Origin of the sequence: Dolichospermum sp. UHCC 0259 (assembly GCF_009711935.1) — a bacterium.
Lineage (GTDB): Bacteria > Cyanobacteriota > Cyanobacteriia > Cyanobacteriales > Nostocaceae > Dolichospermum.
In genome coordinates this window covers 1-57671 of record NZ_VIKX01000216.1, presented here as the reverse complement: position 1 = coordinate 57671, position 57671 = coordinate 1, and the positions used below count along the sequence as shown (strand labels likewise).

45 protein-coding genes and 1 pseudogene (1 of these 46 running past the window's edge) are annotated in these 57671 nt (G+C 37.6%); 24 read left to right on the top strand and 22 right to left on the bottom strand.

What is annotated here, in order from left to right:
• Positions 1-396 carry the 5' portion of a hypothetical protein gene (locus FJR05_RS18290; protein WP_174783769.1) on the bottom strand. The gene continues 186 nt to the left of window position 1, outside the view, so only the first 396 of its 582 coding nucleotides appear in the window; its start codon is at positions 394-396; the stop codon falls past the left edge of the window.
• A 116-nt stretch (positions 397-512) separates the two neighbouring features.
• On the bottom strand, positions 513-1496 hold the full coding sequence (locus FJR05_RS18285; RefSeq protein ID WP_168645435.1) for a Rieske 2Fe-2S domain-containing protein: 984 nt from the start codon (positions 1494-1496) through the stop codon (positions 513-515).
• Positions 1497-1593: 97 nt separating this feature from the next.
• Here FJR05_RS18285 and FJR05_RS18280 point away from each other — a divergent pair, with 97 nt between their 5' ends.
• Together FJR05_RS18280 and FJR05_RS18275 are read left to right on the top strand one after the other, a co-directional pair.
• Positions 1594-2262 carry a TetR/AcrR family transcriptional regulator gene (locus FJR05_RS18280; protein ID WP_168645434.1) on the top strand — a complete coding sequence of 223 codons (669 nt, stop codon included), beginning with the start codon at positions 1594-1596 and terminating at the stop codon, positions 2260-2262.
• 37 nt (positions 2263-2299) lie between these two features.
• Positions 2300-2869 (top strand): pentapeptide repeat-containing protein, encoded by a 570-nt coding sequence (locus FJR05_RS18275; protein ID WP_168645433.1) that lies wholly within the window; start codon positions 2300-2302, stop codon positions 2867-2869.
• A gap of 105 nt (positions 2870-2974) precedes the next feature.
• Here FJR05_RS18275 and FJR05_RS18270 read toward each other — a convergent pair whose 3' ends face one another.
• The 3 genes from FJR05_RS18270 to FJR05_RS18260 form a co-directional block, all read right to left on the bottom strand.
• Positions 2975-4078: a hypothetical protein gene (locus tag FJR05_RS18270; protein WP_168645432.1), complete on the bottom strand. Its 1104-nt coding sequence runs from the start codon at positions 4076-4078 to the stop codon at positions 2975-2977.
• Between the two features lie 34 nt (positions 4079-4112).
• A complete protein-coding gene (locus FJR05_RS18265; protein WP_168645431.1) occupies positions 4113-5096 on the bottom strand; it encodes a hypothetical protein in 984 nt (327 codons plus the stop codon).
• Between the two features lie 192 nt (positions 5097-5288).
• On the bottom strand, positions 5289-5444 hold the full coding sequence (locus tag FJR05_RS18260) for a hypothetical protein (protein WP_168645430.1): 156 nt from the start codon (positions 5442-5444) through the stop codon (positions 5289-5291).
• A 99-nt stretch (positions 5445-5543) separates the two neighbouring features.
• Here FJR05_RS18260 and FJR05_RS18255 point away from each other — a divergent pair, with 99 nt between their 5' ends.
• From FJR05_RS18255 to FJR05_RS18240, 4 genes are all read left to right on the top strand, one after another.
• Positions 5544-6296, top strand: coding sequence for a winged helix-turn-helix domain-containing protein (locus FJR05_RS18255; RefSeq protein ID WP_168645429.1), 753 nt, complete (start codon positions 5544-5546; stop codon positions 6294-6296).
• 50 nt (positions 6297-6346) lie between these two features.
• The gene (locus FJR05_RS18250) at positions 6347-7663 is read left to right on the top strand and encodes a cell wall metabolism sensor histidine kinase WalK (protein WP_168645428.1); all 1317 of its coding nucleotides are present in this window, start codon (positions 6347-6349) and stop codon (positions 7661-7663) included.
• Positions 7664-7693: 30 nt separating this feature from the next.
• Positions 7694-8362: a phosphate signaling complex protein PhoU gene (phoU, locus tag FJR05_RS18245; protein ID WP_168645427.1), complete on the top strand. Its 669-nt coding sequence runs from the start codon at positions 7694-7696 to the stop codon at positions 8360-8362.
• A 216-nt stretch (positions 8363-8578) separates the two neighbouring features.
• Entirely contained in the window at positions 8579-10222 is a 1644-nt protein-coding gene (locus tag FJR05_RS18240) for an iron uptake porin (protein WP_168645426.1), read from the top strand.
• A 171-nt stretch (positions 10223-10393) separates the two neighbouring features.
• Here the strand turns inward: FJR05_RS18240 and FJR05_RS18235 are convergent, their stop codons facing one another.
• From FJR05_RS18235 to FJR05_RS18225, 3 genes are all read right to left on the bottom strand, one after another.
• Positions 10394-11293: an ABC transporter permease gene (locus FJR05_RS18235; protein ID WP_168645425.1), complete on the bottom strand. Its 900-nt coding sequence runs from the start codon at positions 11291-11293 to the stop codon at positions 10394-10396.
• Positions 11294-11409: 116 nt separating this feature from the next.
• Positions 11410-12126 (bottom strand): hypothetical protein, encoded by a 717-nt coding sequence (locus tag FJR05_RS18230; RefSeq protein WP_168645467.1) that lies wholly within the window; start codon positions 12124-12126, stop codon positions 11410-11412.
• 227 nt (positions 12127-12353) lie between these two features.
• Complete coding sequence (locus FJR05_RS18225) at positions 12354-12512, bottom strand: hypothetical protein (protein ID WP_168645424.1); 159 nt, start codon at positions 12510-12512, stop codon at positions 12354-12356.
• Positions 12513-12957: 445 nt separating this feature from the next.
• Between FJR05_RS18225 and FJR05_RS18220 the strand changes: the two genes are divergently transcribed.
• The 5 genes from FJR05_RS18220 (at position 12958) to FJR05_RS18200 (ending at position 18827) form a co-directional block, all read left to right on the top strand.
• Positions 12958-15306: a ribonuclease R family protein gene (locus FJR05_RS18220; protein WP_168645423.1), complete on the top strand. Its 2349-nt coding sequence runs from the start codon at positions 12958-12960 to the stop codon at positions 15304-15306.
• An 80-nt stretch (positions 15307-15386) separates the two neighbouring features.
• Positions 15387-16007: a flavin prenyltransferase UbiX gene (locus tag FJR05_RS18215; RefSeq protein ID WP_168645422.1), complete on the top strand. Its 621-nt coding sequence runs from the start codon at positions 15387-15389 to the stop codon at positions 16005-16007.
• A 221-nt stretch (positions 16008-16228) separates the two neighbouring features.
• Positions 16229-16864 carry a LapA family protein gene (locus tag FJR05_RS18210; protein WP_168645421.1) on the top strand — a complete coding sequence of 212 codons (636 nt, stop codon included), beginning with the start codon at positions 16229-16231 and terminating at the stop codon, positions 16862-16864.
• 46 nt (positions 16865-16910) lie between these two features.
• On the top strand, positions 16911-17447 hold the full coding sequence (locus tag FJR05_RS18205) for a shikimate kinase (RefSeq protein WP_168645420.1): 537 nt from the start codon (positions 16911-16913) through the stop codon (positions 17445-17447).
• Positions 17448-17660: 213 nt separating this feature from the next.
• On the top strand, positions 17661-18827 hold the full coding sequence (locus tag FJR05_RS18200) for a hypothetical protein (protein WP_168645419.1): 1167 nt from the start codon (positions 17661-17663) through the stop codon (positions 18825-18827).
• Here the strand turns inward: FJR05_RS18200 and FJR05_RS18195 are convergent.
• Positions 18824-21157, bottom strand: a complete 2334-nt coding sequence (locus FJR05_RS18195; protein ID WP_168645418.1) for a putative PEP-binding protein — start codon at positions 21155-21157, stop codon at positions 18824-18826. The genes FJR05_RS18200 and FJR05_RS18195 overlap by 4 nt on opposite strands.
• A 356-nt stretch (positions 21158-21513) precedes the next feature.
• Between FJR05_RS18195 and FJR05_RS18190 the strand changes: the two genes are divergently transcribed.
• Complete coding sequence (locus FJR05_RS18190; protein WP_168645417.1) at positions 21514-21972, top strand: MgtC/SapB family protein; 459 nt, start codon at positions 21514-21516, stop codon at positions 21970-21972.
• A 43-nt stretch (positions 21973-22015) separates the two neighbouring features.
• Here the strand turns inward: FJR05_RS18190 and FJR05_RS18185 are convergent, their stop codons facing one another.
• The 4 genes from FJR05_RS18185 to FJR05_RS18170 all read right to left on the bottom strand — a co-directional run bounded on the left by FJR05_RS18185 (position 22016) and on the right by FJR05_RS18170 (position 27547).
• Positions 22016-22417, bottom strand: coding sequence for a hypothetical protein (locus tag FJR05_RS18185; protein ID WP_168645416.1), 402 nt, complete (start codon positions 22415-22417; stop codon positions 22016-22018).
• Between the two features lie 168 nt (positions 22418-22585).
• Positions 22586-23713: a DNA replication/repair protein RecF gene (gene recF / locus FJR05_RS18180; RefSeq protein ID WP_168645415.1), complete on the bottom strand. Its 1128-nt coding sequence runs from the start codon at positions 23711-23713 to the stop codon at positions 22586-22588.
• 136 nt (positions 23714-23849) lie between these two features.
• Positions 23850-24284, bottom strand: coding sequence for a hypothetical protein (locus FJR05_RS18175; protein ID WP_168645414.1), 435 nt, complete (start codon positions 24282-24284; stop codon positions 23850-23852).
• Positions 24285-24676: 392 nt separating this feature from the next.
• Positions 24677-27547, bottom strand: coding sequence for a cation-transporting P-type ATPase (locus tag FJR05_RS18170; protein ID WP_168645413.1), 2871 nt, complete (start codon positions 27545-27547; stop codon positions 24677-24679).
• A gap of 247 nt (positions 27548-27794) precedes the next feature.
• On the opposite strand from FJR05_RS18170, the gene FJR05_RS18165 reads away from it, so the two are divergent.
• A complete protein-coding gene (locus tag FJR05_RS18165) occupies positions 27795-29465 on the top strand; it encodes a transglutaminase domain-containing protein (RefSeq protein ID WP_168645466.1) in 1671 nt (556 codons plus the stop codon).
• 120 nt (positions 29466-29585) lie between these two features.
• On the top strand, positions 29586-29837 hold the full coding sequence (locus FJR05_RS18160) for a type II toxin-antitoxin system Phd/YefM family antitoxin (protein ID WP_027403534.1): 252 nt from the start codon (positions 29586-29588) through the stop codon (positions 29835-29837).
• 188 nt (positions 29838-30025) lie between these two features.
• On the opposite strand, the gene FJR05_RS18155 is transcribed toward FJR05_RS18160, so the two are convergent.
• On the bottom strand, positions 30026-30883 hold the full coding sequence (locus tag FJR05_RS18155; protein ID WP_168645412.1) for a hypothetical protein: 858 nt from the start codon (positions 30881-30883) through the stop codon (positions 30026-30028).
• A 368-nt stretch (positions 30884-31251) separates the two neighbouring features.
• On the opposite strand from FJR05_RS18155, the gene FJR05_RS18150 reads away from it, so the two are divergent.
• A complete protein-coding gene (locus FJR05_RS18150; protein ID WP_168645411.1) occupies positions 31252-31623 on the top strand; it encodes a four-helix bundle copper-binding protein in 372 nt (123 codons plus the stop codon).
• An 83-nt stretch (positions 31624-31706) separates the two neighbouring features.
• On the opposite strand, the gene FJR05_RS18145 is transcribed toward FJR05_RS18150, so the two are convergent.
• Entirely contained in the window at positions 31707-33611 is a 1905-nt protein-coding gene (locus FJR05_RS18145) for an ATP-binding protein (protein ID WP_168645410.1), read from the bottom strand.
• Positions 33612-34056: 445 nt separating this feature from the next.
• Here FJR05_RS18145 and FJR05_RS18140 point away from each other — a divergent pair, with 445 nt between their 5' ends.
• The 4 genes from FJR05_RS18140 to FJR05_RS18125 all read left to right on the top strand — a co-directional run bounded on the left by FJR05_RS18140 (position 34057) and on the right by FJR05_RS18125 (position 41980).
• Complete coding sequence (locus FJR05_RS18140; RefSeq protein WP_168645409.1) at positions 34057-34755, top strand: RibD family protein; 699 nt, start codon at positions 34057-34059, stop codon at positions 34753-34755.
• Positions 34756-34904: 149 nt separating this feature from the next.
• Positions 34905-36074 carry a GNAT family N-acetyltransferase gene (locus FJR05_RS18135; RefSeq protein WP_168645408.1) on the top strand — a complete coding sequence of 390 codons (1170 nt, stop codon included), beginning with the start codon at positions 34905-34907 and terminating at the stop codon, positions 36072-36074.
• A gap of 314 nt (positions 36075-36388) precedes the next feature.
• Entirely contained in the window at positions 36389-36772 is a 384-nt protein-coding gene (locus FJR05_RS18130) for a DUF4346 domain-containing protein (RefSeq protein WP_168645465.1), read from the top strand.
• A gap of 237 nt (positions 36773-37009) precedes the next feature.
• Complete coding sequence (locus FJR05_RS18125; protein WP_168645407.1) at positions 37010-41980, top strand: response regulator; 4971 nt, start codon at positions 37010-37012, stop codon at positions 41978-41980.
• A 59-nt stretch (positions 41981-42039) separates the two neighbouring features.
• Here FJR05_RS18125 and FJR05_RS18120 read toward each other — a convergent pair whose 3' ends face one another.
• The 3 genes from FJR05_RS18120 to FJR05_RS18110 all read right to left on the bottom strand — a co-directional run bounded on the left by FJR05_RS18120 (position 42040) and on the right by FJR05_RS18110 (position 47965).
• Positions 42040-45936, bottom strand: coding sequence for a response regulator (locus FJR05_RS18120; protein WP_168645406.1), 3897 nt, complete (start codon positions 45934-45936; stop codon positions 42040-42042).
• Between the two features lie 299 nt (positions 45937-46235).
• On the bottom strand, positions 46236-47333 hold the full coding sequence (locus FJR05_RS18115; protein WP_168645405.1) for a bifunctional diguanylate cyclase/phosphodiesterase: 1098 nt from the start codon (positions 47331-47333) through the stop codon (positions 46236-46238).
• Between the two features lie 251 nt (positions 47334-47584).
• Positions 47585-47965 (bottom strand): response regulator, encoded by a 381-nt coding sequence (locus FJR05_RS18110; RefSeq protein ID WP_168645404.1) that lies wholly within the window; start codon positions 47963-47965, stop codon positions 47585-47587.
• Between the two features lie 420 nt (positions 47966-48385).
• On the opposite strand from FJR05_RS18110, the gene FJR05_RS18105 reads away from it, so the two are divergent.
• Positions 48386-49885, top strand: coding sequence for a response regulator (locus FJR05_RS18105; protein WP_168645403.1), 1500 nt, complete (start codon positions 48386-48388; stop codon positions 49883-49885).
• A gap of 72 nt (positions 49886-49957) precedes the next feature.
• Entirely contained in the window at positions 49958-51139 is a 1182-nt protein-coding gene (locus FJR05_RS18100; RefSeq protein WP_168645402.1) for a hybrid sensor histidine kinase/response regulator, read from the top strand.
• On the opposite strand, the gene FJR05_RS18095 is transcribed toward FJR05_RS18100, so the two are convergent.
• The 3 genes from FJR05_RS18095 to psb32 form a co-directional block, all read right to left on the bottom strand.
• The gene (locus FJR05_RS18095) at positions 51117-52316 is read right to left on the bottom strand and encodes a PleD family two-component system response regulator (protein ID WP_168645401.1); all 1200 of its coding nucleotides are present in this window, start codon (positions 52314-52316) and stop codon (positions 51117-51119) included. The two genes, FJR05_RS18100 and FJR05_RS18095, sit on opposite strands and share 23 nt — an antisense overlap.
• Before the next feature lie 407 nt (positions 52317-52723).
• Positions 52724-53575 carry a DUF4388 domain-containing protein gene (locus tag FJR05_RS18090; RefSeq protein WP_168645400.1) on the bottom strand — a complete coding sequence of 284 codons (852 nt, stop codon included), beginning with the start codon at positions 53573-53575 and terminating at the stop codon, positions 52724-52726.
• Positions 53576-53731: 156 nt separating this feature from the next.
• Complete coding sequence (gene psb32 / locus FJR05_RS18085; RefSeq protein ID WP_168645399.1) at positions 53732-54475, bottom strand: photosystem II repair protein Psb32; 744 nt, start codon at positions 54473-54475, stop codon at positions 53732-53734.
• 234 nt (positions 54476-54709) lie between these two features.
• Between psb32 and cysH the strand changes: the two genes are divergently transcribed.
• The 3 genes from cysH (at position 54710) to sbcD (ending at position 57151) form a co-directional block, all read left to right on the top strand.
• Positions 54710-55414: a phosphoadenosine phosphosulfate reductase gene (cysH, locus tag FJR05_RS18080; protein WP_168645398.1), complete on the top strand. Its 705-nt coding sequence runs from the start codon at positions 54710-54712 to the stop codon at positions 55412-55414.
• 61 nt (positions 55415-55475) lie between these two features.
• Positions 55476-55880, top strand: a complete 405-nt coding sequence (locus FJR05_RS18075; protein ID WP_168645397.1) for a four helix bundle protein — start codon at positions 55476-55478, stop codon at positions 55878-55880.
• Between the two features lie 20 nt (positions 55881-55900).
• Positions 55901-57151, top strand: coding sequence for an exonuclease subunit SbcD (gene sbcD, locus FJR05_RS18070; protein WP_168645396.1), 1251 nt, complete (start codon positions 55901-55903; stop codon positions 57149-57151).
• Between the two features lie 64 nt (positions 57152-57215).
• Here the strand turns inward: sbcD and FJR05_RS18065 are convergent.
• A pseudogene (locus FJR05_RS18065) lies at positions 57216-57641 on the bottom strand (hypothetical protein); the annotation flags it as partial.
• Positions 57642-57671 lie beyond the last annotated feature (30 nt).

The following is a 57671-nucleotide window of genomic DNA, read 5'->3' as shown; positions in this document are numbered from 1 at the left end:
TTCTGTACTCGGTAAATCTGTAATTAGAAAATCGCAAGCAGCACCTAATCTTTCACAATAATATTTACCGTTTTTGTTGATTTCATAGCTAATATGTTGGTCGAGATGAGGAGCGACACGCCCATTTTTTTCCCCTGTAACTGGGTCTTTTTTCTCTAGATACTTTTTTAAGTATGGAGAACAAAAACCGTAGGTAAGTTTAAATTTTTCTCTACCAAAATAATCTATCACTGGGTCAATGATAAATTTGTTTAAATCCTGTAATGCGGGAATTACTTCTGGTAAATTTTGTGGATAGGGGTTGATATTTTGAGCATATTTATGATAGGTTTGAGTGCAGGTACAAAATTCTTCTAAAGTTAGATATTTTCCTAATTTTATTTCTTTTATATTCATAAGGTATTTATTAAAAATATATTCTGATTTCTATTTAAATCTTTATTTGGGAAGTATAGAGACGTTCCCTCAAACATCTCTAAATGGTTATTTTTGAGTTTTGTTTTATTTATAATTTATCGAGATAGATTTGGTTCAACAATCATTGGAAAATTAGTAAAATTGCGTTTTGCCCAATCCATGCCAATTTCGTTACTCATTTTTATATTTTGAGGGATGTTGGTGTAGAGTTTACCCAAAATATCAACATCTTGTTCAACAATTACTTCTGCTAATCTAACAAAATTCTTTTTAACTAAATGGGCAATAGGATGTTTGGCTTTACCATAAACTAAAACATAGGTGCGAGTATGTGTTTCTGATTCGGGAATGAAAAAATGAATTTGTTTAACACTGGCAACAGGACTTTCACCATGTACAATTATAGAGAAAGGAAATAAATTTTCTAAATGGGCGTTAATTTTATTTGGTATAGCTAATAATCCGGGATTTTTGAGTAAGTCGTTGAATTTAGTTTGCTTTCTAATTAAGTCAAAATAAGCATGAGAGTGATGTCCGTTGTCAATAAATTTTTTAAATTGTACTTCTGCGATTTCAAATAGAGGACGGTGTGTACCATTTTGATGATCATAGTCGTGCATATTTAGCAGCATTGTCAACAGTTCGGTTTTCACGCTGAAGTTTTTGGTATGTCCAATAAATTCATATTCGGCGGCAAAATTTGTGAAAATTGTTGGGATAGAAATTTTGGCTTCATATCCGCCATAAGTCCAAATAAAATCACCTTGAATAATTAATTCTAAGGGTTTGATTAAAGATTTTGTTTGCTTGTTACTATTGGGTAATACTGTACAACCATTGCTATCAAATTCTAAAGCATGAAATGGACAAACTACGTTACTACTTCCATCTGCTTTGGTCACACACCAACCTTCGGAAAGCATTGCACCTAAATGAGGACAGGCATTAGGTAAGCAGCTAATTTTACCAACTCTATCTAGCCACATTACGTAGTCATTTCCGTATAGAGAAACTTTAAAAGTCTGATTTGGCTTGAGCATGGAGCGATGAGCCAATAGCCAGGGTGCGCCTTGTAGCATGATTATAAAATCCTATGATTTAATTAACTAATTTTTTAATTAGTTTAACGAGTTAGTCAGATAGCTGTCAACTCTTGTTACACTAGACAAGCAAAATATGTCTGAAAACGCTGTGGTGAAGTTTGTTAAGAATGAGGAAGTTGCTAAATCTGTGGGTCAGGTACGAGATGCAAAGGTGACGCAGAAGCAAATTCTTGATGCAGCGGAGATGGAGTTTGCGAAACATGGGTTGAAGGGAGCGCGGTTGAGTGCGATCGCTGATCGTGCGAAAATTACCACAGCGATGATACATTACTACTTTGAGAATAAAGAAGGTCTATACAAAGCGGTTTTGCAGCGTCCGATTAATCAGCTAGAATTAGTAGTAGGTCAAATGAACCTTGACTATTTGCACCCAGAAGAAGCGTTAAAGGAAATTATCCGGTGTGCGATCGCTTATGAAGCAACTTATCCCCATCGGCAGATGCTGTGGTTTCAAGAAGCGATTCAAAATCAGGGATTGTATTTTAAGCAAGTTAACCCTGGTAGTCTATATGCACCACTGCTAAAAGTTCTAGAAAGGGGAATAGAACAGGGCTGTTTCCGTCCACTAGACCCATTTTTAACTCTGACTCATTTAATTAGTGTCTGCATTTTCTATTTTGTAGTCCAAGAAAACTGGAAGCATCTGACACCAGAGATAGATCGCCTCAGTCCAGAAATGATAGAAAAACATACAGAAGGTGCGATCGCCCTAATTTTAAACGGTGTTAAGCAAACACCATAAATCTAGTGTTCCCACTAAGTACGAGAACTAAAAAAATATGAACGTTCAAGAACTTTTAGATAGGTACGCAACAGGAGAAAGAAGCTTTAACTGTATTGCTTTACCAGGAGCGAATCTCCAAGGAGTCAACTTGGGTGGTGTAGACTTCGGCAGAGCAGATTTAAGTGGAGCTAATCTGACAGCAGCTTCTTTAAGTGGAGCTAACTTGAGTAAAGCAAATCTTCAAGGAGCAAAATTAGAAAGAGCGCATTTATCTGAAGTGATTCTTTGTGGTGCTAATTTAACTCAAGCTATATTAAAGACGGCGCATTTAAATGAATCCGATCTCAGCGGAGCGCTGTTAAGTGGTGCTAATTTGTGTGATGCTAATTTACACATGGCATCAATTTCCTCTGCAAACTTGCAGGGTGCAAACCTCAGTGGTGCAAAAATGGGAGGTGTAAGAATGTGGAAAGCAAACTTACAAGGTGCGGACTTGAGTGGTGCAGATTTAAGCGAGGCTAATTTATGCGAGGTGAATTTAACTGGAGCTAATTTAGATGATACAGATATGAGTGAAACTTTCCTAACTGGAGCAATTATGCCTGATGGTAGCATACATAGTTAACTGATTTTAACCCACGAAGGTGGGTTTTGTCTGTGTAGCCGCGACTTCTAGTCGCCAGGATATAAGGTGCGTTACGCTTGGCTAACACACCCTACAGGTTAAATCTTATTTAGCTTTTGCTTGGCTTTTAGCCTGTTCTAAGGCTATTTCTTTCATAGCTTGATAGGAATTGACATTGGAACTGCCTTCAATAGCCTTAACTGCCAAATCCTGAACTTGTTTGAGGGCGGATTCTAGTTGTCTGGAAAGGTTTTCTAGTCGGGTTTGTTGATTAGTAATTGTCTGTTCTGAAGATTGTAATCTTTGCTCGTAAAAACGTTTTTGTCCTTCTACTTCTTTCGCATACAAATCTGATTTTACTTTAGCTTGATAGGTAGCAATACCTTTACCTTCTTCAGTGGCTTTTTTGAGAGCAGTTTCTTTATCTTTAGGAAATGCTTCTACTTTAGCTTTCAATTCTGCAAATTCTTTTTCTCTGTCAGCAATTGTTTTTTCTCGTTCACTCCATTGTTTTTCTGTGGTTTCTTTCTCCTCTTCTAGTTGGTTATTTAATAGCTTTTGTTCCTGTGCATATTCATCACTTGCTAACTTACGTTGCAGTTCTAAATCATATTTATATTCTGCTGAATCTCGTTGTCGTGTGCGGTTGAGGTTTTCATTGCGTTCTTTAATAGTTCTTTGATATTCTTCCTGTTCTTTTTGCCAATTATTATTCAGTTCTAAAACCTCTTGGGATAAAACTTCATAGCTTTGACTGTATTCCTCCTGATAAGCTTTTTCGTTATCTTCGTAGGTTTGAATCAAAGTATCTAAAATATCTTCAGAAACTTCCAAATTATGTAATTGAGATAATTGAGAAATTTCTTCTTGTACAACTTGTTGAATTTCTGATAATCTAGCAGCCTTTGTTGTAAGTTGTTCTGATAATTCATTCGCAGCACTACCAAATCCTAGCTGAATATTAGCAAGACTTTGAATGGTATTATTCATTTTTTGTTGAATAGTAGTAGATTGAGTCATAGCTATTTTAGGTTCTGGTTTAGATTCTGGTTTAGATTCTGGTTTTGGTTGTTCTTTGGTTGCAGGAGGCTTTTCTGTGGGTTTTTGTTCTAGTTGAGATTTGAGCGCTGCTTGTTCTTTCACTAATTCTTCATAAGCTTGGAGAATTTCGGCTTTTGTATTTTTATCAGTTGGTTTTTTAGTTGCCATTATTCACCTCAAAATTATTCAAATTGTTAGTTTTCTATTTATTTGTGGAACTATCAAAGGCTCTCATTGCTAAATCTTGAGCCTGTTTGAGTGCAGTTTGTAATTGAGCCGCAATTCCTTCAATTTGCTCAGTTTGTTTGACAATTGTTTCTTCCAAAGATGTAATTTTTAATTCATAACTCTGTTTAGTTGATTCCCATTCTTTCTCAAATAAGTCAACTTCAACTTTAGCTTTTTGGCTGGTTTCCTTAATCGCATCTTCTCTAGCTTTTTTAACCGCTTCTTCCAATTCAGTGGGAAATTTCACAGCCTGTTGTTGATATTCGGTAAATAATTTTTGATTATCGGTTAAAAATTTCTCTCTTTCAGTCCAATCTTTCTGTTTTTGTTGAGTAGTTTCGGCAATTTCTCTTTCTAAATTACGTTTTTTAGCCTCATAGGCATCTGTTGTCAGTTTCTGAGTAGTGGCTAATTTATATTCATATTCTTCCTGTTCTTGCTGTCTATCCCTAGCTAATAAATCATTATAGGTTTGTAGTTTTTCTGTAAATTCTATTTGTTCTTTTTGCCATTCTTTCCTTCTGGTTGCTGCTTCTTTTTCTAAAGCTTCTTTTCTATTTGCTGTCTCCTGTTCAAGAATTTTTAATTTTTCTTGATGTTCTTGAGTGAAAATATCTAAGGTATCAGCAACGATTCTAATTTGTCTGAGTTCTTGTAGTTTTTGAGTTTCAATCTCTATGGCTCTATTTAATTCATCTAATTTAGTATTTTCTTGAGCTAATTTTTCTGCCAGTGCATTGACAATGCTGCCAAATTCTAACTGTAAATCCGCTAAACCTTTAACAATACTATCAATGGTGTAGGTGGAAGCTGCGGCGATAATTTCCTGGTTTTTTACTTTTTCAGCTTCTTCCTGTTTAGTAGCTATTTTGGCATCTAGCTTTTTTCTGTCAGCACGAATTTGTTGAAAGGATTGTACTAATTGTTGTTTGTTGTCTTTAACTGCACCTGTTGTCATATTTCCACTTCCTTGAATTAACTCTTGAATTAACTAATTATCTTCTTCACTTAAATGAAATCCAAAATTTACGGATTTATATACTTGAAAAGGCCATAATTTGGGTTTTTACATCCATATATCACCTTTAAGGAACGCAAATTTAATAACTTGCAATTCTGGTTTAACCTGGAATGGTGCGTTACGCTGTCGCTAACACACCCTACTTTTGCTTCTTCTTCCTGACTCCTGACTCCTGACTCCTGACTCCTGACTCCTGACTCCTGACTCCTCTTCATAGTATTTTTGTACTAAAACTGTAATTGACAACTCTGCGGTTGTCAAGGGGGATGACAGGATTACTGACACAAAAATTTACAATTAACGCAAATACAAAGAAAATTAAAATAAATCTATGATTGGTATGATTTATAATATACTAGGCTTTGTTATACACTGAAAAAGTTAATGTATACCAGTGAATTAGCTAAGTATTCTGCCAGGGCAGATATTGGACAAACAAGCCGTATTCTCGTAGTCGAAGACGAAGAACTAATTCGGGAAATGTTAGTTGTAGCCTTGGAAGGGGAAGGTTATGAGGTAATTATTGCTAGTGATGGCAGAACGGCGATAGAATATCTGAAAAATTGTGAAGATAATTCTGAAGAAATGTCTTTGGATTTGGTGCTGTTAGATTTGATGTTACCGCAAATTAATGGTCTAGATATTTGCCGTTTTTTGCGCCACCAGGGCAACTCAGTACCAATTTTGATGTTGAGTGCTAAAGGTAGTGAAACTGACCGAGTGCTGGGCTTGGAGGTGGGTGCTGATGACTATTTGACGAAACCGTTTAGTATGCGAGAATTGGTGGCACGGTGTCGGGCGTTACTTCGTCGTCAACGTTTAAGTGCATTGCCACAAGTTCCGGTTCTCAAGCACAAAGATATCACTTTAAATGCTCAGGAGTGTCGGGTAACTGTACGTGGAGAAGAGGCGAATTTGTCTCCGAAGGAGTTCCGGCTGTTAGAATTATTTATGAGTTATACCCGACGGGTATGGTCACGGGAACAGTTGTTGGATCAAATATGGGGTCCAGATTTTGTGGGGGATAGCAAAACTGTGGATGTTCATATTCGCTGGCTACGGGAAAAGCTGGAGGAAGATCCTAGTCATCCAGAATATATTGTAACTGTGAGGGGTTTTGGTTACAGATTTGGGTGATTGGTGAAGATAGTTGTTAGTTTTGAATCATACACCAACTAACGACTTCTATGCTTTTTTTGGGATTTTTGCTGGGTTTAGTTGTCGGCCTTGGTTTTTGGGTTTGGCAACAGGTTCACCTGAACTGGTATTTAGAGCAATTATTGCAACCGTTAAATTCTCGTTCCCATAATATCAATAATATTAAGTTGCTGCTAAGACCTCGCTTACGGCAGGATATGTTTATGGTGAATAAACAACGACAGGATTTGCAGCAATCATTGTCTATGTATAAGGAGTTGCTAGATTTTGCACCTGTGGGATATTTGCAGGTAGATGAGGAAAATCAACTGCTATGGTGCAATCAGCAAGCGCGAGAAATTTTATATCTTCAAAGGTGGCAGCCAGGACAGGTGCGTTTGTTGTTAGAGTTGGTGCGGTCTTATGAATTAGATCAGTTAATTGAACAAACTCGTGATTGGCAAAAGCCACAGGTGCAGGAATGGGTTTTTCATCCTTCTTGTGAGGATGCTAGGGAGATGACAGCGGTAAAATCTATGTTGTTGCGGGCTTCTAGTTTACCTCTGACAACGGGACAGGTGGGGGTATTTTTGGAAAATTGCCAATCTGTGCTAGATATGAAGCAGGAACGCGATCGCTCTTTTTCTGATTTAGCCCATGAACTGCGAACACCGCTTACGGCTATTCGTTTGGTGGTGGAAACTCTGCAAACCCGTCTAGAACCACCTTTAGACCGTTGGGTTAATAGGCTGATGCAAGAAGTTGACCGACTGATTAATTTGGTGCAAAGTTGGTTGGAACTGACGCAAATGGAAAATAATCCCACCATGCAGTTAAATTTAGAAATGGTGGAAGTGCGATCGCTAATCCTCTCAGCATGGGAAACTCTAGAACCAATTGCCCAACGTCAGTCTTTGAGTATCAACTATACTGGACTAGAAAACATCTACATTCAAGCAGATAAATCTCAACTTTATCAAGTATTTGTCAACTTGCTAGATAATAGCATTAAATATAGTCCCCCTCAAACCACTATTGACGTTGAAACTCACATAATTTCTACTGATAACGGTCCCATGTTGGAAATCAATATTGTTGACTCCGGTGTTGGCTTTGCTGTTGCCGATTTACCTCATGTATTTGAACGCTTTTATCGCGGAGACAAAGCTCGATATCGTTCACAAGTTGAAGTCAATTCAACAACGGGAATTGCTGGTACTGGATTAGGTTTAGCAATTGTCCAGCAAATAATTATTGCCCATAATGGTGCAATTAAAGCCATGAACCATCCAGAAACAGGTGGGGCGTGGCTTCAACTGCAATTCTCTCAGATCATGACAAATACACCTAGCCAAGACTATAGTTAATAAAATATATACACTTTTTATATAATTAGCGTGAAAACTGTATTTGATACACCAAATCATGAATTACCGCAAATAAAACGCTCCATTAGGCGTTTAGAACGAGATATATTACGCATGGGTGCTTTAGTAGAGCAATCCTTTCGTCTTAGTCATCAAGCCTTATTTGCTGGTGACTTGATAGCAGCGGAACAAATACCCAAATTAGATAAGAAAATAGATCGCTTTTATCGGCAAATAGAATCTGATTGCACAACTATCATCATTCGTCAAGCACCTAGAGAAAAAGATTTGCGATGTTTAAGTGCTTTTATGCAATTAGTTCGTGACCTAGAACGGATTGGGGATTATGCCAAAGACTTAGCAAAAATTGCCATTAAACTCTTCCCTTATCCTCAACATAGTTCTTTGCCAGAAATCGCCATTATGTCCCAGCACGCCCAGGCAATGTTAGCAACTTGTTTAGTTGCTTTAGCAGATTTGGATGAGACCAGTGGACAAAGAATGAAGCATTTAGATGATGCTGTAGATAATGCTTATGAGCATCTCTATCAAACCTTTGCCCAACAGGAAAATTTTTCTGGAGTCCTGGAACCAATTCTATTGTTAACCCTAGCAATTCGTTGTTTAGAACGCATGGCAGATCACGCAACTAATATTGCCCAACGAGTTACATATATTGTCACAGGTCAGCGATCGTAAATTTGATATTGATCTTTATCAATACGTACCATAAACAGAGTATAATCTCAAATTTACCAGATCATAAATAAATTATAACTTTGTATAAAAATTTTGATATTTAGTTGTTTTAATTGTCATTAATGATGTAGAATCACCATAGAACATTTATGTATAAGTTCCCTTGGGACTTTACCATAAACTGGATTCATTTAGGTGTGTGAGAGACTAAAATTTATGAAAAAAGCTTTTTGGAATATCCTCAAAGTTAGCCCTGCTATCGCTTTGAGCCTACTAACTGGTAACAGTGCCTTTGCTGGTCAAGTTAACGAACAAGTAACAAGTGTTGCTCAGTTATCCCAAGAGTCCAACAGTTTGGGTCAAGTAACATCCGTTTCTCAGTTTTCCGACGTACAACCTACTGATTGGGCGTTTCAAGCTTTACAATCTTTATTTGAACGTTATAGCTGTGGAGTTAGTGGTTATCCTAACGGTACTTTCCGTGGTAATCGCGCCTTGAGTCGTTATGAATTTGCGGCTGGTTTAAATTCCTGCTTAGACCGCGTTAATGAACTCATTGCTACTGCTACTGCGGAAATGGTCAGCAAGGAAGATTTAGCTACTTTACAGCGTTTACAAGAAGAATATTCTACCGAATTAGCAACTCTTCGCGGTCAAGTAGATGCTTTAGAAGCTCGGACTGGCGAACTAGAAGCTAATCAGTTCTCTACCACCACGAAACTATCTGGTGAAGCAATTTTCAGCTTATCCCAATCTTTTGGTGATAAGGTAGCAGTTGCTTCTGGCTCACCAACAAGAGACGCAGACAGCAATGCAACTTTCTCTGACCGGGTGCGGTTGACTTTGAACAGCAGTTTCACAGGAAAAGACCAATTGCAGACTCGGTTGAATGCGGGGAATATTGTTGGTAATAACTCAACTACTGGAACTAACATGAGCCGTTTGGGTTATGACACTGGTGCTACCGGCAATGCTGTTACTGTTGACAAAGTTAACTACGCCTTCAACTTGGGACAAAAGATTCGTGTCAAGATTGATGCTGTTGGTGGTGAATTGAACGAGAACGTCAATGTTTTCAACCCTGACTTTAGAAGCAGTGGTTCAGGTGCTTTATCTCGCTACGGACGTTTCAGCCCCATTTATCGTCAAGCGAATGATGGCGCAGGTGTCACTGTGAACGTCACACCTAGTGATAAATTTGTTTTGAGCGCAGCTTATTTTGCAACAGGTAGAAATAGTGCTGCTAACCCCGCATCTGGAAGCGGACTATTCGATGGTAGTAACACCATATTTGGTCAGTTGGCTTTCAAGCCTAACAAAGCCATTAACATTGGTCTAACCTACGCCCATAGTTATCAAAGAGGTGTTGCCAATTTCTTCGGAAGCACCGGAAGTGCGTTAGCGAATAGTCTAGGTACTGTTGCTGCCGACAGAAGTGAATCTAACAACTACGGTATACAAGTTAGCGTACAACCTACACCGAAGATTACATTAGGTGGTTGGGCAGGTTACACAACAGCTAGTTCCTTAGTTGGTACTCCTTCTAGTGCTGAAATGTTCTACTGGGCTGGTACATTAGGTCTCAAAGACTTCTTGAGAGAAGGTAACACTTTAGGTTTTATCTTTGGTCAGTCACCTAAAGTTACTGGTGCTACAGAGGGTGGGCGATCAATTCTTAATGATCTGAAAACTCAAGGGTTTGAAGCAGGTGATTCTTATCACATCGAAGGTCTGTACAAGATGAAGCTTTCCGACAACATTTTGATTACTCCTGGTGTGTTGGTAATCTTGAATCCTGAGCATAACGACAAGAACGCCAACGAATTGGTTGGTACTTTGCGGACTACCTTCACTTTCTAGAATTAAGTTAGAAAGTAATCAGGATTGATTCGTATAGGTAGGGGTTTAGCAGTGCTAAACCCCTATATTTTTGTATGAAAACTGATAGATAACCTCTCAGTACAGCAAGGCGGGAATGAAATATAATGGGGAGTGCAGAATACAGAGGGCGCAGGCCCTGCGCCCCTACGGTTATTTAGCAAGTTTACGAACGGCAAATAAACTACCCATTAATCCGACTGTTGCACCGAAACCTAAGAGAATTAGGGGTAAGAGAAGGGTTTGGGAAATAGTGAGTTGTAAGCCGTAACGGAGAAATTGGATAAAATCGGGTTGATTGATGAGTAAGCGGTTAAGAAATTGTTGGGTGAGAGAAATGAAACTCCAAGCCAATGCCCCACCTAATAAACCAAAGGAAATTCCTTGTAAGATAAATGGTAGATAAATCCAAGTTCTTGTTGCTCCTACTAATTGCATAATTTCTATTTCTTGACGACGGGCGATCGCAATTAAGCGAATTGTGGTTGTGGTGACGGCGATCGCTGTTAAAGTTAAAATAATGGTTATGGTTAAAGTAATCCAGTTTAAACCTCGATGCAACTGGGCAACCCGTTTGACAGCTTCATCAACATATTGCACCACATCTACTCCCGGTAATTTCGCTAACTGTGTCGCTAAATTTTGTACCCCTTGGGGATTGAGTGCTTTTACCTTCATTTCGTCAACTAGAGGATTACCACCTAATTGTTGAGTAGCGCCGTTAATATCAGTTAAACCAAATTCCTTAACTAATTTTGTCCAAGCTTGTTCCTTCGTAATCATTTCCACACCAGCAACTTCCGGCATTTTTGCCATGACTGGTTCGAGATCAAAAGCTTGCACACCCGGTTCTAAATAAACTGATAATTCTAACTGACTCCCAAATTGATTCAACAGAGTTTCTACTTGCCAAGATACTTGTAAACTTAAGCCAAATAGGAACAGTAACACAGTCACCGTACTAATAGCAGCCCAATTCATCCATCCTCCCCGTTTTAAACCCAGGCAGGTTTCTTTTAACAGGTAATCTAGTTTTGTAAAATATTTAAACATCGAAATTAGGTTTTGCTGATAGCGTGGCGTGAGGGATAGGAGTCGGGAGTAAATTTTTTCCCTGTTCCCTGTTCCCTCTCTCAACGAGTGAATTTAATTTTGTCCGACTACTTAATTTAAAATCCCGCAATGGGGTCTGGTTGGGATTTGAGATAAGTGAGAAAATTTCGTAGTTCTTCTTCACTCAGGAGCGAACGTCCTCGTTTACTGTAGGTTTTGACTAGATAATCTTTTCCTTGTTCGGGTGTCCAGCCTAAGCGCTCGATTTCTACGTCTGTCTGGGCAATAACATCAGATAAGTTAACTGGTTCGTTGCGTCTTTTGTTTTTACCAATGGTTGACTGGACACTGGCATCTTCGTAAGCTGTGTAACTCCGAGGGGTAAACGGTGTCACATTACTGGGAGGGACTGGAGGAACTTCTGTTAAGGGTGGATATTCTGGTTCTTGATGTGGGAATATTTCTGGTTTTGTAATTTGAGTATCAATTTGCTCTTCTAGGAAGGATGGTGTAGATGTTGGTGTATTGGTGTTGCTGACCGGAGGAAGAGGTTTTGATTCCTGTAAGGTAGGTTTGATTGGTGGTGGAGTCACTGATGGTGAAGCTGATTTTGTGGCTTCTACTGGGAGATTTTTGATGCCTAGAAATGTGAATGCTCTATCTCTAGCTTGGTCTTCTGCTGCTTCTACTGTTTCTGCTCCTGCCATACCCGTTGCACGGGTGATGCCTTCGAGTTGTATACTGACACGGACGATATATTTCCCTTGAAAAATTTCTATTAGTTCTGAGATAATACTGCCGTTGGGGTACAAGTTCTGGAATTGTGCCAACATCATACTTTCAACCATTTTTATCTAAATTTTCCTAATAACATAAATTGCTAGTCAGGGAACAACTGACAACTGACAACTGACAACTGACCATCCCCTAGACAAAACCCTATATTTCAATATAAAGTCTTACTAAGAACTAAGCACTAACGATTTTGAATATGTTCTGATACTAGCAGTTGTTCAGCACAAATTGTCGTCTATCTTTAAATGCTATACTAATTACCCAATTAGATATCTAGAAGTATTTTTAAAGAAGTGCGCTCTAAATCTACAATGATAAAGATAAGGTTTGCCCTCGTTGCCTGTGTTTTACTGCTTACCTGATTGTTACCGATTCTACATAAGGGAGAATTGGGTTTTTCAGCGGTTTCTGCTGGTGAAGACATGGCTAACGCCACGTTATGTTATCAGATGCTGATGGTGTGAAATTACCTTATATCTAAACTATCAAACACCTGTGGTTAAGCCAGTTTCTAGCTTGTGGGTGGTATAGAGAGTTCTCCAAACCAAGTCTCTCACTCATCCATTATCTAATTACTTAGTGTTTAATTATTGAGTATCAGGAGTGCATGGTGAAGATTGTTTAGATTAAATCAAGGGTCACGCAAGCAAACTCTGAGATTGTCGTGCAGTGAGAAGTCAACGCAGGGGCTTCCTCTGACAATGACTATGGCTAATGCCACGCTGCGCTATTAGCGGACTTGCCTTGAAGACGAAACACTACGCAAGGGCGAAATTCTTACGGCAGCAAGTGTCTGTAGACCGTGAGGGGATACAGCAAAGGCCAGATTCGACAACAAATGATGTTTTGACCAAAGGTCGGTTCACTGCATGGAATTTTCAATCGCTACACTTCTTGCCAATTTTACAGATGATAAATTGGTGGCTCGTAAAGTCCTAGAAAAGAAATTGGGTTGTGAGGATGAAGAAAGTCTAGAAAAACTCCAAATTACTTTGGATGTGTTGGAAAAAATTGGGCTTTTGGTGAAGGAACGGGGGAAATATCGCCGCGTTACGGAAGAGGGCTTAATTGAGGCGAAACTACGTTGTTCTAGTAAGGGCTTTTGTTTTGCGATTCAAGATAGCGAAGGCTCGGAGGATATTTACATCCGCGAAAGTCATTTGAGTAATGCCTGGAATGGCGATCGCGTTTTGGTGAGAGTCCTCAAGGAAGGTAGCCGCCGGCGATCGCCTGAAGGTGAGGTGAAGTTGATTATGGAACGGTCTAATCATACTTTACTCGCCAGAATTAAGCAGGTGGAGGAAGGGTTTCGGGCTGTTCCTTTGGATGATAGATTGCTGTTTGAACTGAAACTACAACTCAACAACATGAAGTTGGAGGAAGCTATTGACCATTTAGCTCATGTAGAAATCCTCCGCTATCCGTTGGCACAGTACCCCCCATTGGGTCGAGTGGTACAAATTCTGGGTAGTGATGCTGAAGCGGCAGCGGATATAGATTTGGTAACTTGTAAACATGATTTATCCCGAACTTTTCCCGATCCTATCCTCGAAGCAGCGGCGAAATTACCCAAGAGACTCCTGAAGGCTGATCTGAAAAATCGCCTGGATTTACGTGATGTTTTTACCTTCACGATTAAGAGTGTCAACGGTGATGAGTCTGTGGTAGAAAATGCCTTTAGTGTGGAAAAAATTAGCGCTGACAATTGGCGATTAATTTTTCACATTACGGATGTTTCCCACTATATTCAAGCGGATGAAGCTTTGGACAGGGAAGCGCTCAAGCGTGGTAAGTCAGTTTATCTGGGAGAATTGTTATTGCCGATGTTACCAGCAGCGGTAACGGAACGGTGTTCTTTAGTCCCTGGAAGCGATCGCTTGGCTCTTTCCTTTATCATCACCATTAACCCTGAATCGGGAGCAGTGGAGGAGTGGGAAATTCAACCGAGTGTGATTAATGTAGATGTAGCTGTCAGTCAAGCAGAGACAGAAAAAATCCTTGCCGGTGAAAGTAGCAAAGTGGCAGCCGCAGTCCAGGAGAAATTACCAGATTTGCAGACTTTAGCTACGGCTATTAAACAGGTACGCTTGCAGCGCGGTAGTTTACAGTTAAATCTCCCACCTAGTCATAACCCCTATTATGATGAGGGATCAATGGGATCTGTGGTGCTGAATGACTTACCTGGGCGATCGCTAATTACAGAGTTGGTAATATTAGTAAATCAACTCATGGCAGATCACCTCAGTGCCTTGGGGATTCCTAGTTTATGGCGAGTTCAAGGCACACCTGATCCCGAAGATGTCCAGGAAATGCTCAAACTAGCTGTTAATTTAGGTGTGGAATTGGGACTAGATCCAGAATTGGAAATCCAACCCCTAGATTATCAACACTTGACCGGTGCTTTTGCCGATTCCCCATCGGAACAAGTTCTCACCTATTTATTACAAGACACCCTCAAGCCTTCTTTATATAGCATTACCAAAGGTTCTCACTTTGGACTTGCTTTATCGCAATATGTCCACATCACTGCCCCCTTACGTCGTTATCCAGATATTCTCTTACAACGGGTATATCATAACTTAATAGAGCATGGGCGCGATCGCCGGAATACCCGCGTCAAAGACCGAATTAACCTGCGCCATTCCAATTGTCACGAAGAAATTAATTGGAACGTTCTCCCCCCAGAACTCCACCAAGAAATCCAAAGTGACTTAACCAGAGTCATTGTCCAAATTAACGACCGGGAAAAAGAAGTCCAAGAAGCTGAAGCCGATTTAGCCGGACTCCAAAAAGCTTCCTTAATGAAACAACGCATTGGCGAAGTCTTTCCCGGCGTAATTACCGGAGTTCAATCCTACGGCTTCTTTGTCGAAATTGAAGTCCCAGTAGAATCGCCCACAGAAACCAATCTCACCAATACTTTACGGGTAGAAGGACTGGTTCACGTCAGTTCCCTCAAAGACGATTGGTACGAATATCGAGCCAGACAACAAGCTTTATTTGGGCGAAAAAATCGAGCTTCCTATCGGTTAGGCGATAGCTGCATGGTACAAGTCAAAAGTGTTGATTACTACCGTCAACAAATTGATCTTGTCACCGTTGGCGCTGATGGTTTACCCAAAAGTATGGGCGCAAATGGTAACAATGAAGATACAGGAGACATTTATTCACCCAATAAAACCGACTCTTTTGATCAAGAAACCTATGATGAGGAATAGTCAGTTGTCAGTTGTTCTTTGCTGTGAATCAATAACCAATAACCACTGACCAATAACTAATGACCACTGACCAATAACTAATGACCAATAACACAAAACCTTTAATCCTGGGCGTAACAGGTGCATCCGGTCTGATTTACGCTGTTCGCGCCCTCAAATTTCTTTTAGCAGCAGAATATCAGATTGAACTGGTAGCCTCTAAATCAACTTACATGGTTTGGCAAGCAGAACAGGAAACTCGAATGCCAGCAGAACCAGATAAACAAGAGCAATTTTGGCGAGAACAAGCTGGAGTTCCCGAACAAGGTAAACTCCGTTGTCATCCTTGGAGTGATGTTGGTGCTGGTATTGCCAGCGGTTCTTTCCGAACTTTGGGGATGATCATTATGCCTTGTAGTATGAGTACAGTTGCCAAACTCGCTGGGGGACTCAGTTCGGATTTACTAGAACGAGCCGCAGATGTGCAAATTAAAGAAGGACGTAAACTGGTAATTGTCCCCAGAGAAACCCCTTTTAGCTTAATTCACCTGCGAAACTTAACAACCTTAGCTGAAACTGGTGTGAGGATTGTCCCCGCGATTCCTGCTTGGTATCACAACCCCCAAAGCATTGAGGATTTAGTTGATTTTGTTGTTGCCCGCGCCCTAGATCAACTAGATATTGACTGTATACCGATTCAGCGCTGGCAAGGTCATCTATAGCAGGAGTCAGGAGGTAAGAATCTCTTGCCATAAGGCTTTTACTGTAGATTCTGTATCTCATTCAAGTGCATACCGCTATATAGCAATCAAAAATTAATCATTAAAAATGGAAAGACTAAATTTTTAATTTTTAATTCTATTTTGTTCGTTGGTGGCAATAGCTATTTTCATCTGTTTTCTTCTGGTGTATTCTCAAATCTTGCTGTAATTTTAAATTCGTTATGGCTGTAATTCGCTTAATTATCTTGGTGACGGCAATGCTGGGACTAATAATATTATTAGTTCAAAATTTGTCGCCCTCACTTCCATTAATGTTTTTGGGAATGCGAAGTCAAGCATTACCATTAGCATTGTGGATTTTATTGAGCATAGCTGCTGGTATTTTCACATCTTTAATAATTACTAAATTATTAAAATTTGCAACTGATTTAAATTTACAAGCACAACAACCTATCCCTAGATCAATTCCGACTTCATCCCGTGTCAGACAAAATCCCCCACCTCCTAAAAGTCCGTCACCCCCAGTTAATCAAGCTGATGATGACTTTGACGATTGGGACACAAATCGAGATCAAGATGATTGGGATGATGGAGAAGATTCACAACCAGAACAACAAACTTCTACCAATCCACAAAGTTCTAATTCTCGCGCTAGTTCTGTTTATTCCTATAGTTCTCAATCACCGAAAAATACTGCTGTAGGTAAGACTGAATCAGTTTATGATGCTGATTATCGGGTTATTATCCCCCCTTATCAAGAATCAGAAAAAAATCCAGCAACGGATGATGATGACTGGGATTTTTTTGAAGATGATGATTTTGAGGATGATGAAGAAAATAAACCACAAAAACGCTAATTTAAGCTTAAATAATAAATAATAATTTGATAGGAGAAAAATAATTGTGATTGATATATTAAAAGGAGTTAACCTCTACTTAATTGGCATGATGGGAGTTGGTAAAACAACCGTAGGAAAATTAATCGCGCAGGAAATTGGTTATAGATTTGTAGATACAGACGAAGTGATAGTTAAAGCCGCAGGTAAATCTATCAACGAAATATTTGCTGAACATGGTGAAGCAGAGTTTCGTAAATTGGAGGGTGATGTCTTAGCTCAAGTTTGTGCCTATACTAAATTGGTTGTGGCTACTGGTGGGGGTATTGTCATGCAGCAACAGAATTGGAGTTACCTCCATCATGGTTTGATAATTTGGTTAGATGCACCAATAGAAATAATCTTACAGCGATTGGCAACAGACGATACTAGACCACTGTTACAAGATGCTGATATGGAAAGTAAATTGCGATCGCTTTTGGAACAACGTCAACCAATGTACTCCCAAGCTGATTTACATATTACTATTAACGCGACCGAAACACCAGAAGACATTGCCACACGCATCCTAGCCACAATTCCCAGTATTCTCAAACAGCAATAATTTTTTTAGGGACGGGGGAATTAAAAATGGCGTTGCTTAAGGAAGAGATAAACAAGTCTCACGCCAAGGCGCAAAGGCGCAAAGTTTTTTATTCTATCTATAAAAAGGAATAGAAAGCTGTTAATTTCTTGTCAAAAGAAAGATGCAGAATTTCCACATCAAGAGTTGAATTGAATCTAGATTCAATCATTATCCTCAACGGGGATGAAATCTATGGCTATATTTTCTCCTGATGAACTCAAAAATCTAGTCCAAAATCCTCAGTATCCATGCGTTTCTCTATATCTACCTATGGAAAAACTAGGTGGAGAAACGCGACAAAATCCAATTCGGTTTAAAAATTTAATTCGAGAAGCTGAAAATCGCTTAGATGACATAGGGTTACGCCATGCTGAGACTGTAAATTTGCTCGAACCTGCAATAGAATTAGACAATACTGATTTTTGGGAAATTCAAAATCAGGGATTAGTAATTTTTATTTCCCCAAATCTATTTCGTTACTATTGTTTACCTATTTCCTTTCCCCAATTAGTGGTTGTGGGCAAGAATTTTCACATTAAACCCTTACTAAATTTGATTAATAATGATGGACAGTTCTACATTTTGGCTTTAAGTCAAAAGAATGTTCAGTTTTACTCAGGAACGCGTTACCAACTTAATGAGGTAGAAGTAGAAAATATGCCTCATAATTTGGCTGAAACTCTTCTAGAAGATGAATTTCAAAAAGGTGTACAGCATAGAGTTGGTATAGCTAGAGGTGCAACTTCTGCCGCTCAACAGCCTGGTTCTGTGCATGGACAAGGTAGTCCAGATCGGGACAAACATGAAGAAGATATTTTACAATTTTGTTATGCTGTTGATAGTGCATTGCATGAAAAATTACGCAGTGAAAAAGCACCTTTAATATTGGCGGGTGTGGAGTATTTATTACCAATTTACCGACAGGCTAATACTTATCAATATTTAGTAGAAACAGGTATTACTGGCAATGTAGAACTTCTCAAAACCCCAGAATTAAATCAGGCAGCTTGGGAAATTGTCGCCCCTTTATTTCAACAGGAATATGAGGATCTAATGGCTGTTTATCTGCAACTAGCTGGGGAAGAAAGTAACAAAATTGCCAATGATATCAAAACAATTGTTCCCGCTGCATATTATCAAAGAGTTGATACTTTATTTGTGCCTGAAAAAGAATATATATGGGGTAAATTTGATTTACCAACTGCTACGGTTGAGTTACATCCAGAACCGGCACCAGAGGATGAAGATATGTTAGATTTTGCCGTGATTCACACCATGTTAAATGGTGGTAAAGTATACAGTCTGGAGCCAGAAGCAATGCCTGGTGGAGTCAAAGTGGCGGCTATTTGCCGATATTAATTTTTTGAGTCGTGAAGTTGTCGCCGTGCTGCTGCTAAAATTAATCTTTGTTCAGCACGAGCGATCGCTTGATAAGTCCTTTCCACCGCTTCCGGTTCTACAGAAATAGAACTAATCCCCCATTCTATTAATTTATCAATCATTTCGGGATAAAGCACCGGAGCTTGACCACAAATAGAACAGGGAATGCCCCCAGCTTGAGACATTTTAATTAATTGAGATATTGCACCCATCACTGCTGGATTACTTTCATTAAGATATTTAGAACCTATTCCTGGTTTGCCCTGTTCTCGATCTATTCCTAACAATAATTGTGTTAAATCATTTGTGCCAATGGAAATACCCATCACACCAGCTTTAATATATTCAGGTAATAGAAATAATACACTAGGAACTTCTGCCATCATCCATAATTGAAATTGGGATATTTGCATTAGCCCAGCTTGCTCAACCTGATGACGACAAAATACAAATTCTTCAACACTGCGGACAAAAGGTAATAGCAAATTAATATTTTTATAGCCAGATGCTTGAACTATTGCTAAAGCTTGCAATTCTAATTCAAAAACAGCCGGATTTTGTATATAGCTGAAAATACCTCGATTACTGATAATTGATGACTTTGATAATGGGGGATCTGTACTTAATGATGGTAAATCATGAGGTAGCCAATCTAAAGACCGATAAAAAATCGGGTTGGGTGAAAAAGCGCGAGCAAACTGCATAATTTGCTTAGATAATAATTCCAATAATTCCGCTTCTTTTCCAGCTTTTAACCATTCTTGAGGATGTTTTTTCTCCAGAATATTTAACATCATTAATTCTGAACGTAATAATCCTACCCCATCCACAGGCAAACTTTTTACTTGTTTAATTAACCGTCCTTGACTCAGATTTACGAGTAACTTAGTCGCAATTATTGGTAAATTGGTTGGCTGATAATTGACAACTTTTTCCTCTTTAATTAATCCTTCTATCTCCTGACTAGGAAAATTTTCCTCATCGCCTGTGAAACGATATACTTCTCCCTTATCACCATCTATTAATAATTTTTCACCTGCTTGTAAAATAGTTGTTGCACCAGTGGCACTCACCACCGCAGGAATACCCAACTCTCTGGCTAAAATCGCCCCATGACTGGTTAATCCCCCTTGTTCTGTAATAATTCCCGCAACTCCTTGTAGTAAGGGTAAACAATCAGGAGTAATCATTGGTGCGATGAGAATTACGCCCTTAGGAACTTGGATTGTTTTTTGTGATGAATTAAAAATATGAGCATTAGCAATAATTCTCCCTCTGGCTGCCCCAACGCCTTGAATAAATTGCACACTCTTATTTACAGATTGGGGAACAGTGACTTCTGTAATATAGAGTTTTGTGGCTAAAGATTCTTTGGCAACTGTCCATTTCATAGTTAAAGTTGCACCTAATTCATTGACTATTTGATTGCCTACAGTAATTAATTCTTGCAAAAATTCTTCTGGTAAAGCATATTCTTGCTGCTGAGATTCTTCTAAAATATAGGCTAATAAAAAATCAGTATTTAATGTTGGTTGTAGTTGTTCATCTGTAAAAGCATTGCTATGATTAAGACGATAAGCCAACATTTTATTACCCAATTGTCTTTCTATGACTACGCCAGTTTTTGGTTCTATGTAATAAACATCTGGTAATACTTCACCGTTGGTAATTGCCAGTCCTAAACCCCAAGTAGCTTCAATATCCCATGCCAATGATTTAGTATTGATTACACCAGATGCGATCGCATTGTCAACTGGTTGCACTAACACCCCTAAATTAATGCTGGGCAAACTAATCCCCGCACTGTGCCAATATAATAAACTTCTCGCCCGGAATAACTGACTCCAAAGCTGCTTTAAAGCTTCACCGATTTCTTCTTCTTCACAAGGACAAAATACTGGTTCTAATAACCCAGACACATTGTTCATTTCTTGGTTATTTGATATTGCCAAACTGGGACGCAAAATTAAACTGCTTCTTTGCCATTGTCTCGCAGCTTGAAAAATTGTCCGCACCCAGTGAGGTGGCACAGTCGCTGAGATAATTTCCTGACGTAAGCGCCCGGCCACCTGTTGCAGTTGTCGCCAATTATGTACATCTAAATGTAGAGAAGAATAGGGTAAATCAGCAATTAACGACTCTGAACTGTTGAGAGTTTCTAGGAATTGCCGTAAAACATCCGCTTCTACCACAAAACCCGGTAAAACAGGATAGCCCTGTTGTTTAATTTTGCTTAAATAAAACGCCTGAACGCCAACATTGGCGCGGTCTTGTAGTTTAATTTGGTCAAGCCAATAGAGTTTATCCACACAATTTATGAGATTTCAGAGGGAACGGAGAACGGTAAAAACTCATGTTTAGAAATATGAGGTTGAAATAATGACACTGTTTTTTCGGGCTATACATCTTTTAAAAACATCTTTCTTGTGACTTAGCTTTAAACTCAGTAACTTTTGTTTTAAAGAACAGGACAATTTCTGTTCCCTGTTCCCTGTTCCTTTTTTTTTGTAAAATTGGATTACTACGGTATTTATTCTGACCTGATTATTAAATAATATTTATGACATAGTTTTTGTTACTATATTACCAATTAGCATGGACAATAAACTCAACTTTATAACTAATTTCCTAAATTCCCCGTCAAACTACTTACCACCAAAATAACTTGATAAACCCTTACTATATTGCCAGCAATGATTGGTTAAACACCGGGCTACGTCTGTGTTTCGCCTTGTTTATTGGAGCTATAATTGGCTTAGAACGACAACTAAAAAATAAACCGGCTGGTTTAAGAACCCATATGTTAGTAAGTTTGGGTTCAGCCGTGTTTACCCTTATCACTATCCAAACGGGTGGTACAGAATTTAGTGCTGATTCTCTTAGTCGTGTAGTTCAAGGTATTGCGGCTGGAGTCGGGTTTTTGGGGGCTGGGGAAATTTTACGTGAATCTTCCCAAACATCAAAATCACCGGAAGTTCATGGTTTGACTTCTGCCGCTGCGATTTGGGTAGCTGCTGCTTTGGGAATTGCTGCTGGGTGTGGTTTATGGCAATTAGGATTAATGGGTGCGATTTTAACTGTAATTATTCTACACATATTTAAAAGATTAGAAAAATTTTATTAGTCATTAGTTATTAGTCAGTGGTCATTGGTCTTATGAATAAACTTTAAAATAACGCTAGGGCTTTGACAAAAATTTCTTCCTCTGGTCTAGTTTGGAGAATTGATTTTACTAAATTAATAAATTCTTCATCTGAATCATGATCATTTTTCAAGGTTTTACTAGCTGCATAAAAACTCACATCATCAATACTTAATTCATTGGTAATACCAGTTTTCAAGAGAGGTTGATTGATAGACCAGGATAAAGACTTTCCTCTTAATGTAAATTGAAACCAAGTTATTTCATGATTATTTAATTCAAAAAAGAGATCAAAATAAGGTTCTCCTCCTTGAAACCAGACTCTAATTGTACCTTTTTGTGGGCTTTGTTTGAGTATGTTTGGTGCAATAGCTCTTAATGATGCACCTAAAGATGTAATTTCATTTTCGGTGAGAATATAATTCATAATCGAGGAGTCAGGAGTCAGGAGTCAGGAGTTCAGGAGTTCAGGAGTTCAGGAGTTCAGAAGTTCAGAAGTTCAGAATTTAGGATAAATAATAAAGAATAAAGAATAAAAATTACCAATGACCAATTACCAATTACCCATTACCAATGACCAATGACCAATTACCCATTACCCATTACCATTTTCTAATATTTTCCCAGCATTTACATATAAAATCTGGGAGGATTTCAACCATTGAGAGTCAAAAGCACTCAAATGAGTGGTAGTAATCAAGGTTTGAAATCGGTCTTGAATCGCATCAAGTAATTGATTTTGGCGAGATGGATCTAATTCGGCTAAAACATCATCTAATAATAGTAATGGCGGTTCATTAATAACTTCTTCAATTAATTGTAATTCTGCTAACTTTAAAGCTAAAACTAATGTTCTTTGTTGACCTTGAGAACCATATTGACGGGCAGGAGTTTGATTAATAATTAGTTCTATTTCATCACGGTGTGGTCCGACTAAGGTTATTCCTCGATGTGATTCTGCAACTGCTCTTTGTTGAAGTTTAGCAAAAAAGGCTGCTTGTAATTCTTGAGGAGAGTTTTTTTCTAGGGGAACATTGGCAGCATAATTGATTTGCAGAATTTCGGACGCTCCACTAATACTAGCGTGCCATGCAGAAGCTATAGGAGCTAGTCTTTGAATAGCTCTATCTCTTCTCATAATCACCCTTGTACCAGCAGTTACTAATTGTGCATCCCAGATAGCTAATTCTGATTGTAGGGATTTTTCTGGTGTATTTATATAAAGTTTTAAAAAGGCATTGCGTTGTCGTAAAACTTGGTGATATTGGTGCAAAATGTGGGCATAAACTGGTTCTAATTGAATTAAGAGCGTATCTAACCAGTTACGACGACCTTCTGGACTACCACGCACCAATTCTAAATCCAAACTAGAAAACTCTACTGCATTGAGAACACCGAGAAAGTCCATTTGTCTGGGGATTATTTGCCCGTTTATGGCGACGGTGCGACGGGCTTGACGACGGAGGGTGAGAGTTAAATCGCTGTGGCTATGAATCCGTTCTAGGGTGGCATGAACTTGGGCTGTAGATTCACCTTCCTTAATTAAATCACGATCGCGTGCCATCCGGTGCGATCGCAATGTTGCCAATAACTCCACAGCCTCTAACAGGTTCGATTTTCCTTGGGCATTATTACCTACCAAAATTGTTTTAGCAGCGTTAAATTCAACTTTTTGGTTTTGGTAATTGCGAAATTGTTTGAGGTGTAAAGTTTTTAAGTGCATAATGGCTAAGGATTCAAAATCCCTGACTTCTATAATATAAAACCCACGCAGGTGGGTTTTGCCTGTGTAGCCGTGACTTCCAGTCGCCTGGATTCTTTTGGGGATTTTTCGGGAGATAAGAAAATTATTAATTATTTTAAGATCCTGTCACCAAACTTACTTGGTACTTTTCAGAATCGCTTTTCATACATATAAATTCATTTAATGGGTCGTATGTATCAAAATTCCTAAGATTTTCCTCTTTATTGATATCATTTTCCAAATACGCTAGGGCTAATGTGGAAGTAACATAAATATTTCCATGTTGTTTAAAGGCTGTTACTAATTCAGATTCGGGAGGATAGTCTTTTAATAAATGTTCGGCTAGATATCCTGTGACAATTATGCCTTTCAAACCCGTTTCTTTGTAACCCTGTTTAGATATCATCAACGATATACTGTCAGCATCGAGATGAGATAAATTATCGTAATCTTCAAAGAATGGGCAAAAAACTTTCATAAGATTTTTGACAGGATTTTTAACTTTCCCGTAGTTGGGATCTTGCTGTTTTCTCCGTTTGGATTCACCCATGATATCTATCTCCTAATTAATTTTATAATTTTACCCGCATCCAAGGGTTTTTTATGCAGCAATACAATTAAGGGCGGGGAAACCCCGCCCCTACAGGATTGACGATGAAATTCTGGATCTTGTCGAAGTTGATTTTTAGATACATATTGATGACTAATTGGTAATAAATGTCAGAATCAGAATAAAAAATCCAAAGATCATGAAATTAAATCCTGTTAATCTTCAAATCCTGTAAATCCTGATTCTGACAATTTAAGTAGGTGAACCGAAAAATTTAAAGGTATGTGAAGAAAAGTAAAATCGCCCAAAACTCTCTTCCTGTTCCCTGTTCCCTGTTCCCTGTTCCCTTGCCCCAACGACAATTTTTAACGTAACGCCAACCTACTTATCAATTAAACATTCCTTTTGCCCATGAAGCGGAAGAATATCTTCTCTCCTTCAATCCAGACAAACATTAAAGCACTAAAACCGATACAAATTCCTAATTCTTGTAAACTGAGTGCATGAGTACCAAAGAAACTTTGCAGAGGTGGAACATAAATTAACATCAGTTGCAAAATTGTGGTGACAATGACTGACCCCAGGACAAAGGGATTAGAAAAGGGATTCATCTCAATGGTTAATTGATTATTAGAGCGAATAGCGATCGCATGACCCATTTGTGCTAGACATAATGAAGTAAATACCATTGTCTTCCAAGTATCTTCATGTCCTTGATACCCGGCTGCATGAGAATGATGGTAAGCCCATTCCATGAGGATAATTGTAATCACAGCGAAAACAATCCCAATGCGAATCATGTAAGAACCTAAACCCCTAGCAAAAATACTTTCACGGGGACTAAAGGGGGGACGTTCCATCACATCAGGTTCTGGTGGTTCTACAGCCAATGCTAAAGCTGGTAAACCGTCTGTTACCAAATTCATCCAGAGAATTTGTAAAGGACTCAAGGGAACACCACCCAACCCCAACAATGGCGCAGCGGCAATGGTGAGAACTTCCCCAATATTACTACCCAAAATGTATTTAATAAAGCGGCGAATATTGGTATAAACAACTCTACCTTCCTTGGTGGCAGCAACTATGGTGGCAAAGTTATCATCAAGGAGGATCATGTCGCTGGCTTCTTTGCTCACATCTGTGCCTGTGATGCCCATCGCAATGCCTATATCAGCTTGTTTGAGGGCGGGAGCGTCATTCACCCCATCGCCTGTCATAGCTACAAATCGCCCGCGACGTTGCAAGGCTTGGACAATTCTTAATTTATGTTCTGGGGAGACTCTCGCGTAAATACTCACTAAGTCTACCTGTGTTTCTAGTTCTTGGTCAGTGAGAAGTTGTAATTCCTTACCAGTGAGGACTCTATCACCTTCTTGGGCAATTCCCAAATCAATAGCGATCGCTTGAGCAGTTAATTGATGGTCGCCAGTAATCATAATCGGACGGATGCCAGCGTGGCGACATTCTTGCACAGCCGCCCTCACTTCGGGACGAGGCGCGTCTAGCATTCCCACCAACCCCAACCAAACCAAATCCACTTCCGATGTATCTTCTGAACCATCTGGGGGAACTTCCGTCAGCGGTTTATAAGCAAAACCTAAGACTCGCAAACCTTTACCCGCCATTTGGTCATTAGCTACCAAAATTTGGCTGCGGTGTTCGTCAGTGATAGGAATCGAGTGATTACCTAAATGGATTTTTGTACACCGTTCCAAAGTTAATTCCGGTGAACCCTTGGTGAACATCAGATATTGTTCCGATTCCACAAAACCAGCAATAGCTGGGTCAATGGCGGTTAAAGAAGATTCTCCAGTTGCTACAGCTTGGAGTTGACAAATCACACTCATGCGCTTCCGTTCTGAAGAAAAGGGAAATTCGGAAACACGAGGTAATTTACTACTCCATTGGTCTTGTTCAATTCCGGCTTTTCCTGCCAAAGTTACTAAAGCCCCTTCTGTGGGGTCGCCTAAAATTGCCCATACTCCTTGTTGTTGTTGCAAAACAGCATCATTACAAACCGCACAGGGAACAAGCAAGGCAGAAATTTCCGGGACTTCATCTAAACTAACTTTTTCACCATTTAGCTGAAAATCGCCAATGGGGGTATAGCCTTCTCCAGTAACGCGAAAAGTAGAATTATTGGTGTACACCGACTGTACAACCATTTTATTTTGAGTTAGAGTTCCGGTTTTATCAGAGCAAATAGTAGTTACAGAACCAAGAGTTTCTACGGCTGGGAGTTTGCGAATTAAAGCATGATGCTTGACCATGCGCTGAGTTCCCAAAGCCAGAGTCACGGTGATTACCGCTGGTAAACCTTCAGGAACTACAGCCACCGCCATACTTAAAGAAACTTCCACCAATTCTTGTAAATTCTTCCAGCCTATTCCTTTAGTTAGATCATGAATCAGTCCACCACCAACTACTATGGCTACAAGAATTAAAGAACCAGTAACAAGAACGTTACCCAATTGGGTCATGCGTTGTTGTAAAGGTGTAGGTTCACTGTCCACAGACTGCAACATGGTGGCAATTTTGCCTAGTTCCGTTCGCATTCCGGTGTGAGTCACCAGTACCTTCGCCCGACCTTGGACAACTTCCGTACCTTGAAAAACTGAATTGAGGCGATCGCCTAATGGTGCATCTTCTGGTAAGGTGAGTATGGCTTGCTTATTGACAGCTTCGGCTTCACCTGTAAGAGCCGACTCTCGTACTTGTAAATTAGACTGTTCTATTAAGCGACCATCAGCAGCTATTTGCACTCCAGCTTCTAGGAGCATCACATCCCCTGGTACTAACTCCTTAGCCGCCACGTCCCCCAGTTTACCGTCACGAAGGACTCGCACTGAGGGAGAAGACAGTTTTTTCAAAGCTGCTAGAGCTTTTTCGGCCCGGCTTTCTTGTACATAGCCCAAAATACCATTGAGGATAACTATGGCCATAATGGCAATTGTGTCTTTAAATGGTACTTCACCGGGTTTTAATGTCCCCCCAGTCAAAGCCACTAAATCCAAAAAGCCAGAAATAAGGGCAACTGCAATCAGCATCAATAACATGATATTGGTAAACTGATCTAGCAGAATTTGCCAAGGACTGCGACCTCCATGTTCTTCGAGTTCATTGAGGCCATATTTCTGACGACGCTGTTCAACTTCCGGGGAGGTTAACCCCCTGTTTGCGTCACTATCAAGCATTTCTAAGGCTTTATCAACTTCCAAACCATGCCAGAGGTTAGTAGATTCAGGTAAAGAATGAGCAGACATCGTGTAGGTTACAGGAAATGGTTACAAAATTCGATCATAATTTAGTGATGTCCAAAAATGTGGAATTGGTCAATTGTCAGTTGTCATTGGTCAGTTGTCAGTTGTCAGTTGCAAAAGAATATTTCTCTCCCCTACTCCTCCTACTCCCCCTACTCCTCCTACTCCCCTTACTCCCCCTACTCCCCCTACTGCCTAAATAGTAACTGACGTTAAAAAGTAATGATTTATGACTAATATGCTTAATAATATGAGCCTTCCCCTACCCAGTTTGACGGTGAGCCAGATGTTTGGGCAAAAAATAATCAGACCAGTTACGGCTGCTACCCTCTACGGTATTGCTTTCATTAAAGATAGACTTATTGCTATTGATACGGTTAAAGGTCATTTATTAGAAATTGACCCTCTTACCGATAACAGCAAAATTATCAATCCCCACCAAGTCCGCGAATTTCAAGAAGTGACCGGTTTAGCCGTGTGGGAAGATGATCTTTGGGTGACTCGTGAGAACAGTGTTTATTTATGTAAATTGGCATCTTTAGGGTTAGAGCATTTTGTGACTTTACCCTATCCTGCTGATGGTGTGGCCGTTTGGGAATCTACCGTTTATGTTAGTTGCCAAAGACTTGGCTATATTTTGATTTTTAACCGGGATACTCGCAAAGAAATCACCAGATTTTATGCCCCTGGTGTTGGTATCCAAAACTTGGCAGTTAGTAAAGAAACTTTGTGGGTATGCGATCGCACGGAACAAACAGTTTACTCTATGGATAGGGCAACTGGAGAAGTCCGTTTTAGTGTTCTCACCCCCTTTGATTCTCCCACAGGTATTGCAGTTCAAGGGCAGGATGACACAGGCAAAGATCGGATTTATGTGGCATACTCCAGCGAAGAACCTTATATCCGGGATAATCCCAACGCTGACCCTTGTTTTGAATTAACCTACCGCGATCGCACCTTCATTCATTCCCTACAATATCATTACCAGGAAGATAAACGCTACGCCCTCTCCAATGGCTATCTCATAGAAATGTCCTATGTTGAAGAAATTTCCCCCCTGGATGAAGTTTACCTAGCCGATATAGAATGGCGTATTGCCCTCCCCTCAGAAACCCAACGGCAAAAAGTCCAACAAGTTGAAGCGATTGGTTTACCTTTCACAGAAGAAATCATTGACGGACAAAGAGTAGCCGTATTTAAATTTGATAGCCTGGCCCCCGGTGAACGTCACATATTTGGCTGGAAAGCATTAGTAGAAGTACGCGGCATTAAACATCGCATCACTCCCAGAGACGTGGAAGATATTCCAGAACTGTCACCAGAATTAAAAACCCGCTATCTGGTAGATGATGACGACCTAGCAATGGATACCGATATTGTCATCCGTGCAGCCCGCACAGCCGTTGGTACAGAAACCAACATATTACGGAAAATGTACAGTATCCGTAACTATGTCTATGATCAATTGTCCTATGCCATTAAACCTCATATTGACTCACCCGATATCGCCTTAGATCGGGGCACTGGTTCTTGTGGAGAATATGTAGGTGTATTACTAGCACTTTGTCGCCTGAATGGCATTCCTTGTCGCACAGTTGGTAGATATAAATGTCCAGTCTATGCCGAACATCAAGGCGTTCCTCTCCAACCCGATTTTAATCATGTTTGGTTAGAGTTTTACATTCCGGGAATTGGTTGGTTGCCAATGGAATCCAATCCTGATGATCTCGAAGAAGGTGGACCATATCCAACACGCTTCTTTATGGGCTTATGCTGGTATCACATCGAAATTGGTAAAGGCATCACCTTTGAAACCTTAAGCAGAAATGGCATCCGCTTAACAAAAGAAGAGATTTCACTAGGTGACTTAGCTATCAACCATATTCGCTTTACCATTCTCAAAGAATTACCACCTTTTTAATTTTTGATTGAGGAACGAAACCCAACACAAAATATATAAATGTTGGGTTTCCTTGCATCTGAGTCCACCTCAGAATCAATTAACAAATTTGAGTTATGATAAAGAGAAAGGAGGTATATTATGATTTATTTATCTGCCACAGAAGCAAAACAAAATTTTACAGAATTTTTAGATAAAGCTCAAAAAGAACCAATAACCATTCAGCGTCAGGAACAAGATTTAGTTGTAGTGCTATCTGTCTTAGAGTATCAAAGATTAACTAAATTGCTAAAAAATGAGTTTCAGGGATTTTGTGATCAAGTTGGTAAAAATGCCGAAGTAAAAGGTATGACAGAAGAAAAGCTCAAGGAAATTCTTGAAAGTGATGATTGAGCAAAGAATTGTTATTGACACTAATTGTTTTGTGAGTCGGTTACTAACTCCCAAATTTATTACTTCTTATACAAGAGAATATTAATTTAACTTTTGTAGGTTGGGTTGACGTAAGGAAACCCAACATTTTTTAACATTATTAAAATTGTTTTTGGGTTGCGCTGTCGCTTAACCCAACCTACGATTTTCTATTCTACATTCACCCAGAAATCTGCGGTTTTGATTTGTCCGTTGCGATTAAATTGCATCCACATTTTATATGTTCCTGATTTGGGAAACTTAGTATGAAATTCGACCTTTCCATTAGCAGGATCTTTCATTGCGTGTGCATGAATGTAATCCGATGTAGTTAAAGGAGACGAACTTTTAATAATTACTAAATGTCCCTTTTCCCCTAAATAGGACTGTAAATCTTTAATTGGTTGATTTTTTTGATCCTTTAAATCGAAACTTAAAGTTACTGATTGACCAGCTTTAATATTTTTTTCAGAAATATTCAGATTCACATTAGTATCTGAAATAGTTTTAGTTTTGCTGAACTTTTCTAAATTTTTTGGTAAAGGAACTGTACCAGGAATTGTAATATTCATTAATGAGACATTTTCCTTACTCCCAGCAGGTTTATAATCACTGAAAAGTGTATAATTGCCTGATTCTGGGAAATTTGCAGTTACTTCAAAACGACCATTTTCTTTGTATTCTGGATGAATATGATCAAAATTTCGTAAATCATCACTAACAACAATTAAGTGCATGATTTTTTCTTGGAAAATATCAAATTTATTGACAGGTTTTCCAGTATCGTCTTGAATATCTATGACTAAATTCATCCCTTGATTGGGAGCTAAATTGTTGGGAGGAGTTAATTTAGTTTGAGTATTTATTTGTGAATTATTGCCATGATTTGTATGTTCCATTGAATGTCCATCATGATTCATCATACTACTTGGTGAAACCTGTGCTTCAGTAGATTTATTCGTTGATGAACAAGCAGGAGCTAGTAGTAAAGTTGTAACTACAAAAATACCTGAAAAAAATCGGTTCATTTTTCTATTCTCTCAATCAAAAGTTTAAATTTAAAGCTGTCGAAGTAAACACACCACTGAAAGTAGTTTAGCTTATTCTTCTGTTTTAAGTGTGGTGGAAACTTGTTATCTGATAAAAGTTGATTTTTAGATATTCTATTGTTTTTTTGGTGGGGGAATGTGAACAGTTAGTTTATGTTTGCATACAAAAATGAAATGAGAATGAAATGAGAATGAAATTTAAACTGTATCTCTCAATTGGAAGAAATAATTAATACACCATTAGACAGACGCAATTGTTGTTTTTATTTTCTAAGGTGAACATAATAAAGCTCAATAATCTTATGAGCAAACTTCAGCAAAGTTAGAAATTCAAAGGTTTTGAAAAAATGGCTATTCAACAGCTCAACTTACAGCAAGTTAATCAAGAGATACAGCAGTGCATTCAAAATTGTTTAGATTGTCATAGTATTTGCTTGAATACAGTGACTACATACTGCGTTGATCAGGGTAGTATGCACACAGAATCTGATCATATTCGTATTATGCTAGATTGCGCTGAAATTTGTCAAATCAGTGCTAATTTTATGCTGAGAAATTCTAACTTTCATGTGCGTAGCTGTGCTATATGTGCGGAAATCTGTGATAGATGCGCTGATAATTGCAATCGCTTCGGTGATGATTTCCAAATGAAAGCTTGTGCTGATATGTGCCGTTGCTGTGCAGAATCCTGTCGTCAAATGGCTTTAGCTATGGCATAAGTAAAAGCAATACACTAAAACTAGCATAAAGTTTTTGTCTATCTCTCCCCCCAAATTTATTTAGGGGGTTTGTAAATTGTAATTTACCGCAGTGATTGACTTCTTATTCCATTACTAATAACTTCTTTTTTTTCAGTATTAGGTAATAAAGCCAGATCAATTAAAGGTAGTTTGATGATTACTGTTGTTCCTTGATTTAACCCTAAACTCTCTAAGGTGATTTTACCACCCATGAGTTCAATTAAATTCCGAGAAATTGCTAAACCCAATCCAGTTCCTTCAAACTTGCGCGTAGTTGTACCGTCAACCATGACAAAAGGACGAAATAGTTTACCTTGTTCTCCTGGGTCAATACCAATTCCTGTATCTTTGATGGAAACTAAAACATGATGCTGATGCTGATTAATATTTGTAGTGATTTGAATACTACCTTCATCAGTGAATTTAGTGGCGTTACTAATAATATTAATTAGCACTTGTTTAAGTTTAATAGAATCAGATTTTATGGGAATAGGTTTATCACCTATATCACAAATTAATTGCAGTCCTTTCTGTTGAACATTAACTGATTGTAAGTTAATTACCTCTAATAATAATTGTCGTAAATCTAGCGGTACTGTAGTTACGGAAAGTTTACCAGCTTCTATTTTAGAAATGTCTAGCAAATCATTAATTATCTTTAATAAATGAATTGCTGTATCATCAGCTTTTTTAAGAAATTCTAATTCTTCTTCTCTACTGTCGCATAAATCATCACGGACTAACCGGATACAGTTAATAATAATATTCAAGGGATTTCTTAACTCATGGGAAGTTGTAGCTAAAAATTGGCTTTTAATTTGGTTAGCTGATTTAGCTTCTTTCCAAGCGATTTCTAATTCTTCAGCCCAATCTTTTAGTCTTTCTACCATTTGATCTAATGCTTGCGCTAATTGGTTAAATTCCCGAATTTTAAAGTTGCGCGGAATGGGTTGTGCTGCGTGGTGACTATGAAGATTAACAGCGTAATCGCAGAGTTCTTCGACAGGCCCAGCTAAATAAGGAACTAAATAAAATGATGCCAATAAACTTGCCCCAATTAAACCAACCGTTAAAACAATCAGAATTAGTTTAATTTCTTCTAAACCAAATAGGGCATTTTCTACACTAGTAACTGCTAAAACAATCCATCTTTGTGATGGTTTTGTAGTAATAGGTTTAGTAGTAGCTGTAAAGCCTGTAACCAGTTCCTGTCCTTCAATAAAGAATAAATTACTGGAATTATTGCTTCCACTCAAAGCATTTTTAACTATGGCTTGTATTCTTTCCACATCGGCATAATTTTTAATATTAGTACCGATTCTTTCTGGTAATGGGTGGGCTAAAACTCTACCATCTTCAGCAATGACTACTAAAAAACCTGTCAATGAGCCTGGATGATTGGGATTTTGTTGATACAATGTAGTTTTAATGCTTAATCGGTAAGCTAAATTACCACGTTGATTAGCAATCTTGATTGATAAAAATAACTGTAGTTGATTTTGTCTATCTCTTTTACCAGTTTTTCCAAATTGAGATGGCAATATGAATTGAATATCAACATCATCACTGGTGGGAGATAACCCGGATGGGGTAATTTCTTTCATCCCGCAACTACTAGCAATTATTTCACCTTTTTTAATGTGGGTGAATTGGAGACAATCTATTTGAGTTGGTAGTTGTTTTTGTAATTGTTTAAGAAATTGTTCAATTTGGAAGGGTGAACCAGATTTAATTGCTTTTGTCTGACTGGCTGTAATTAAATTGGAGCGCAAAGCGGCAATATCATCACTAATTTTTTCTCCTTTGTTAACCGCACTTTCTGTTAAATTTTGTCGAGCAGTATTTAAGAGACTAGAACGAGCTTTGTTGAGAGCAACCATTTCTCCTACTAATAAAACTGGGACAAATACCAGCAGTATTCTTGTTACTAAAATTTGTCGAAATGATGATTGACGAGATTTAGCCATTGTTTGTTTCACTTCGCATCTTTAAACGACAATTACAAAGATATGAAATTACACTAACCAAAGGAGACATTTTATTAATTGATGATCAGTTTACTATTAATTTAAATTTCTTAATGAAACAAGACATAACAGGTAAGAATTAAAAATTTAAAAAAATCAAACTAATTAGGGTTTGCTGATAGCGTGGCGTAAGCCATATAAACCTAAAACCTTGATAAATCAATGAATTGACAGGGATAAAATGTAAATAATGTGCAAGGAATAAGCTGTAAAACTATTCAGTTAGCTATCGCTTTTCTAGATTCGAGACTATTCTTATCTCCTTCTAATTCTTCCTCCTGACTCCTGACCCTTCGACAAGCTCAGGGCATCGCTCCTGACTCCTGATAATTGTGATAGATTGTAAGAAAATATATCCACTAAGAAGAAATATCAAAGCAATGCAATGATGCAACATCGTCCTCATACCACAGTAGTTTTAGCCATGAGTGCTGATGGCAAAATAGCAGATTTTAGGCGATCGCCTGCTCGATTTGGCTCAGTGAATGATAAAATACACCTGGGGAAACAAATTGCTGCATCTGATGCCGTTTTATTTGGTGCTGGTACTCTTCATGCCTACGGTACAACAATGACCATCACCCAGACAATACTCTTGCAACAAAGAAAAATAGCAAATCAGCACCCCCAGCCAGTTCATATAGTGATTTCCCGTTCAGGCAACCTAAATCCGGACATTAAATTTTTTCGACAACCGGTAAGAAGATGGTTACTCACAACCTCTCTGGGAGCTTATTTTTGGCAAGAAAGATCAGAGTTTGAAGAAGTTTTAGTCTTTGAAACTCCTAACCAAGAAATTGACATTTTGGCTGCTTTAAAATATTTAACCAATTTACAAATTAACCGGTTAGCTATCTTGGGAGGAGGACAATTAGTGGCATCTTTCCTAGAATCTAATTTAATTGATGAAATCTGGTTAACTATTTGTCCACTGATTTTAGGTGGTAGTATCGCACCTTCACCTGTTGAGGGAACAGGATTTTTGTCTAATCTTGCTCCTAAGTTACAACTATTAGAAGTATCCACAATCGAGCAAGAGGTATTTTTACATTATAGAATTCAGGAGTCAGGAGTCAGAAGTTAAAAGTGAATAAAGAATAAAGAAAGGAATAAAGAATAAGGAATAGAGAAAAGTAAAATCGCCCTAAACTTCTTCACTCTTGCCTTTTGCCTCTTGCCTTTTGCCTCTTGCCTTGCCATAATGACAATTTTTAACGCTAACCTACTTACACAATGATCAAAGAACACAAACCTCATTATTCTCTTATTTGGACGCACACAATCGCTGATGTTCCCCAAGCGGAATGGGATGCTTTAGCGATGCCGTTAAAAACGCCTTTTTTAGAATGGGATTGGTTGCACAATTTAGAAATATCTCAAAGTGTTACAGCCAATACTGGTTGGTTGCCAAATCACTTGATTTTGTGGCGAGATAGAACCTTAATTGCGGCTGCTCCTTTATATTTAAAAGGACATAGCCAAGGGGAATTTGTTTTTGATCATCAATGGGCGGAATTAGCTTCTCGGTTGGGAATAGAGTATTATCCAAAACTGCTAGGAATGACACCATTTACCCCGGTGGAAGGCTATCGCTTTTTAATTGCTGCCGGAGAAAATGAGGAAGAAATTACAGCTTTAATGCTCCATGAAATTGATAGTTTCTGTGTAAAACATCGCATTTCTGGTTGTCATTTTCTCTATGTTGATCCCCAATGGCGACCGATTTTAGAAAGTCAGGGTTTTACACCTTGGTTACATCATAGTTATATTTGGGAAAATGCTAATTTTCAAACTTTTGATGATTATTTAACTGAATTTAATGCTAATCAAAGACGGAATATTAAACGGGAACGGAAAGCTGTAGAAAAGGCAGGTTTAAGATTGCAAGCGTTAACCGGTGAGGAAATTCCTCACTCTATGTTTCCGTTAATGTATGACTTTTATGCTGATACCTGTGATAAATTTGGGTGGTGGGGAAGTAAGTATTTAACAAAGCAGTTTTTTGAACAGTTACAACATAATTATCGGCATCGAGTTGTATTTTTTGCGGCTTATAATGAGCAAGATCCACGTCAACCAATGGGGATGTCCTTTTGTTTATTTAAAGAAGACAAACTATATGGACGTTATTGGGGGAGTTTTCAAGAGATAGATTGCCTACATTTTGATGCTTGTTATTATGCACCAATTGAATGGGCGATCGCTCATGGTATCCAAAATTTTGACCCAGGAGCGGGTGGTAAACATAAAAAACGTCGCGGTTTCCCTGCCACCCCGAATTACAGCCTGCATCGCTTTTATAACCACCGTTTAGGGCAGATTATCCTGCCTTGGGTGCGGGAAGTCAATCAACTCGAACAAAAAGAAATAGATGCCATTAATGCGGAGTTACCTTTTAAATAAAAAGTCGATCTAAATAGGGCTTGCTGATAGCGTAGCGTGGCATTAGCCATATAAAAATAGAACTGAGATATATCAAGAGTTGGAAGGTAAAAGAGGTGAATCAGGTGCAAGTAATAAGGGTTAAAATTAGCAAAAGCCTGTCACTTGACCAGATTCAATACTATTCTTCTCTTCTTCTAATTCTTCCTCCTGACTCCTGACTCCTGACTCCTGACTCCTAGCCCTCACAGACAACTTTTTCGGCAAACCCGAAATATTGTATATTGATGTAATCTGAGAATACTCTTTTTATAAATTTGCTTTTGACAAGGCGTATGGATTTACTACTCGAAGATTTGACAGCAATTGATGATAAACTTTCACACCGTCATATTGATCTCGACCCCAACGGCTATTTTATTATCTACATAGACCAAAAGGAAAGATTAATTTATGCCAAGCACTTTACTAATGTAATTAATGAACGTGGTTTAGCCGTAAATCCCGAAACAGGTGAAGTAATTCCTGTGCGCGGTAAAGTGGAACGAACCCACACAACCGTATTTAGCGGACGGACAGCCAAGGAACTCTGTATTAAGATTTTTGAAGAAAATGCAAATTGTCCTGTGACTTTCTTAGATCATGCAGCTTATTTAGGTAGAGAATTTGTTCGCGCTGAAATGGCTTTAGTGTCAGGCAAAGAGTACATTCAAGATTAGATATAGTCAGCAGGATGCGTTAAGAAAAGTAAATAAGGCTGAAACTATTTTCCCCAGATTCCTACCTTTAATGACTATTTTTAACATCAACTTACCTAGACTTAGTGATGATTGGGAATTGTTTGCTAATTCCCATTTACTTACGTTTTGTGTTACAAAATAATACATGATCATATCTTTTTCCAGAAAAATTATTAAAACTCGAAAACTGTTTTAATTAAGTAATAAAATTACAACATGAAAAAAATATCAAATGATGAAGGCGCAAGAATAGAGGCGCTTTTACAGTATAAAATCCTTGATACTGAGCCAGAAGCTGCCTTTGATGACTTAACCAGGTTAGCAGCCTATATCTGTGGAACTCCCATAGCCTTAGTAAGTTTAATTGATACAAACCGTCAATGGTTTAAGTCTAGATTCGGTTTAGAGGCATTAGAAACACCTCGTGATATTGCCTTTTGTACTCATGCAATTTGCCAAGAAGAAGTTTTTACTGTTGCCAATGCCACACTTGATGATAGATTTGCTACCAACCCACTAGTAACATCCGAGCCTAATATTCGATTTTATGCAGGTGTACCGCTAATTGATGCTGAAGGTCATGGCTTAGGAACATTGTGTGTGATTGATGATGTTCCCAGAAAACTCACGCCTGAACAACTAGAGGCGTTGAAGATATTAGGCAACCAAGTCATGCAGCAGCTAGAACTACGACGCAATTTAGATAGCTTATTATTAGTAACTAAGGAACGTCAACAGAAAAAGCAAGGGAATAAACATTTCTTTGTCAAAATTGCTAGTTGCTTTGGCTTGACAACAGCAATTTTAGTAACAATGGGTATGTTTTTCTATCAAAATATTCAAGAATATATAAGTATAAATAATCAACAAAAACTAATTTTAGAGAGGGAAGATATTCATGAACAGCTAGAGGAAATAATATTCTCCATTCAGGTAGCTGAAAATTTACAAAAGAATTATATTGTGACCGGGAAACAAATTGATTTACAAAAATATGAAAATATAATTAATATAATTAATATTATCACTAAAGATATTCAGGCATTAAAAAAAATAGAATCTGTTGATAATCAAGCAAAGCAAGAGATAATAAATTTTCAAGGAAAGTTCACAGAAAAAGTAGATCAACTCAAGAAAAATACTGACCTACGTCAGAAAAATAGCCCAGAAGTAGCGTTGCAAATTTTCATTAACAACCAGCAAAAGAATAGCACTAAATCTATATATGAATATCTTCATGAATTAAATGACGAGGAAAAAAAACTACGCTATAAGCAAACTATAAAATCAAGCAAGAATATACATAATATGATTTTTGCTATAGCATTAGCTACAGTAGTATATATAATTGTTATCATCATAATTTATTACCTGATATATCGGGAAATCACTGCTCGTAAAGGGGTAGAGCAATCTCTAAAAATAGAACGTAATTTTATTTCTAGCGTGTTAGATACAGCCAGTGTTTTAGTAATGGTTCTTGATAATCAAGGGCAAATTGTCCGGTTTAATCGAGCCTGTGAAAAAACTACTGGTTACACTTACCATGAAGTCTTAGGCAGATGTTTTTGGCAGCTATTTTTGACAGAGAAAGATCAGCCATTAATTCAAGGTATTTTTGAGCAAATAAAATTAGATAAAAAACCCAAAGAATATGAAACTTTCTGGGTAACAAGAGATGGGAAAGAGCGACTAATTGTTTGGTCAAATACGACTCTGATTGATAATCAAAACCAAATAGAATACATTGTTAGTACCGGGGTAGACATTACTGAGCGCAAGCAGTCTGAAGATTCTTTGCAACAACAACTAACAGCCATAGAAGCGGCAACTGATGGTATAGGTATTCTTGATGCCGATGGTAAATATATTTATGTAAATAGTTCTTATGTAAATATCTTTGGTTATAGTGATGCCTCTGAATTTCTAGGAAAAACATGGAAGCAGTTTAGAAACCAAGAGGAAATTACCTGGTTTGATAGCGAAGTTGTCCCACTATTAATGGCAAATGGATCTTGGCAAGGAGAGCGAATAGCTAAAAGAAAAGATGGTAGTCAATTTATTCAAGAAATTTCTTTGAAATTGCTCAAATCTGGGGGCATAATTTATGTCTTCCGTGATATCAGCGAACGTAAACAAGCGGAAAAATATCTAATTCTTCAATATGCCGTAACTAGTGCCTTAGCAGGTGCTAAAAATATTCAAAATGCCAGTCCTCGTACCTTAAAAGGAATTTGTCAAAGTTTGGGGTGGGATTGGGGTGAGATTTGGATTATAGATGAGTCTGAAAATATCCTCCGTTGTCTAGATATTTGGTATGAATCAACTTCGGAATTTAAACAGTTTGAAGAAATTACCAGACAACTCACTTTCGCCCCAGGAGTTGGGCTGCCTGGAAGTATTTGGTCTAAATTTGCACCTATATGGTTAACTAATATTTGTGAGGATCAGAATTTTTTGCGGACACAGATTGCTAGTCAAGTAGGATTACAAACAGCTTTTGGGTTTCCTATTCATAGCGGTAATAGCAACTTGGGTGTGATGGTTTTCTTTAGTAAAGATATGCAGTCAAAAAAGGCAGATTTATTAGAGGGAATGATGTCCATTGGTAAGCAGGTAGGTCAATTTATTAAGCGCAAACAGGCAGAAGAAAAACTCAATCAGCAAAATTTGCGATCGCAATTACTAGCCGATATCACCCTCAAAATCCGCGAATCCCTACAAATTGACGACATCCTGAATACCAGCGTTACCGAAGTCCAAAAGCTGCTAAAAGCTGATCGTGTACTCATTTTGGAATTTGAAGGCAATGGATCTTTAACAGCACGGAAAGAAGCCTTGATTCCTGGTATTTCTGTGGTTATGGGAGAAAATATTATTGACACTTGTTTTGCAGAAAATCATGTACAAAAATATCAAAAAGGATGGATTGCCAGCATTAACGATGTCGAAAAAGCTAATATCGAACCTTGCCACCGAGAATTACTCCAAAGGTTTCAAATCAAAGCTAACCTTGTTATTCCCATTTTCCTAAAAAATGAATTTTGGGGACTGTTAATTGCTCACCAATGCACTCAAACCCGGTATTGGAGTAGTTGGGAAACAGAATTATTGCGATCGCTTGCAGATCAAATAGGCATTGCTTTAACCCAAGCCAAACTACTAGAATCAGAAATTATTCAGCGTCAACAACTAGAAATAGCTCGACAAGAAGCCGAACTCGCCTCACTAGCCAAAAGTAGCTTCTTAGCCAACATGAGTCATGAAATTCGTACCCCAATGAACGCCGTATTGGGAATGACTGGCTTACTATTAGAAACTTCCCTTAACCCAGAGCAACAAGATTTTGTGGAAACAGTGCGGATTAGTGGTGATGCACTACTATCCCTAATTAACGAGATTTTGGATTTATCCAAGCTTGAAGCCGGAGAAATGATCCTCGAAACCCTTGATTTTAACTTATCTACCTGCATTCAAGAAGTCATAGAACTATTAGCACCCCAAGCTCATCATAAAGGATTAGAAATAGCTGCTTTTATTCCTCCCAACATTCCCATTTATATCCAAGGAGATGCTAGTCGTCTGCGGCAAATTGTCATGAATTTGATGAGCAATGCGATCAAATTTACCAGCAAAGGCGAAGTAATTATCCAGCTAGAATTAATCTCCGAAAATCACGATATCGCTATCATCCAATTTGCCGTTATAGATACGGGGATTGGGATTAGTTCTGAAGATCAAAATAAACTTTTCCAACCATTTACCCAAGTTGATGCTTCCATTACCCGCAAATATGGCGGCACAGGTTTGGGATTAGCTATTTGTCAACAATTAGTAACTTTAATGGGTGGAAAAATTGGCATCGAAAGTGAAGTTGGTAAAGGCTCTCAATTTTGGTTTCAGTTATCCTTTACTAAACAGCCCGAATCTGTTTCTCAAAATCAAGATTATCACATTCTCAGTCAGCGCAGATTATTAGTAGTAGATGACAATGCTACCAATCGAAAAATTATTCACCACCAAGCAATCCGCTGGGGAATGCAGGTAGATGAAGTTGATTCTGCTGATGCCGGAATCGCCGCTTTACAAACAGCAGTAGAACAGCAAATACCCTATGATATTGTAGTAATTGATATGCAAATGCCCGATATAGACGGTTTGACTTTAGGAATACAAATTAAGAAAAATCCGGCTATTGCAAATATCCCTTTAATTATGCTGACTTCTACTAATCAACGCGATGAAGTGAAAAAAGCATTGGATATAGGATTTGTCAGTCATTTAGTTAAACCTGTTAAGCCATCCCGACTACTAGAAACCATTACTAATATCTTGGATAATCAATCGAAATTCGGTAATTATCAGATGTCTATTAATGAAGAACAGCCAACAACAACCAATGAAAATAAATCCAAATTAAAATTACTATTAGCAGAAGATAATTTAATTAATCAAAAAGTCTTTCTCAAACAACTTCAAAAACTAGGATATCAAGCTGATGCCGTAGCTAATGGTCAAGAAGTATTAGAATTATTAGATAAAATTCCCTACGATTTGATTTTCATGGATTGTCAAATGCCAGTCCTCGATGGTTTAGAAACTACCAGAGAAATTCGTCGTCTTCCCACTAGTGCTTTTGCTAAACATGAGCAACCTATAGTAATTGCTATTACTGCTAATGCTATGAAAGAAGACCAAAAAATTTGTTTAGATGCAGGGATGGATGACTATTTAAGTAAACCAGTTGCTAAAGATAAATTAGCCGCAATTTTAGAACGGTGGAGTCCAATCATCCTGAAACCACAGGAAATAATTATTCCTGAAGAAACAACTTCTAATCCAGATAATAGTAATCTCGATTTCCCCATTAATTGGGATTACCTACACCACCTTTCGGAGGATAATACAGAATTTGAACTTGGACTATTAAAAATGTTTGTAGAAACTACCCAATCTCATTTAGAAGCAATCAGGGACGCAATTGCTACTAATAACTTTGAGCGCATTGCCTGGGAAACCCATTATATCAAAGGTTCTAGTGGTAATATTGGGGTGACAACTATGCAGCACACAGCAGAGAAACTCGAACAACTAAGTCAACAACAGACTTGTCAAGGTGCATCTGAATTACTAGCAGAATTAGTTAAATGTATCAACCAAATTCGAGAATTTTTAAATAAGGATTAGTCAGGAGTCAGGGGTTAGGGGGGGATCTGTAAGTGCCTAAAATCACAACCTAAAACTTTTCAAATATCCTCTAAAGGTATCCGTGAATATTTAACACATAACTCGACAATTTTATCAAAGTCAAAATCATGGACTAAATCAGTTAAACTCTCGGCTTGTTTTTTTTGTAATTCGGGAATTTGAGATATTAATTCCATAGTTTGACTTTTACTACATCTACTAGCAGCCATATAGAATTGAAGAATCCATTCATCAGACATTAACTCTAACGATAAGGATTTTTCTTTTTGTTCTTCCATAACGGAATCTTCTATTTTTTCTTCATAAATGTAGCTAAGGTTCAAATGTTCAGCCAGTTTATTTAATAAAAATTCTTCTTGAAAAGGCTTATGAATAAAATCGTCGCAACCTATAGATAATATATGATTTCGTTGTTCCTCAAAGGCACTAGCAGTTAAAGCAATTATTTTACTCGGTTGGTGGTCTGATAAACTATTTTGCTTTTCTAATATGCGAATTTGCTTAGTTGCTTCATAACCATCTATGATAGGCATTTGCATATCCATCAAAATTAAATGAGGTTGGTAACGCTGCCATGCGGCAACTCCTTCTTGTCCATTTTTAGCTTGATAAACTTCAAATCCCAATGGTACAAGCAACTCCATCAAAAGTTGTCTACTATCGTCATGATCTTCGACAATTAATAATCGGTAATGTGGTTGCTCCGGTGCTAGGCTAATAATGCGAAGTTGAGGTAGTGGGGGAGAAATATCTACTTCTTCGGGACAATCCACAGTGATATGAAATCGAAATATACTTCCCTGATTAACCATACTCTGAATTGTGATTTCACCCCCCATTAACCTGACAAACTTTTGACTGATAGTTAATCCTAGTCCTGTTCCTTGATGGGATTGGGCTATTTTAGTTTGCACAAAAGCATTAAATAATTTTTGAATATCTTCCGGGTAAATACCAGGGCCTGTATCTTCTACTTCAAATAATAAAGAAGCAGAAGATATTTTTTCTTGAGCTTGATTTTCTTGTCTTCTGACACGGAGTGTTACTTGTCCCTCTTCAGTGAATTTAATGGCATTTCCTAGCAAGTTTAATAAGATTTGGCGAAGTTTAACTTCATCTGCGGTGATATATTTAGGCAGTTTGGGATCATAATCAAAAATGAGTTTCAATTGTTTCGATATAGCTTTGAGATTTAATAAATCTTCCAAATTTTTTAATAAATAAAATAAATCAAAACTGGTAAGGTCAAGCTTGATTTTACCTACTTCAATCTTTGACATTTCCAATACGTCATTAATAAGTTTTAATAGGTGTTGTCCACTGCGGTTGATAATTTCTAGATGAGCCTGATTTTTGGGATTTAAGAGTAAATCACGACTCATTAATTGAGTAAAGCCCATAATGGCATTAAGTGGTGTCCGTAGTTCATGGCTCATGTTGGTGAGAAATTCGCTCTTAGCTCGATTAGCGGATTCCGCAGCATCTTTAGCTTTTTCTAATTCTATGGATTGTTGTTGAATTTGATTAAATAACTTTGCTTGATGAAGTGCTATGCCCAACTGGTTACTTATTTGGGCGACAAGATTAATTTCATTTTGTTTCCAGGTGCGAGGGCCGGAATTTTGATAAACTGCTAACAATCCCCACAATTTATTAGCTTTGAAAATTGGCACAATAATGTATGCCTGAGCTTCAAATTTCTCCAATATATTTATATAGCAATCAGAAAAGCCAGATTTATAAATATTGTCAACTACAAATTTAGATTGATAAGAGATTTGATTTATCTGAGTCTGTTGGAGGTGAGTATCTGTAAACCAGTTATTTTTTAAATGATCCCAATTACAATTATAAATATTTTGTTGTAGCACCACATCATGGCATTTTTCTTTGAATAAAGGTTGCCAACCCGCTCCCACTGCTTCAGAGACAAATTCACCACTCCAATCAGCGTGGAAGTGATAGATGGCAACGCGATCGCATTTCAATAATTCTCTTAATTCTTCGGTAGTAGCCCGGAATATTTGCTCAATATCCAAGGTTCGTCGCATTCTTTCTACCACTCGCAGGGTAGCGCGTTGCTGCTCTAAATTTTCTTGCAAGGCATCTTCAAATAATTGTCGCTCTAATTCAGCACCGGCGCGGGCTGCAAAAATCCTTAAGATCAGTTCTGTTGTCTTGATGTTAACCATTGGTTGGGTGTCCAACACTTTTAAATGTCCAAGAATATTGCCTGTGGAATCTTTTAGGGCGATCGCTAAATAACTTTCTACTCCCAACCTAGCCAAATTTTGATCATTAGGAAAATACAACTGAACATTGCGAGGATAGTAAACTATTTCTTTTGAGAATATATCTTCACAAGCTGTTCCTGATAATTGATAATCGAAATCTTCACCAAAATCTTCTCCTTGCCAAAATGCCAATGTCCTTACTTGAGTATTCCTAGAATCTATAAATCTAGCCACAAAAGCATAGCGAACCTCTAAAACTTCCGCTAAATAACGAACTAAGGAACGGAAAAATTCATTACCTGTTTTAGCCGCCGTCCCTTCAACAATTAGTTGCAAAGCAGTTTGCTGACGTTTGCGATCTGTAATATCTTCAGCTATACCTAGTAAGTATTTAGGATTTCCAGCTTCGTCAAGAATTGGAAGTTTTTTAGTATGTAGAGTTCTGAGGCCTTGCTCTCTGGTATGAATAATTTCTTCGGCAACATCTACAATATTTTTATTAGCTAAAACTTCCCGATCTTTAGCATTAAAAAAAGCTGCTTGTTCTGGAGGGAAAAAATCATTGTCATTTTTACCAATAAATTCTTGTTTAGAATAACCTAGTAGCTCTTCACCTGCTTTATTAAGCTGGATAAATTTCAAATCCTCTGCGGTCTTAACAAATATCATGTGAGGAATATTTTCAATAATAGAATCCAGAAATGCTTGAGCTTCCCTAGTTTCTTTTTCACTTTTTCTCAATTCTTTTTCAGTTTGTTGACGTTTAATCTCTGTTTGGTGAGCGCTGATAAATTTACCAATGCTTTGAGCCATCAATTCAATAATTTCTTTTTCGTGGCGTTCAAATTTTTCCTGTCTAGCATCAACTGAAAAGAAACAAAGTGTCCCATAGAATTGAGAATCCACCCAAATAGGAGTACCAATATAAGATTCTAGTTTCAAGCTTTGATAGAGTGGATGACAACGCATCTCTTCCACTTCTTGGACATGATGAAATGTCACCGTTGTTTGTTGTTCAAACACCTTGCTACAATAAGCATCTGCTAGATTAATTTCTAACCCAGGAACTAGCGACTCAAACTCAGATTGAACAGCCAGAAAAGAATAAGTTTGATTATTAATTTGACCAACTGCTCCTGCTGAAAACCGTAAGACTTGACAACCCGTATTTAAATAGTCCAAGAAAAGTTCTTCAACATTACGAAAATCAGTAACATTAATGCGATGTAATTGCTGTAAGCTGGAACTGAAAATTGCTAAAGCTTGACTTTTTTGTAATAATTCCTGATTCTGCTCAACCAACTTATTTTGTAACCGTTGAAATCTCAGTTGATTTTCAATTCTGGCAATTACTTCCCTCGCTTGAAATGGTTTAGTAATATAATCAGCACCACCCACATTAAATGCTTTGACTTTATCAAAAGGTTCATCTAATGCACTAATAAAAATAATGGGGATATCACGAGTTTTTTCATTAGCTTTCAGTTTTTCACAAAGCTCATAACCATTCATATCATTCATGATTATATCCATCAAAATCAAATCTGGTAAATTACTTTCCAGTGCTATTAATGCTGATTTAGCATCTATAGTTGAGCATACTTGATAACCTGATTTAGAAAGTACCTTGGAAAGTAAAAGCAAATTGACAGAGTTATCATCAACTAATAAAATATTGGCGGATAATTGTAGTTTTTGCATTTGGTTGATATTTTGGATAACTATTGATTAAAACAACCCTAAATTTCATAATTACTTTGATTTTATATTATCTAGGATTTACGTATTGACAAGATTCTCCAAATATGTAACGTGAATTTTATGCCTTGTAGGGTGCGTCAGACACGATATTTTGACAAAAAAACAGATTTCCTCTATCTGACGTGGTTGGTGAGCTTGCCGAACCACACCCTACTCAATAGGTTATTCCCAAAGCCGAAAACGACGCAATTTCGTTCATTCATATCATGGCAAGTTTGTACAGTGCGTAAGTCCTATTATCAATTACCTCCTAAATTTAGGGAAGAGAAATTAAAAAAATCTATTTTACCACAAACTAAATCGGCAATTTCATGATTTTCTAGGGGTTTGGCAAATAAATATCCCTGGACTTTATTGCAACCAAGTGATTGAAGTTGAAAAACTTGCTCCAAAGTTTCCACACCTTCGGCAATTACTTCTAGTTGTAGGTTATGGGACATATTAGTAATTGCTTCAATTATATGCATTCCATTTAAACAATTCATTTTCTGAACAAAATAACGATCAATTTTGAGAACATTAAAGGGTAGTTCATGAAGTCGGCTAAAAGAAGAATAACCCATACCAAAATCATCTATACATACTCGAATTCCTAAATTCTGTAGTTCAGTTAATATCTCTTGAGCTTGGATTTTATTATTGATTATGGCACTTTCTGTAATTTCTAAAACTAAATTTTTGGACTTCAACCCAGTTTCTTGAATAACTTGCTTAATTTGTTCTAATAAATTAGGTTCTGCTAAGTGTTTACTAGAAATATTAACACTTACTGTCAATAAATCAAAATATCCAGGGAAATCATTTTGCCACTGACTGAGTTGACGACAAGCTTCTTTTAAAACCCAATTACTAATTTGGATAATCGCATCGCTTTTCTCTGCCAAAGGAATAAATTGATCAGGATAAATTGTGCCTAAATATGGGTGTTCCCAGCGAATTAATGCTTCCAAGCCAATAACTTTATTATTTTTCAAAGAAATTATTGGTTGATAGGACAGACTAAACTCATTACGAGACAGTGCCTTTTCTAAATCCCGTTCTAATTTCAGTTGGGCAAGTTCCTTGTCCGAAACAACAATACCTAAATTTTCGATATTTCCTTCAATCACATTGGTTAGACGCATTAATCGCTCTGTATTATTAGTGGCAATTTCTACCATGCGATATTCTTCTTGAGATAGAGTACCTAGCTTGCCACAGCTTAAAAGATCAAGAGCAACCTGAATAACTGTTAAAGGAGTACGCAACTCATTACTAATGTCCAGTAACATTCCATTGTTTATTTCTGAGTTCATAGCAGCAGGATAATTGAAATTCAACATTTGCTTACTTGTCATATACGATATCCTATGTGATTTTTGATCAGGTGTTAAAATAAAGGTCTTGTTAGATATGAATTTGAGTTTTAGTATATGTTCAAAATTCAACCCGAAATTCCTGTATTTAATGATTTTCTCGAAAGTTAGGTAATATTTAAATATATATCGTGTAATTGTGCAAATCTTGTGTAAGTATTGCATAAGTATTGTGGAAGCATTGCGTAAGTATTGTGTAAGTTGTGTAAAAATTTATTTAACTTCAGTGAATTTTATTTACTCCAATTTAAGGCTAATAACAATTCTTCAGCTAATTGGCTAGGTTTGAAAGGCTTGCTAATAACGGCTTTAATACCCAAATTTGCAAAGCGGCGCTGATCTGATAATTGTATTTTAGCAGTTAGTAAAATTACTGATATATGTTTTGTTTTGGGATTTGACTGAAGTTTTTCAAAGGTGATCAAGCCATCTAGATCAGGTAACATCACATCCAGTAAAATTGCGTCTGGTTGCTCAGTTTCGGCTTTTTGTATGCCTTCCCAACTGCTGGCCGCGACGATTACATTCAAGCCAGCCATGATTTCTAAGCTAATTTGAGCAACTTCTCTGATATCATCTTCATCATCAATGACTAAAACTTTTCTAATTTTCATGTATTATTCTGTATTCCATTGTTATTAAAACTTCAATTTCACTTTTGAACTCACGCATGGGCATCGCCTATGAATACTTACTTATCAAGAATCATTGAGGATTTTTATGTCTGTATACATACTAGTATAAAACTTCCTGTATCAGTTCCCAGACTTAACTTTTGTTCAACCTCCTAGTTTTTTACCAACAAACTTTTAATTTAAGGATACAGTGACATTGTTATTCAATACTGTTCGGTTAAGAGTTTTTGTAGGTTGGGTTAAGCGACAGCGAAACCCAACAAATGCCTATAAAGGTTTCGTTCCATTGCTCCGCAACGCTGACGCGAATAACCCAACCTACATAATTCTATTTTTTGAGCTTAACCGACAAGTATTACATTGTTATGTATCATTTAAGGATAAAATATATTAAAACTAATGAGAATTCTGATAGTAGATGATGATGAAACCATAGTAAGCTTCTTAACAGAGCTTTTACTCAAGAAAAATTATGTTGTTGACATTGCTAAGGATGGTGAAGCAGGGTGGGAGTTTGTTGAAAGCTATCAGTATGATCTAATCCTTTTGGATGTAATGCTTCCAAAACTAGATGGAATTAGCTTTTGTCGCCGCCTACGAGAAAGAAAAAATCTAGTATTAGTAATGCTACTAACTGGCCGTGATACTACCACAGATAAACTTATAGGCTTAGATAGTGGAGCCGATGATTATGTAGTGAAGCCATTTAATGTTCAGGAATTAGCGGCTAGAATTCGGGCTTTAATCCGTCGTGGTTCTACATCTGTCTCAACTATTCTAGAATGTGGTGATATTAGGCTTGATCAAAATATGCACGAAGTGAGTTATCAGTCGCAAGTTTTAAAACTTAGTCGGAAGGAGTACCTTCTTGTTGAATTGTTTATTCGTAACCAAAAACGGGTTTATAGTTCTAGAGAAATTGTGGATCACTTATGGTCTTTTGATGCTGAACCACCGAATGAATCTACTATTAGATCCCATATTAAAAATATTCGCCGAATTTTTAAAGCAGTTAAAGCCGATGATTTTTTAGAAACAGTTTATGGACAGGGATATAGAATTAATCCTAATTTTACCTTGCCTAAAACTCATCAAAATATCAGCAATAAAGCTAAAAATGAACTCTTAGATGTATCTCTTGTCAAAATTTGGCAAGATACAAAGCATTTAAGTTTTGAACGATTAATTGCTGTAGAAGAAGCTACATCTTCGTTATTAGTAGGTATTTTTGATCAGAATTTATGCCAAAAAGCTATTCACAATGCTCATAAACTGGCAGGATCTTTGGGTATGTTTGGCTTTGAGCAGGGAACTATTATCGCTCGGAAAATAGAAATTATATTTGAGTCGGAATTTAAGTTACCATCACACTTCACACAAATTCATCAATATAAATTTGCTCAAATATTAGAGCCATTGGTCAGAAATTTACGTCAGCAATTAGAAGAATATGATCAAAAAGCAATTAATTTACCAACTATACATGATCTAGTAGATGAAAAAATTAATGCTAAGATTATTGCAGTTGATGATGATCCACAGATTTTGATGACTCTAAAAACAATACTTGAACCTTTAGGTGTTGAGCTTACTTGTTTGGATAATCAGGATGATTTTTGGGAGAAATTAAAATTAATTCGTCCTGATTTTCTTATTCTTGATATTAATATGCCTAGTGGAAAAGAAGGGTTAGATTTATGTTTAGCTGTACGCCAAAATCGTGATTGGAATTGGCTACCCATTTTATTTTTGACCAGTTGTAATGATGTGGAAATGTTACAAAAAGCATTTGTCATGGGTGCAGATGATTATCTAACTAAACCGATTGTGCCTAATGATTTATTAATTAGAATTATCAATCGTCTCCAGCGTATCCGCACAATTCGTCCTCATATTTAGACAGATTTGATAGCAGAATAGAAGATAAATTTTAGATTTTGTGTTTGTTCTTTTACTTAATTGAATTAAATTATGAATAACATTCCCTCTGAATCATATAAAGGAAATATTTTAATTGTTGACGATACGCCAAATAATCTGCGTTTACTCTCCAATATGTTGGAGGAACAGGGATATAATGTACGCTGTGCCAATAGTGGAGCGATCGCACTTAAGGCAGTAGTAATAGAACATCCAGATATTATCCTTTTAGATATTAATATGCCAAATATCAATGGCTATGAAGTCTGTGAGCAATTAAAACTAGATGCCAATACCGCTGAAATCCCTATAATTTTTCTTAGTGCATTAAGTGAAACTATAGATAAAATTAAGGCTTTTCGCGTTGGTGGGGTAGACTACATCACGAAACCATTTCAAGTAGAAGAGGTTCTAGCTCGGATTGAAAATCAGTTAAGCTTACGACGGATGCAATTAGAATTGCAAAGAGCAAAAGATCAAGCTCTTAAAGCTTTAAAGCAAGAACAAGAACTTAACCGCATGAAATCAGAATTTGTTTCCATGATTTCCCATGATTTTCGCAATCCTCTGACTAGTATTCAGGGTTTTGCGGGATTACTGGAATGTGGTGGCAATATTCCCCCTCCAGATATTATCAACCGTTATATTGGCAAGATTAACACTGCCGTTGATCAACTACTCCTCTTATTAGATGAAGTACTGATTATTGGTAATATGGAAGTAGTTAAAATTCAGTATAAACCTGTCAAGATTAACTTGAAAGAATTTTGTCAGGAAATTATTGATACCCTCAAGTGTAGTTTAGCTAATCAAGATCAGATTTGTTTTACTTGTTCTGACGAAACTACAGACGCAGAGATGGATTCTACACTACTGCAACGAATCCTGATCAACTTACTCTCAAACGCAATTAAATATTCTCCACCTGAATCAAAAATTTATTTTGATCTAGAATTTCAAAATCAGATTGTTAGATTCCGAATCCAAGATCAAGGAATTGGCATTCCTTTAGAAAATCAATCAAAGTTGTTTGAAGCTTTCTATCGTTGTGATAATGTTGGTAATATTAAGGGAACAGGTTTAGGATTGGCAATTGTGAAAAAATGTGTGGAAATTCATTCAGGAACTATTTCCCTAGTCAGTCAAGAGCAGCTAGGCACAACATTTACTATATCCTTACCTCGTTATCCTCACCAAGATTGTTCGATGTTTAACGAATATAGCTCAAGTTAGAAAGATTAGCTGTTTTTTGCGGAAATATTACATATTTATCTACTACCTCCATGACTTTATCTTTAGCTACAGGTTTGTTGATAAAATCCATAACTCCAAAGACCTTAGATCGAACTTTATCAAAAGTATCATGAGTAGCTGTCAGTATTGCTATGGGTGTTTTGGCAAAAACAGAAGTACGTCTTAAATTTGCACAAAGTTCATAACCATTTATTCCCGGCATGATTAAATCCAAAAAAATCAAATCTGGCTGGTGCTGAATCAGTATTGGTAAAGCTTCTAGAGTATTTTCAATCTTAATAAATTTCATCCCATTGGCGGTAATAATTGTTTCTAACATTTGGCAAACTTGCAAATTATCATCTACACAGGCTATGGTGGGAATGTTGCTATTTTTTTTTGTTGATATACTGCTGTAGTTGTTTGGAATTTTTGCTTTACCCAAAGGTAAATCAGGGACTTCTACCAATGCTACAATTCCTTTTTCAATATAAGGCAGCAATGAACGAGAAACTGACAACACATTTTGCTTCATTTTCACAGATAAATCGTAGAGAGTATGTTGACCATTAATTAAATTTTCCAGATTTTTATAAACATCTGCACTAACTTTTTGTTGGATTATTTTAGGTTTGATGATCACTGGTGCTAAGTTAGGAGATAATCCTTCTAAGCCCGATTTTAACCAACTCTCACAGGATTCTTGTGTTTGCTGCAAAAAGGTATTTGCCAGAGTGGAAGTCATGATTGCGCCTAAAATTATTTCTTCGCTATAGTCATAGCTCAAAGATTGAAAATCGGTTTCCTGAGCTAAATCAAATAAAAGTTCTGATATTGTACTTGAAACAATTGCATTAACTTGTTTAGAGTCAATTTTCTGGGTTTGATACAATTTTTTTAGCGAGAAATAATCCCAGTAATCCAGTAATGTATTTTCAGAAAATAATTGCAAGTTATCAATATCTATCTGACTGCAAAATTGAGTTACATTTCTACGAAAACGACGAGATGGATGAGTTCCTCCTGTTGCCCAAACAATTTTTCCTAAACAATAATAAAAAGTCCATTGTTTTCCATCTAAGTTATTAATTGTCAACTGTCCGTTATATTGCAGTTGTGTACAAATGTTGAATTCATGAAAGAGTTGGTTTAATTCTACTGTTTTGAGATTATTCATGGTGAGATTAAAAAGTTATTTGCACCGTAAGTAGGACTTACACCTTAATAAATTAAAAGAAGCTAAGTAGGGTTTGCTAATAGTGTAGCGTAGTCTTTTTGTGATAGCGCAGCGTGACGTAAGTTATGGGCTAGGAGTCACCGAATCACGAAGAAGAATTAGATCAGAGTAGGAATAGTCTCCAATCTGAGAAAGTGATAGGCAAATGAACAAGGCTAAAACCCTTTTCCCTGCTCCGTACTCCCTGCCTTGAAGCAAATGATGCTACTAAAATTACTGAGTTGTCCGCGTATTTCTGACATCATTTGAATTTGTGGGTAGGTAGTTGTAGACAGCATTACTTAGGTAATCATAACGAGATTACTTTAAAACATATATAATGATTGTGCAAAACTTATGAAAGAGTCTTATTTCTTCAGAAAACTCACAAGAGTTTGGAGAAAAGACTTGCTGACGGTAGATTGTTTTTTGTGGGTTTCAAATTCTAGCTCCAGCATTGTGGATTCCTCTTCGGATATCGAATCTGAGTCTTCTACAACAACAGGAACTTCTGTTAAAACCCCCACAACTATGAGTCGAAATGCAACTTGTTGGATCTTTTCTACAGGTACTTCTAATTGTTTAGAAATGTTTTTAATTGAAAGTGTACCTTTCGTAAATTCCCAGACTTGCCATTCTAGCTGGTTTAATCGTAATTGAGGCTTGTTATTAGTTGTGACGACTAAGGCAGAATTTGGATCTGGTAGTTTGTCTTGCAGGGGTTGCCAGTTACGCATAGCTCTCAGACCCTTGAGAAGAACATCTTTAGGCATGGCAGTTAAACCTGTCAGTTCGGAATTGGGTAGAGGCGTATTTGTATCAAACTGAAACTTTCCATCTGGTAATTCAAATAGCTGACAAACTTGATTGAGAACCTGATAGTTAAATAACATTTTTAGTTGTTCTGCTTCTAGTATCCCCTGAGCTTTGAGACACAAACCTGCTGGTTGATCAATTACACATACTTGTGTAATTCGAGCCGCAACCCGCGCACTCAGCCAACCTCGTTGTTGGATGATTGATAATAATCCCTGTCCATCCAACCTATTGCCAGCAGCAATAATCCGTCCTTGTTGAAACCAAACATAAAAATTCTGTGCCTGAGCAGATAAATTAGATCCTTGTGCTTTAATTGTTAGTCGCCCAGTTTTATTTCCTTGCTCAAGTAATTGAAAGATTTCTGGGAGGGAAAGTTCAGAAAGGAATCCTGAAATAGCCATACTTCACCTGTTTTTAAAGGGCATATTTCAGAATATAGAATCAAAATGTGCAAAACTTGTGCAAAATTTCCGCTTACTTACGTATAATTTATAAAAAACTTGCGTGTAAAGGATAATTCCCCAGTCCCCAGCCCCCAGTCCCCAGTCCCCAGTATTCTATTCCTCAGATTCCTGAGAGGGTGGTTTTTGAAACACTAGATAAATGTAATATGTAGCCATTGGGATGACAGTAGCGGCAATTAATAGCCCAACAACCCAAGCAGTAGCATTACCTTGATCTGTTTCTTCAGCTTTGGTGAAAGTTCCTTCTACCTGAACTGTTTCCTTGATTTCTGGTGGACCGGGGTCTGGTTGACCGGATAAAACAGCCACCAGGCGATCGCTCACATCCAAAAATCCTTGGTTATATTTATTGCCATCACGTAATGCTGTACCTAATGTTTCTTCCGCCACACTCTGAGCAATAGCATCAGTTAATAATGACTTCACATTATCCCCACTTAGTAAAGTAGTTCCATTAGTAACAGTATCAACCAGTAATAATACTTGATTGGCTTGCTCTGCTGCTGTGGGAAACCATTTACTAAATAATCCCTTGGCAAAACTTTCCGGTGTTTCTCCATAGTCGAGGCGGTGAATAGTGACAATTCTGGCTTCATTGCCAGTCTTTTGCGCCAAATCCTGGAAAGCCTTGCTAATCTGACCTTCATTCAATCGGCTAATCACATCACCTTGATCTAAAATCCAAGTATCTGCCGTCAAACTGGGTATTTCGTATATACCAGTAGCCGCAGCAGGTAAAATAAACAGAGAAGTCGCCATCATCATCACCAATACAGGCAAGATGAGACGTACAAGGTAATTTTGGTTACTAAATAATTGCTTGAGTAACTGTTGCATGGGATGAATCCTTAAACAGACTTGCAATCAAAATACTACATAATTAGGTCAGTTGTCAGTTGTCAGTTGTCAATGGTCAGTTGTCAGTTGGAAATATCTTTTCCCTGCGCCCCTACTCCCGGTAGCAACCTAAGCTCTGCCCCATTTCCTCAATCATCGGCGGGGATATGGGACTTTATTAAGGTAATATTAAATTTAATAACAAGTAAAAAATCTTTGTTTTAGAGAAAGATCATGACAACTTCTATCGCCTTTGACTTAGCATCACTAAATCAGCAATTTGAAACCGCAACCCCTACAGAAATCCTAGCTTGGTCTGTACAGAACATCCCCACAGGACTAGTCCAAACTAGCGCCTTCAACGTTGATGACATCATCTTGACACACATTTTCTATACCGTACTTCAACATCCTGTTCCCGTTATTTTCCTGGATACCCTTTACCATTTCCCTCAAACCTTAGAATTGGTAGCTAAAGCCAAAGAAATCTATAATCTAGATTTAAAAACCTATAAAACACCAGATGTGGATAGCCGTGAAGCCTTTGCTGCTAAATTTGGGGAAGCCCTTTGGGATACAGATATTGCTAAATTCCACGACATTACCAAAATTGAACCACTGCAACGCGGGTTAGATGAACTCAAGACCGTAGCTTGGATCACTGGTCGTCGTCGTGATCAAGCCGTTACTCGTGCTACTATGCCCGTATTTGAATTAGATGGTAAGGGCAGATTAAAAATTAACCCTCTAGCTACCTGGACTCGTAAGCAAAGCTGGGCGTATGTAGCTGAACATAAAGTAATTTACAACCCTCTTCATGATCAAGGTTATCCCAGTATTGGTGACGAACCTATCACCACTAAAGTCGGCGAAGGTGAAGACGAACGGGCTGGACGTTGGCGCGGAAGTGAAAAAACTGAGTGTGGAATTCACATTTAGTTAATTGTCAGTGGTCAGTGGTCAGTGGTCAGTGGTCAGTTGTTAGTTGTTAGTTGAAGAAATGGTGAAATCTAATTTTGAGAATTTGCAAGTTTATCAATTAGCAGAAAAACTAGCTGATGAAATTTGGAACATCATTCTTCATTGGGAGGAGTTTCCTAAATCAACAATTGGTAAGCAACTAGTACGTTCTGTTGATAGTATTGGTGCAAATATTGCCGAAGGTTGTGGTAGATATAACTTTCAAGATAATCGCCGTTTCGTTAGGATAGCAAGAGGTTCTTTAAATGAAACTAGGCATTGGTTACGAAGAGCTTACAAACGAAATTTGTTAACAAACGAAGAAGTAAATAGGCTAAAACCAATCATTGATGAACTATCTCCCAAGTTAAACGCCTATCTCAACTCCATTGGCAATATTTCAGAAAGAACAACGAACAACGAACAACGAACAACTGACAACTGACAAAGGACAACTGACAAACTATGAAAATTCTCCATCTTTCAGATATCCATATTGGTAGCGGTTTTTGTCATGGGCGCGTTAATCCAGCCACAGGTTTAAACACACGACTGGAGGATTTTGTACAAACATTATCTTTGTGTATTGATCGAGCGATCGCTGATCATGTAGATTTAGTCTTATTTGGTGGTGATGCCTTCCCTAACGCCACACCTGCACCCTATGTGCAAGAAGCCTTTGCTAATCAATTTCGCCGTTTAGTTGATGCAGATATCCCCACAGTTTTATTAGTAGGAAATCATGATCAACATTCCCAAGGTTTAGGGGGTGCAAGTTTAAATATTTATCGGACTTTGGGAGTACCAGGGTTTGTGGTTGGTGATACTTTAACGACTCATCGCATTTCTACACAAAAAGGAGATGTGCAAATAATTACTCTCCCCTGGTTAACTCGTTCCACTTTAATGACTCGTCAAGAAACTCAGGGTTCTTCTCTAGCAGAAGTAAATCAACTCCTCACAGACCGTTTAGAGGTAGTTATCGAAGGAGAAATCCGCCGTCTTGACCCCCATTTACCCACTGTGCTTTTAGCTCATTTAATGGCTGATAATGCTACTTTAGGTGCAGAACGTTTATTAGCAGTCGGGAAAGGTTTTACATTACCCCTATCTTTATTAACTCGACCATGTTTTGATTATGTAGCTTTAGGTCATGTTCACAAACACCAGAATTTAAATAAATCTAATGACCCACCAGTAATTTATCCTGGAAGTATTGAACGGGTAGACTTTAGTGAAGAGAAGGAAGATAAAGGTTATGTGATGATAGATTTGGAAAAGGGGAAAGCAGACTGGGAATTTTGTCCCCTACCCGTGCGAATATTTCGGACTATTGAGATAGATTTATCTAAACAAGATGATCCACAAAAAGCATTATTAAAAGCAATTACTAAATATGATATTCAAGATAATGTGGTACGACTTATTTATAAATTAAAGTCGGAACAATTGGATTTAATTGATAACTCTTCTCTTCACCAAGCTTTAAGCATTGCACACACTTACACCATTCAAGCCGAATTAGTCAGTCAATTAGCAAAACCTCGTATTCCTGAATTAACAGCGAGTAGCAGTATTGACCCAATGTCAGCTTTACAAACTTACTTAAATAATCGGGAAGATTTGCAAGAAATAATGCCATCTATGTTGGAAGCAGCACAGAATTTATTAACAGATGATGAGGGAGTTTTGTTATTACCCCAAAGAGGAATTTAAAAATCAAAATTCATATTCTGTAGGCTTTTTAGTAATTTTTAATGATGTTTAAAGTTGATAAAATTCACCTAACTAATCTATTTTGCCAACGGGTAATGGCTCGCAAATATGCAATAATAGGAATCTGATAAACTTCAAGAAAAATCCAAATAATAATTCCTAAGTGTGACAAAAAAGTTAGCACCGTCCAAACTAATGGAAGCCATGACAGGGGAACATGAGAATGGGGAGGAAAATAATATGCTGTCACTCCTATTAAGGTAGTCGGTAAAACAATAAAAGCAATTGCGGATAAACCATAACCCCAACCTAATTCCACATTTCCTAATCGGGCTTGCGTCCACCTTAATCCATTCCAATGCCAAACTAGAGGCGGTTCTCTAGAAGGCATTTTCACTTGTTGTAATTCCAAATTAACTGTAAAAATCTCATTGCAAAAATCACAACACATAGCTTCCATCATCAACATTTGCGAAATTTTACCCACGCGACTAGTGTGTTAATTCTGTGAATCCTTTAC

What these genes read in the sequence shown, in the direction of transcription:
- FJR05_RS18215 (WP_168645422.1), top strand. Translation starts at nt 15,387, where the DNA reads ATGACCAATAACACAAAACCTTTAATCCTGGGCGTAACAGGTGCATCC.
- FJR05_RS18105 (WP_168645403.1), top strand. Translation starts at nt 48,386, where the DNA reads ATGAGAATTCTGATAGTAGATGATGATGAAACCATAGTAAGCTTCTTA.
- FJR05_RS18185 (WP_168645416.1), bottom strand. Translation starts at nt 22,417, where the DNA reads ATGAATTATATTCTCACCGAAAATGAAATTACATCTTTAGGTGCATCA.
- FJR05_RS18255 (WP_168645429.1), top strand. Translation starts at nt 5,544, where the DNA reads ATGTATACCAGTGAATTAGCTAAGTATTCTGCCAGGGCAGATATTGGA.
- FJR05_RS18160 (WP_027403534.1), top strand. Translation starts at nt 29,586, where the DNA reads ATGATTTATTTATCTGCCACAGAAGCAAAACAAAATTTTACAGAATTT.
- FJR05_RS18145 (WP_168645410.1), bottom strand. Translation starts at nt 33,611, where the DNA reads ATGGCTAAATCTCGTCAATCATCATTTCGACAAATTTTAGTAACAAGA.
- FJR05_RS18090 (WP_168645400.1), bottom strand. Translation starts at nt 53,575, where the DNA reads ATGGCTATTTCAGGATTCCTTTCTGAACTTTCCCTCCCAGAAATCTTT.
- FJR05_RS18200 (WP_168645419.1), top strand. Translation starts at nt 17,661, where the DNA reads ATGGCTATATTTTCTCCTGATGAACTCAAAAATCTAGTCCAAAATCCT.
- FJR05_RS18265 (WP_168645431.1), bottom strand. Translation starts at nt 5,096, where the DNA reads ATGACAACAGGTGCAGTTAAAGACAACAAACAACAATTAGTACAATCC.
- FJR05_RS18230 (WP_168645467.1), bottom strand. Translation starts at nt 12,126, where the DNA reads ATGTTGGCACAATTCCAGAACTTGTACCCCAACGGCAGTATTATCTCA.
- FJR05_RS18270 (WP_168645432.1), bottom strand. Translation starts at nt 4,078, where the DNA reads ATGGCAACTAAAAAACCAACTGATAAAAATACAAAAGCCGAAATTCTC.
- FJR05_RS18110 (WP_168645404.1), bottom strand. Translation starts at nt 47,965, where the DNA reads ATGAAAATTAGAAAAGTTTTAGTCATTGATGATGAAGATGATATCAGA.
- recF (WP_168645415.1), bottom strand. Translation starts at nt 23,713, where the DNA reads ATGCACTTAAAAACTTTACACCTCAAACAATTTCGCAATTACCAAAAC.
- FJR05_RS18210 (WP_168645421.1), top strand. Translation starts at nt 16,229, where the DNA reads ATGGCTGTAATTCGCTTAATTATCTTGGTGACGGCAATGCTGGGACTA.
- FJR05_RS18135 (WP_168645408.1), top strand. Translation starts at nt 34,905, where the DNA reads ATGATCAAAGAACACAAACCTCATTATTCTCTTATTTGGACGCACACA.
- FJR05_RS18150 (WP_168645411.1), top strand. Translation starts at nt 31,252, where the DNA reads ATGGCTATTCAACAGCTCAACTTACAGCAAGTTAATCAAGAGATACAG.
- sbcD (WP_168645396.1), top strand. Translation starts at nt 55,901, where the DNA reads ATGAAAATTCTCCATCTTTCAGATATCCATATTGGTAGCGGTTTTTGT.
- FJR05_RS18140 (WP_168645409.1), top strand. Translation starts at nt 34,057, where the DNA reads ATGATGCAACATCGTCCTCATACCACAGTAGTTTTAGCCATGAGTGCT.
- FJR05_RS18095 (WP_168645401.1), bottom strand. Translation starts at nt 52,316, where the DNA reads ATGAATAATCTCAAAACAGTAGAATTAAACCAACTCTTTCATGAATTC.
- FJR05_RS18075 (WP_168645397.1), top strand. Translation starts at nt 55,476, where the DNA reads ATGGTGAAATCTAATTTTGAGAATTTGCAAGTTTATCAATTAGCAGAA.
- FJR05_RS18170 (WP_168645413.1), bottom strand. Translation starts at nt 27,547, where the DNA reads ATGTCTGCTCATTCTTTACCTGAATCTACTAACCTCTGGCATGGTTTG.
- FJR05_RS18220 (WP_168645423.1), top strand. Translation starts at nt 12,958, where the DNA reads ATGGAATTTTCAATCGCTACACTTCTTGCCAATTTTACAGATGATAAA.
- FJR05_RS18120 (WP_168645406.1), bottom strand. Translation starts at nt 45,936, where the DNA reads ATGCAAAAACTACAATTATCCGCCAATATTTTATTAGTTGATGATAAC.
- cysH (WP_168645398.1), top strand. Translation starts at nt 54,710, where the DNA reads ATGACAACTTCTATCGCCTTTGACTTAGCATCACTAAATCAGCAATTT.
- FJR05_RS18240 (WP_168645426.1), top strand. Translation starts at nt 8,579, where the DNA reads ATGAAAAAAGCTTTTTGGAATATCCTCAAAGTTAGCCCTGCTATCGCT.
- FJR05_RS18235 (WP_168645425.1), bottom strand. Translation starts at nt 11,293, where the DNA reads ATGTTTAAATATTTTACAAAACTAGATTACCTGTTAAAAGAAACCTGC.
- FJR05_RS18155 (WP_168645412.1), bottom strand. Translation starts at nt 30,883, where the DNA reads ATGAACCGATTTTTTTCAGGTATTTTTGTAGTTACAACTTTACTACTA.
- FJR05_RS18285 (WP_168645435.1), bottom strand. Translation starts at nt 1,496, where the DNA reads ATGCTACAAGGCGCACCCTGGCTATTGGCTCATCGCTCCATGCTCAAG.
- FJR05_RS18250 (WP_168645428.1), top strand. Translation starts at nt 6,347, where the DNA reads ATGCTTTTTTTGGGATTTTTGCTGGGTTTAGTTGTCGGCCTTGGTTTT.
- psb32 (WP_168645399.1), bottom strand. Translation starts at nt 54,475, where the DNA reads ATGCAACAGTTACTCAAGCAATTATTTAGTAACCAAAATTACCTTGTA.
- FJR05_RS18130 (WP_168645465.1), top strand. Translation starts at nt 36,389, where the DNA reads ATGGATTTACTACTCGAAGATTTGACAGCAATTGATGATAAACTTTCA.
- FJR05_RS18275 (WP_168645433.1), top strand. Translation starts at nt 2,300, where the DNA reads ATGAACGTTCAAGAACTTTTAGATAGGTACGCAACAGGAGAAAGAAGC.
- FJR05_RS18165 (WP_168645466.1), top strand. Translation starts at nt 27,795, where the DNA reads ATGAGCCTTCCCCTACCCAGTTTGACGGTGAGCCAGATGTTTGGGCAA.
- FJR05_RS18280 (WP_168645434.1), top strand. Translation starts at nt 1,594, where the DNA reads ATGTCTGAAAACGCTGTGGTGAAGTTTGTTAAGAATGAGGAAGTTGCT.
- FJR05_RS18225 (WP_168645424.1), bottom strand. Translation starts at nt 12,512, where the DNA reads ATGTCTTCACCAGCAGAAACCGCTGAAAAACCCAATTCTCCCTTATGT.
- FJR05_RS18125 (WP_168645407.1), top strand. Translation starts at nt 37,010, where the DNA reads ATGAAAAAAATATCAAATGATGAAGGCGCAAGAATAGAGGCGCTTTTA.
- FJR05_RS18115 (WP_168645405.1), bottom strand. Translation starts at nt 47,333, where the DNA reads ATGACAAGTAAGCAAATGTTGAATTTCAATTATCCTGCTGCTATGAAC.
- FJR05_RS18100 (WP_168645402.1), top strand. Translation starts at nt 49,958, where the DNA reads ATGAATAACATTCCCTCTGAATCATATAAAGGAAATATTTTAATTGTT.
- FJR05_RS18175 (WP_168645414.1), bottom strand. Translation starts at nt 24,284, where the DNA reads ATGGGTGAATCCAAACGGAGAAAACAGCAAGATCCCAACTACGGGAAA.